At 61.5% G+C, this 55,477-nt stretch carries 55 protein-coding genes and 1 other RNA gene (2 of these 56 running past the window's edge); 23 read left to right on the forward strand and 33 right to left on the reverse strand.

The features are described 5' to 3' along the window. The 4 genes from ACI2KA_RS01150 to ACI2KA_RS01165 form a co-directional block, all read right to left on the reverse strand. Positions 1-466, reverse strand: partial view of an ABC transporter ATP-binding protein gene (locus ACI2KA_RS01150; RefSeq protein WP_404498441.1) — the beginning only. 563 nt of this gene lie to the left of the window's left edge; only the first 466 of its 1,029 coding nucleotides appear in the window; its start codon is at positions 464-466; its stop codon lies off the left edge, out of view. Then, positions 454-2,148: an ABC transporter permease gene (locus ACI2KA_RS01155; RefSeq protein WP_404498443.1), complete on the reverse strand. Its 1,695-nt coding sequence runs from the start codon at positions 2,146-2,148 to the stop codon at positions 454-456. Before ACI2KA_RS01155 ends, ACI2KA_RS01150 begins: the two co-directional genes overlap by 13 nt. A gap of 9 nt (positions 2,149-2,157) precedes the next feature. Further along, complete coding sequence (locus ACI2KA_RS01160) at positions 2,158-3,141, reverse strand: ABC transporter substrate-binding protein (RefSeq protein ID WP_404498445.1); 984 nt, start codon at positions 3,139-3,141, stop codon at positions 2,158-2,160. Positions 3,142-3,459: 318 nt separating this feature from the next. Next, on the reverse strand, positions 3,460-4,704 hold the full coding sequence (locus ACI2KA_RS01165) for a PLP-dependent aminotransferase family protein (RefSeq protein WP_404498447.1): 1,245 nt from the start codon (positions 4,702-4,704) through the stop codon (positions 3,460-3,462). A gap of 252 nt (positions 4,705-4,956) precedes the next feature. Between ACI2KA_RS01165 and ACI2KA_RS01170 the strand changes: the two genes are divergently transcribed. Then, on the forward strand, positions 4,957-5,406 hold the full coding sequence (locus tag ACI2KA_RS01170) for an RbsD/FucU family protein (RefSeq protein WP_404498449.1): 450 nt from the start codon (positions 4,957-4,959) through the stop codon (positions 5,404-5,406). 4 nt (positions 5,407-5,410) lie between these two features. Here the strand turns inward: ACI2KA_RS01170 and ACI2KA_RS01175 are convergent, their stop codons facing one another. From ACI2KA_RS01175 to ACI2KA_RS01190, 4 genes are all read right to left on the reverse strand, one after another. After that, complete coding sequence (locus ACI2KA_RS01175) at positions 5,411-5,545, reverse strand: type II toxin-antitoxin system Phd/YefM family antitoxin (RefSeq protein WP_404498451.1); 135 nt, start codon at positions 5,543-5,545, stop codon at positions 5,411-5,413. Between the two features lie 138 nt (positions 5,546-5,683). Beyond that, positions 5,684-6,703: a ketol-acid reductoisomerase gene (gene ilvC / locus ACI2KA_RS01180; protein WP_269340770.1), complete on the reverse strand. Its 1,020-nt coding sequence runs from the start codon at positions 6,701-6,703 to the stop codon at positions 5,684-5,686. 49 nt (positions 6,704-6,752) lie between these two features. After that, entirely contained in the window at positions 6,753-7,406 is a 654-nt protein-coding gene (locus ACI2KA_RS01185) for a TetR/AcrR family transcriptional regulator (protein WP_404498453.1), read from the reverse strand. Positions 7,407-7,570: 164 nt separating this feature from the next. Continuing rightward, the gene (locus tag ACI2KA_RS01190; RefSeq protein ID WP_404498455.1) at positions 7,571-7,984 is read right to left on the reverse strand and encodes a winged helix-turn-helix transcriptional regulator; all 414 of its coding nucleotides are present in this window, start codon (positions 7,982-7,984) and stop codon (positions 7,571-7,573) included. Positions 7,985-8,093: 109 nt separating this feature from the next. On the opposite strand from ACI2KA_RS01190, the gene ACI2KA_RS01195 reads away from it, so the two are divergent. Beyond that, positions 8,094-8,978, forward strand: a complete 885-nt coding sequence (locus tag ACI2KA_RS01195; protein ID WP_404498919.1) for an SDR family oxidoreductase — start codon at positions 8,094-8,096, stop codon at positions 8,976-8,978. 60 nt (positions 8,979-9,038) lie between these two features. Here the strand turns inward: ACI2KA_RS01195 and ACI2KA_RS01200 are convergent, their stop codons facing one another. After that, the gene (locus ACI2KA_RS01200; protein WP_404498457.1) at positions 9,039-9,977 is read right to left on the reverse strand and encodes an AraC family transcriptional regulator N-terminal domain-containing protein; all 939 of its coding nucleotides are present in this window, start codon (positions 9,975-9,977) and stop codon (positions 9,039-9,041) included. 187 nt (positions 9,978-10,164) lie between these two features. Between ACI2KA_RS01200 and ACI2KA_RS01205 the strand changes: the two genes are divergently transcribed. After that, the gene (locus tag ACI2KA_RS01205; protein WP_404498459.1) at positions 10,165-11,211 is read left to right on the forward strand and encodes an NAD(P)-dependent alcohol dehydrogenase; all 1,047 of its coding nucleotides are present in this window, start codon (positions 10,165-10,167) and stop codon (positions 11,209-11,211) included. Between the two features lie 223 nt (positions 11,212-11,434). On the opposite strand, the gene ACI2KA_RS01210 is transcribed toward ACI2KA_RS01205, so the two are convergent. Both ACI2KA_RS01210 and ACI2KA_RS01215 read right to left on the reverse strand, forming a co-directional pair. Continuing rightward, positions 11,435-12,700 (reverse strand): NAD(P)/FAD-dependent oxidoreductase, encoded by a 1,266-nt coding sequence (locus ACI2KA_RS01210; protein ID WP_404498460.1) that lies wholly within the window; start codon positions 12,698-12,700, stop codon positions 11,435-11,437. Positions 12,701-12,771: 71 nt separating this feature from the next. After that, positions 12,772-13,527: a pyridoxine 5'-phosphate synthase gene (locus ACI2KA_RS01215; protein ID WP_404498462.1), complete on the reverse strand. Its 756-nt coding sequence runs from the start codon at positions 13,525-13,527 to the stop codon at positions 12,772-12,774. 232 nt (positions 13,528-13,759) lie between these two features. On the opposite strand from ACI2KA_RS01215, the gene ACI2KA_RS01220 reads away from it, so the two are divergent. After that, complete coding sequence (locus tag ACI2KA_RS01220) at positions 13,760-14,458, forward strand: MerR family transcriptional regulator (protein ID WP_404498464.1); 699 nt, start codon at positions 13,760-13,762, stop codon at positions 14,456-14,458. Positions 14,459-14,464: 6 nt separating this feature from the next. Here the strand turns inward: ACI2KA_RS01220 and ACI2KA_RS01225 are convergent, their stop codons facing one another. Further along, positions 14,465-15,592, reverse strand: coding sequence for an ATP-dependent RecD-like DNA helicase (locus tag ACI2KA_RS01225; RefSeq protein WP_404498466.1), 1,128 nt, complete (start codon positions 15,590-15,592; stop codon positions 14,465-14,467). Positions 15,593-15,716: 124 nt separating this feature from the next. On the opposite strand from ACI2KA_RS01225, the gene ACI2KA_RS01230 reads away from it, so the two are divergent. Both ACI2KA_RS01230 and ACI2KA_RS01235 read left to right on the forward strand, forming a co-directional pair. Then, positions 15,717-17,003, forward strand: coding sequence for an SDR family oxidoreductase (locus tag ACI2KA_RS01230; RefSeq protein ID WP_404498921.1), 1,287 nt, complete (start codon positions 15,717-15,719; stop codon positions 17,001-17,003). After that, a complete protein-coding gene (locus ACI2KA_RS01235; protein WP_404498468.1) occupies positions 17,003-17,485 on the forward strand; it encodes a DUF2269 family protein in 483 nt (160 codons plus the stop codon). The genes ACI2KA_RS01230 and ACI2KA_RS01235 overlap by 1 nt, the downstream gene beginning before the upstream one ends. A gap of 6 nt (positions 17,486-17,491) precedes the next feature. On the opposite strand, the gene ACI2KA_RS01240 is transcribed toward ACI2KA_RS01235, so the two are convergent. Together ACI2KA_RS01240 and ACI2KA_RS01245 are read right to left on the reverse strand one after the other, a co-directional pair. Further along, on the reverse strand, positions 17,492-17,974 hold the full coding sequence (locus ACI2KA_RS01240) for an SRPBCC family protein (protein ID WP_404498470.1): 483 nt from the start codon (positions 17,972-17,974) through the stop codon (positions 17,492-17,494). After that, positions 17,971-18,330: an ArsR/SmtB family transcription factor gene (locus ACI2KA_RS01245; RefSeq protein WP_404498472.1), complete on the reverse strand. Its 360-nt coding sequence runs from the start codon at positions 18,328-18,330 to the stop codon at positions 17,971-17,973. The genes ACI2KA_RS01240 and ACI2KA_RS01245 overlap by 4 nt, the downstream gene beginning before the upstream one ends. A gap of 132 nt (positions 18,331-18,462) precedes the next feature. Between ACI2KA_RS01245 and ACI2KA_RS01250 the strand changes: the two genes are divergently transcribed. Genes ACI2KA_RS01250 through ACI2KA_RS01260 form a run of 3 tightly spaced genes read left to right on the forward strand, consistent with a single transcriptional unit; the run spans position 18,463 to position 20,166 of the window. After that, complete coding sequence (locus ACI2KA_RS01250) at positions 18,463-18,843, forward strand: hypothetical protein (protein WP_404498474.1); 381 nt, start codon at positions 18,463-18,465, stop codon at positions 18,841-18,843. Continuing rightward, on the forward strand, positions 18,827-19,381 hold the full coding sequence (locus tag ACI2KA_RS01255) for a sigma-70 family RNA polymerase sigma factor (protein WP_404498476.1): 555 nt from the start codon (positions 18,827-18,829) through the stop codon (positions 19,379-19,381). The genes ACI2KA_RS01250 and ACI2KA_RS01255 overlap by 17 nt, the downstream gene beginning before the upstream one ends. After that, complete coding sequence (locus ACI2KA_RS01260) at positions 19,378-20,166, forward strand: anti-sigma factor family protein (protein ID WP_404498478.1); 789 nt, start codon at positions 19,378-19,380, stop codon at positions 20,164-20,166. Before ACI2KA_RS01255 ends, ACI2KA_RS01260 begins: the two co-directional genes overlap by 4 nt. Positions 20,167-20,172: 6 nt before the next feature. Here ACI2KA_RS01260 and ACI2KA_RS01265 read toward each other — a convergent pair whose 3' ends face one another. Then, positions 20,173-20,766, reverse strand: a complete 594-nt coding sequence (locus ACI2KA_RS01265; RefSeq protein ID WP_404498480.1) for a LysE family translocator — start codon at positions 20,764-20,766, stop codon at positions 20,173-20,175. A gap of 162 nt (positions 20,767-20,928) precedes the next feature. On the opposite strand from ACI2KA_RS01265, the gene ACI2KA_RS01270 reads away from it, so the two are divergent. Then, the gene (locus ACI2KA_RS01270; protein WP_404498481.1) at positions 20,929-21,774 is read left to right on the forward strand and encodes an aldo/keto reductase; all 846 of its coding nucleotides are present in this window, start codon (positions 20,929-20,931) and stop codon (positions 21,772-21,774) included. Positions 21,775-21,921: 147 nt separating this feature from the next. Here the strand turns inward: ACI2KA_RS01270 and ACI2KA_RS01275 are convergent, their stop codons facing one another. From ACI2KA_RS01275 to ACI2KA_RS01290, 4 genes are all read right to left on the reverse strand, one after another. Continuing rightward, positions 21,922-22,455: an SRPBCC family protein gene (locus ACI2KA_RS01275; protein WP_404498483.1), complete on the reverse strand. Its 534-nt coding sequence runs from the start codon at positions 22,453-22,455 to the stop codon at positions 21,922-21,924. Next, the gene (locus ACI2KA_RS01280; RefSeq protein WP_404498922.1) at positions 22,448-22,816 is read right to left on the reverse strand and encodes an ArsR/SmtB family transcription factor; all 369 of its coding nucleotides are present in this window, start codon (positions 22,814-22,816) and stop codon (positions 22,448-22,450) included. The genes ACI2KA_RS01275 and ACI2KA_RS01280 overlap by 8 nt, the downstream gene beginning before the upstream one ends. A gap of 131 nt (positions 22,817-22,947) precedes the next feature. After that, the gene (gene ilvN / locus ACI2KA_RS01285; RefSeq protein ID WP_137452997.1) at positions 22,948-23,520 is read right to left on the reverse strand and encodes an acetolactate synthase small subunit; all 573 of its coding nucleotides are present in this window, start codon (positions 23,518-23,520) and stop codon (positions 22,948-22,950) included. 19 nt (positions 23,521-23,539) lie between these two features. Beyond that, a complete protein-coding gene (locus ACI2KA_RS01290) occupies positions 23,540-25,333 on the reverse strand; it encodes an acetolactate synthase 3 large subunit (protein ID WP_404498485.1) in 1,794 nt (597 codons plus the stop codon). Positions 25,334-25,714: 381 nt separating this feature from the next. Here ACI2KA_RS01290 and ACI2KA_RS01295 point away from each other — a divergent pair, with 381 nt between their 5' ends. Continuing rightward, positions 25,715-27,724, forward strand: coding sequence for an ATP-binding protein (locus ACI2KA_RS01295; RefSeq protein ID WP_404498487.1), 2,010 nt, complete (start codon positions 25,715-25,717; stop codon positions 27,722-27,724). A gap of 9 nt (positions 27,725-27,733) precedes the next feature. Here ACI2KA_RS01295 and miaA read toward each other — a convergent pair whose 3' ends face one another. Continuing rightward, positions 27,734-28,630, reverse strand: coding sequence for a tRNA (adenosine(37)-N6)-dimethylallyltransferase MiaA (gene miaA, locus ACI2KA_RS01300; protein WP_404498489.1), 897 nt, complete (start codon positions 28,628-28,630; stop codon positions 27,734-27,736). Here miaA and serB point away from each other — a divergent pair. Together serB and ACI2KA_RS01310 are read left to right on the forward strand one after the other, a co-directional pair. Continuing rightward, on the forward strand, positions 28,629-29,519 hold the full coding sequence (gene serB / locus ACI2KA_RS01305; protein ID WP_404498491.1) for a phosphoserine phosphatase SerB: 891 nt from the start codon (positions 28,629-28,631) through the stop codon (positions 29,517-29,519). The two genes, miaA and serB, sit on opposite strands and share 2 nt — an antisense overlap. Continuing rightward, positions 29,516-30,079: a GNAT family N-acetyltransferase gene (locus ACI2KA_RS01310; protein ID WP_404498493.1), complete on the forward strand. Its 564-nt coding sequence runs from the start codon at positions 29,516-29,518 to the stop codon at positions 30,077-30,079. The genes serB and ACI2KA_RS01310 overlap by 4 nt, the downstream gene beginning before the upstream one ends. Positions 30,080-30,103: 24 nt before the next feature. Here ACI2KA_RS01310 and ACI2KA_RS01315 read toward each other — a convergent pair whose 3' ends face one another. The 7 genes from ACI2KA_RS01315 to ACI2KA_RS01345 form a co-directional block, all read right to left on the reverse strand. After that, positions 30,104-30,853: an SDR family oxidoreductase gene (locus ACI2KA_RS01315; protein ID WP_404498495.1), complete on the reverse strand. Its 750-nt coding sequence runs from the start codon at positions 30,851-30,853 to the stop codon at positions 30,104-30,106. Positions 30,854-30,941: 88 nt separating this feature from the next. After that, the gene (locus ACI2KA_RS01320; protein ID WP_404498497.1) at positions 30,942-32,486 is read right to left on the reverse strand and encodes a Do family serine endopeptidase; all 1,545 of its coding nucleotides are present in this window, start codon (positions 32,484-32,486) and stop codon (positions 30,942-30,944) included. Between the two features lie 193 nt (positions 32,487-32,679). Then, complete coding sequence (gene hflC / locus ACI2KA_RS01325) at positions 32,680-33,603, reverse strand: protease modulator HflC (RefSeq protein ID WP_404498499.1); 924 nt, start codon at positions 33,601-33,603, stop codon at positions 32,680-32,682. A 1-nt stretch (position 33,604) separates the two neighbouring features. Next, on the reverse strand, positions 33,605-34,726 hold the full coding sequence (gene hflK, locus ACI2KA_RS01330; protein ID WP_404498501.1) for an FtsH protease activity modulator HflK: 1,122 nt from the start codon (positions 34,724-34,726) through the stop codon (positions 33,605-33,607). A 143-nt stretch (positions 34,727-34,869) separates the two neighbouring features. Next, positions 34,870-35,397 carry a dihydrofolate reductase gene (locus ACI2KA_RS01335; RefSeq protein WP_404498503.1) on the reverse strand — a complete coding sequence of 176 codons (528 nt, stop codon included), beginning with the start codon at positions 35,395-35,397 and terminating at the stop codon, positions 34,870-34,872. Then, positions 35,394-36,188 (reverse strand): thymidylate synthase, encoded by a 795-nt coding sequence (locus ACI2KA_RS01340; RefSeq protein WP_404498505.1) that lies wholly within the window; start codon positions 36,186-36,188, stop codon positions 35,394-35,396. Before ACI2KA_RS01340 ends, ACI2KA_RS01335 begins: the two co-directional genes overlap by 4 nt. Positions 36,189-36,278: 90 nt before the next feature. After that, positions 36,279-36,587, reverse strand: coding sequence for a DUF2853 family protein (locus tag ACI2KA_RS01345; RefSeq protein WP_404498506.1), 309 nt, complete (start codon positions 36,585-36,587; stop codon positions 36,279-36,281). A gap of 142 nt (positions 36,588-36,729) precedes the next feature. On the opposite strand from ACI2KA_RS01345, the gene ssrA reads away from it, so the two are divergent. From ssrA to ACI2KA_RS01370, 5 genes are all read left to right on the forward strand, one after another. Further along, positions 36,730-37,103, forward strand: a transfer-messenger RNA (tmRNA) gene (gene ssrA, locus ACI2KA_RS01350). 229 nt (positions 37,104-37,332) lie between these two features. Further along, entirely contained in the window at positions 37,333-37,845 is a 513-nt protein-coding gene (locus ACI2KA_RS01355; RefSeq protein ID WP_404498508.1) for an SspB family protein, read from the forward strand. A gap of 39 nt (positions 37,846-37,884) precedes the next feature. After that, on the forward strand, positions 37,885-38,091 hold the full coding sequence (locus tag ACI2KA_RS01360; protein WP_404498510.1) for a DUF4169 family protein: 207 nt from the start codon (positions 37,885-37,887) through the stop codon (positions 38,089-38,091). A gap of 111 nt (positions 38,092-38,202) precedes the next feature. Further along, entirely contained in the window at positions 38,203-38,412 is a 210-nt protein-coding gene (locus tag ACI2KA_RS01365; RefSeq protein WP_404498511.1) for a ribbon-helix-helix domain-containing protein, read from the forward strand. A 235-nt stretch (positions 38,413-38,647) separates the two neighbouring features. Further along, entirely contained in the window at positions 38,648-38,977 is a 330-nt protein-coding gene (locus ACI2KA_RS01370; RefSeq protein ID WP_404498513.1) for a hypothetical protein, read from the forward strand. 246 nt (positions 38,978-39,223) lie between these two features. Here the strand turns inward: ACI2KA_RS01370 and ACI2KA_RS01375 are convergent, their stop codons facing one another. From ACI2KA_RS01375 to ACI2KA_RS01390, 4 genes are all read right to left on the reverse strand, one after another. Next, the gene (locus tag ACI2KA_RS01375; RefSeq protein ID WP_404498515.1) at positions 39,224-42,922 is read right to left on the reverse strand and encodes an AsmA-like C-terminal region-containing protein; all 3,699 of its coding nucleotides are present in this window, start codon (positions 42,920-42,922) and stop codon (positions 39,224-39,226) included. A 91-nt stretch (positions 42,923-43,013) separates the two neighbouring features. Next, positions 43,014-44,426: an FAD-binding oxidoreductase gene (locus ACI2KA_RS01380; RefSeq protein WP_404498517.1), complete on the reverse strand. Its 1,413-nt coding sequence runs from the start codon at positions 44,424-44,426 to the stop codon at positions 43,014-43,016. 134 nt (positions 44,427-44,560) lie between these two features. Continuing rightward, the gene (locus ACI2KA_RS01385) at positions 44,561-47,710 is read right to left on the reverse strand and encodes an efflux RND transporter permease subunit (protein ID WP_404498519.1); all 3,150 of its coding nucleotides are present in this window, start codon (positions 47,708-47,710) and stop codon (positions 44,561-44,563) included. Further along, positions 47,707-48,870 carry an efflux RND transporter periplasmic adaptor subunit gene (locus ACI2KA_RS01390; protein WP_404498521.1) on the reverse strand — a complete coding sequence of 388 codons (1,164 nt, stop codon included), beginning with the start codon at positions 48,868-48,870 and terminating at the stop codon, positions 47,707-47,709. The genes ACI2KA_RS01385 and ACI2KA_RS01390 overlap by 4 nt, the downstream gene beginning before the upstream one ends. Positions 48,871-49,111: 241 nt before the next feature. Here ACI2KA_RS01390 and ACI2KA_RS01395 point away from each other — a divergent pair, with 241 nt between their 5' ends. From ACI2KA_RS01395 to ACI2KA_RS01405, 3 genes are all read left to right on the forward strand, one after another. Next, a complete protein-coding gene (locus ACI2KA_RS01395; RefSeq protein WP_404498523.1) occupies positions 49,112-49,522 on the forward strand; it encodes a carboxymuconolactone decarboxylase family protein in 411 nt (136 codons plus the stop codon). A gap of 101 nt (positions 49,523-49,623) precedes the next feature. Then, on the forward strand, positions 49,624-52,098 hold the full coding sequence (locus ACI2KA_RS01400; protein WP_404498525.1) for an ATP-dependent helicase: 2,475 nt from the start codon (positions 49,624-49,626) through the stop codon (positions 52,096-52,098). A gap of 105 nt (positions 52,099-52,203) precedes the next feature. Next, the gene (locus ACI2KA_RS01405; protein WP_404498527.1) at positions 52,204-53,016 is read left to right on the forward strand and encodes a glycosyltransferase family 25 protein; all 813 of its coding nucleotides are present in this window, start codon (positions 52,204-52,206) and stop codon (positions 53,014-53,016) included. Between the two features lie 9 nt (positions 53,017-53,025). Here the strand turns inward: ACI2KA_RS01405 and ACI2KA_RS01410 are convergent, their stop codons facing one another. After that, positions 53,026-53,166 (reverse strand): hypothetical protein, encoded by a 141-nt coding sequence (locus ACI2KA_RS01410; protein ID WP_404498529.1) that lies wholly within the window; start codon positions 53,164-53,166, stop codon positions 53,026-53,028. 121 nt (positions 53,167-53,287) lie between these two features. Between ACI2KA_RS01410 and ACI2KA_RS01415 the strand changes: the two genes are divergently transcribed. Together ACI2KA_RS01415 and ACI2KA_RS01420 are read left to right on the forward strand one after the other, a co-directional pair. After that, the gene (locus tag ACI2KA_RS01415; RefSeq protein ID WP_404498531.1) at positions 53,288-53,770 is read left to right on the forward strand and encodes a DMT family transporter; all 483 of its coding nucleotides are present in this window, start codon (positions 53,288-53,290) and stop codon (positions 53,768-53,770) included. Further along, complete coding sequence (locus ACI2KA_RS01420) at positions 53,767-54,192, forward strand: DMT family transporter (protein ID WP_404498533.1); 426 nt, start codon at positions 53,767-53,769, stop codon at positions 54,190-54,192. The genes ACI2KA_RS01415 and ACI2KA_RS01420 overlap by 4 nt, the downstream gene beginning before the upstream one ends. Positions 54,193-54,208: 16 nt before the next feature. Here ACI2KA_RS01420 and ACI2KA_RS01425 read toward each other — a convergent pair whose 3' ends face one another. Next, positions 54,209-55,477, reverse strand: the 3' portion of a protein-coding gene (locus tag ACI2KA_RS01425) for a tlde1 domain-containing protein (protein ID WP_404498534.1). The gene runs 18 nt beyond the window's last position; only the last 1,269 of its 1,287 coding nucleotides appear in the window; the start codon falls outside the window, past its right edge — the gene reads right to left on this strand; its stop codon occupies positions 54,209-54,211.

Consider the following 55,477-nt stretch of genomic DNA (forward strand, 5'->3'; position numbering starts at 1 on the left):
TGACGAGGCAGCGGGCAAGCGCCACACGCTGGCGCTGGCCGCCGGACAATTCGGCGGGACGGCGATCGGCAAAGCTCTCCAGGCGGACGGCTGCAAGCGCCTGGCGCACTTTTTCGCGATATTTCTCCCCCGCAACGCCGCGCACCTTCAAGGGATAACCGGCATTGTCGGCCACCGACATATGCGGCCACAGCGCATAGGATTGAAACACCATCGCCATGTTGCGCCGCTCCGGCGGCACCATGCTGCCGGCATCGGCCAGCACTCGCTCGCCGAGCAGGATGGAGCCATCCGTCGGTTGTTCGAAACCAGCGATCATGCGCAGCACCGTCGTCTTGCCGCAGCCGGAAGGACCGAGCAGCGCCAGGAAACCGCCGTCACGCACGGTGAGCGACACGTCGTCCACGGCGGGCTTGGAACCTGCCCCGAAACTTTTCGACAGACGGTTGAGGATCAGTTTCGCCACGGGACGACTCCTTTCGGCAGATAGCGCCCCAGAATTTCGAGCAGCAGCATGAGGATGATCACCATGATGACGACGAGCACCGAAAGTGCCGAGGCAAGATCGAAACTGCCGCTGTCATCGAGGTTGTAGATGAGTACGCCGAGCGTCTGCGTGCCGGCCGACCACAGGAGCGCCGAGACCGTCAGCTCGTTGCAGGCGATGAGGAAAACGAGAATGACCGAAGCACCTGCCGCCGGCCCGACCAGCGGCAGGATGATATCTTTCAGCCGCCGCCAGAAACCGGCGCCGGAGAGCCGCGCCGCCTCCTCCAGCGACGGATCGAATTGCAGGAAGGCGCTGACCATGGGTTTGAGGCTGACGGCGAAGAAGGAGGAGAAATAGGCAAGCAAGATGATCCAGATCGTGCCGTAGAGCGTCACGCCCAGCAGCGGAACGGGGGCCGCAAAGAGCAGCACGAAGGACACGGAAATCACCACGCCCGGCAGCGCATAGGGAATATCCACCAACGCCGAGAGCAGGAACATGAAGCGGCTCTTGCCGCGCACCAGGAAATAGGCCGTCAGCACCGTCACCGCCAGCAGGCAAAGCGAGGTGGCCGTCGCCAGAAACAGCGAATTGCGGAAAGCGGTACGGGTCACGCTCTGCCGGTAAAGCAGTTCCTCATAGGCATGCAGCGTCGCGGTCTTGAGGCTGAGCGGCACGCCATAGGCGGGCGCGAGCGAGCTTGCCACCAGTGCCGCAAGCGGCGCGACCAGCATGAGGAACAACACGAGCCACAGGGCGAGTTCCGCCGGCACCCGCCAGCGCGCCAGCCGGAAGGTCGCCACCTTGCCGGAAAGTCCGATGATGCGATAGTCCCTGCCCTTCATCGCCCGTTCCTGCAGCGCAAGCCCGGCCACCGAAATGATGGCGATCATGGTGGAGAGGACGGCGATATCGCCGAATGTGCTGGTGCCGAAACTGGCAAAACGGCTGTAGATCAGCGTCGGCAGGGTAAAGATCGAGGCCGGGATGCCGAGGATCGCCGGAATGCCGAAATTGCCGACACTGGACACGAAGGAGATCGCCGCCCCGGCAATCAGGCCCGGCGTCGATAGCGGCAGGATGATATCGAACAGCACGCGGCGCGGTGATGCACCGGAAAGCTTGGCGGCCTCGATGCCGTCCTGCGGCAAGGCGAGCAGCCCGGCGCGCAGCGACAGATAGACAAGCGGCGCGTGCTGCACACCGAGCAGAAGCGCGATGCCCGCAATCGAATAAAGCGGCTGCGGCGATCCCATCGCCGGCGCAAGGCCGATGGCTTTCAACAGCGTGCTCGACGGGCCGGTCATGCCGATCCACGACAGCGCCGTCACCTGCGGCGGGATCATCATCGGCAGCATGAACAGGAAGCTCAAAATCGACTTGCCGCGTATGTCGCACAGCGTCAGTGCAAGCGCGAAGGCGCCGCCGATGACAAGCGAGATCAGCATGCCGAAAAACGAGGTGGAGAGCGTGTTCAGCGCCGCATCCCAGAGAGCGGGATCGGCGAGAAGCCGCCAGACATCACCATTCAGTGACGAGACGATGCCGGTATAAGCGAGACGCCCGAGCGGCAGGGCGCTCAGCGCAAAAACAACACTCACCACAAAAGGAAACAGCCAGCGCGGCTGGCTGCTTCCATAAGCCTTGGAACGGGTCATTACCCTATATCAGCCCTTGGAGCCGAAAATATCGGAGAAGGTCTTGAGGTCCTGTTCGGAGTTCTTCAGCGCATCGGCGGCGTTGAGCGGCAGGACCTTGATCTTGTCACGGGCCGGGAAGCCTTCCGGCATGCCGGCATCGGCGCGCACGGGAATGTAACCGAGCTTGACGAAGCCCAGCTGGCCCTTTTCCGACAGCACGTAATCGACGAACTTCCTGGCCGCGTCCTCGTGCTTGGTGCCCTTGATGATCGCAACCGGCTCGGTGACAGCCGAAACGCCCTCTTCCGGGAAGACGAACTCGACCGGCGCGCCCTTGGCCTTTTCGCGGATCGGCATGTAATCGACAACCACACCATAGGCTTTTTCGCCCGATGCGACCGACTTCAGAACCGCGCCATTGCCGCCGCCGGCAATGGCTTCATTGGCCTTCAGCTGCTTGTAATAGTCCCAGCCGAGGTCGTTTGCGGCGGCAAGCGTCTGCGCGTGGATCAGCGCAGCACCCGAGGTCAGCGGGCTCGGCATGGTCACGAGACCCTTGGCTTCGGCCTTGGCCAGATCCTTCCAGCTCGTCGGCTTCATCGCGGCAGCAGTGTTGTACATGATGCCTGTCGTGATGAGCTTGGTGGAGTAATAATAGCCATCCGCGTCATAAAGCGAGGCATCGATATTCTTGGCTTCGGCAGACTTGTGGGCCAGAAGCTGGCCGGCCTGCTTCATGCGCTCCAGCGTTACCGTATCGGCGATCAGAAGCACGTCGGCAACCGGATTGCCGGCATTGATCTCGGCCATCAGCTTGGCCATGATCTTCGGCGTTCCGTCACGTACCCATTCGACCTCGAGACCGGGATTGGCGGCCTTGAAACCATCAACGGTCGCCTGCGCATCCTCGTTCGGCTGGCTGGTGTAAAGCACCAGATCGGCGGCATTGGCGGCGGTGGCGATGAAGCCGAGCGATACGATGGCGGTGAAAGCGGAGAGCAGCGTTTTCATGGGTCCAGTCCCTGTTGTTTGGTGGGACCGCTTAAACATGATTGCATAACATGCATGTGACAGGCAGGATTTTTGGGGTGTGATCTGGATTGAGAGCAACAATGCCTCTCGGCCCTCGCGGTTTACCCCCCTCTGCCCTGCCGGGCATCTCCCCCTCAAGGGGGGAGATCGGCAAGAAGCGCTACCACCGCTTCATTCTCGAGCGTCGAGATGGGCGAGACCTTGCCGCAAATCGATCTCCCCCCTTGAGGGGGAGATGCCCGGCAGGGCAGAGGGGGGTGAGCCGCAACCTCCACCGCTGCCGAGACCACACACACCTCAAATCGCCGGCAGCACCTCGCCCGCTTCCGCCTGCGCCGTCGTAATCAACCGCCCAAGCCGCTTCATGCCTTCCTCGATCATCGCCTCGTTGGCGCAGGAGAAGCTGATGCGCAGCGTGTTCGAGCCGGAGCCATCCGCAAAGAAGGCGCGGCCGGGAACGAAGGCGACCTTTTCGGTGGCGATGGATTTCGCCAGCAACGCGGCGCCATCCATGCCTTCCGGCAGCGTCACCCAGATGAACATGCCGCCTTCAGGCTTCGTCCAGCGCGTGCCCTTCGGCATGTATTTGTCGAGGGCGGAAAGCATCGCATCGCGCCGCGCGCTATAGGCGGCCTTGATCTTGGCCACCTGCTTGTCGAAACCGCGCGAGGCGACCCGTTCGATGGCGATCTGGTTGATGGTCGAGGAATGCAGGTCGGCGGCCTGCTTCATCAGCACCAGCTTGCGGATGACCGGCGCGGAAGCGACGATGTAACCGACACGAAGGCCGGGCGCGAGCGTCTTCGAAAAGCTGCCGCAATAAATGGTGCGGGTGTTCTCGATGCCGCCCGAACGGGCGATGTCGAGCGCCATGATCGGCGGGATAGCCTCGCCATCGTAACGCAGCGACTGGTAAGCGGCATCTTCGATGACGGCGATATCGAGCTCGTCGGCCAGCGCCAGAACCTTCTCGCGGCCGGCCAGATCGACGGTTTCGCCGGTCGGATTGGAGAAATCGGCGGAGAGATAAGCGAACTTCACCGCACCGCCAAGCTTGGCGGCCGTTTCACGGTAAGCGTCGGGCGTGCGGTTGCCGCCGGGATTGAGCTGATCGTAATTCGGCTCATAGGCGTTGAAGGCGGAAAGCGCACCGAGATAGGTCGGCCAGGTGACGAGCGCGGTATCCTTCGGCGACAGGAACAGCTTGCCGAGATAATCGAGACCCTGCTGCGAACCGGAAACGATGAAGACATTGTCGGCGGTGCAGTCAATGCCGATCCCGGCCATTTCGCCTGCCAGCCATTCGCGCAGCGGCTTGTAACCCTCGCTGACGGAATATTGCAGCGCCGCGTTGACCTGCGTGCCCGAAAAAATTTCCGCGTAAGCCTCTTGGAATTCCTCCGCGGGGAAGAGAGCCGGGTCCGGAATGCCACCGGCAAAGGAGATGATATCGGGCTGCTCCAGCAGCTTCAGCAACTCGCGGATCTCAGACGCCTTCATGCGCGAAGAGCGCGTGGCGAAAATTTGTTCCCAATCAAGCATGGGTACGTTTCCTCTTGTGTCGTTTTTATGCGCGCATCTTTACAGAAATGTCGATACGTCAGCAATACTGACTTATCAGTTTTTCGAATTATTTCTGCCTCCCTGCACGCCGCCGCCAAGCCGCGGACAAAGCCAAATACACCCTTGTGCAAAGCTTCACAATCTTCCGTTTGCGATTGACGTAGCGGGCTTTTCCGGCTGCATTGCCGGCACGCGCCGTCACCGGCGCCGCTATCACGGGAGTTTGATGACATGCTGAAAAATATCGACCCGGCGCTGAACGCCGATGTTCTGCACGCGCTGCGCGCCATGGGTCACGGCGATACGCTGGTGATTTCCGACACCAATTTTCCGTCCGACTCGGTTGCCCGCCACACCACGGTCGGCCAGGCCCTTCGCATGGAGAATATTTCCGCCGCCCGCGCCATGCAGGCGATCCTCTCCGTACTGCCGCTCGACACGCCGCTGCAGCCTTCGGTCGGCCGCATGGAGGTGATGGGCGCGCCCGATCAGCTGGAGCCGGTTCAGGCCGAGGTGCAGAGGGAAATTGACGCCGCCGAAGGAAAACCCGCCCCCATGTACGGCATCGAACGCTTCGCCTTCTATGAAAAAGCCAAGCAGGCCTATTGTGTCATCACCACGGGCGAGACGCGTTTTTACGGCTGCTTTCTTTTGACGAAGGGCGTTATCCCGCCGAAGTGAGCGCCTATTCCCCATCGGCGAGCACCACGACCGCCTCCTTGCCCTGCCGCGTGACAAGCAATGGCGCGCGGGTTTCCAGAACCCGGTCGAAATGGGTCGCGAGATTCTGCCGGAACTCGGTAAATCGCACATTCGCCATGAGAACTGCCTTCCCGCAAATATGTACAGATTCATGTGCGTACAAGGAATAGCGAGTGAAGACACATCGGTGCGACCGCCAATGAAAAAGGCCGGAGCTTTCGCCCCGGCCTCCATATCTTCCACCAAGCGATGAAGCTTAGTTGACGGCCTTGTCGACCAGCTTGTTCTTGCCGATCCAGGGCATCATGCCGCGCAGCTTGGCGCCGACTTCTTCGATCTGGTGAGCATCGTTGTTGCGGCGGATGCCCTTGAAGCGGGCAGCGCCGGCCTTCCATTCCTGCATCCACTCGGAGGTGAACTTGCCGGTCTGGATGTCGTGCAGGACGCGCTTCATTTCAGCCTTGGTGTCGGCGGTGATGATGCGCGGACCGGTAACGTATTCGCCCCACTCGGCCGTGTTGGAGATCGAGTAGTTCATGTTGGCGATGCCGCCTTCATAGATCAGGTCGACGATCAGCTTCACTTCGTGCAGGCACTCGAAATAGGCCATTTCCGGGGCGTAACCGGCTTCGACCAGGGTTTCGAAACCGGCGCGGATGAGTTCGACGAGACCGCCGCACAGAACGACCTGTTCGCCGAAGAGGTCGGTTTCGCACTCTTCCTTGAAGTTGGTTTCGATGATGCCCGAACGGCCGCCGCCAACGCCGCAGGCGTAGGAGAGAGCGAGTTCAAGCGCATTGCCCGAAGCGTTCTGGTGAACGGCAACGAGGCAGGGAACGCCGCCGCCCTTCTGATATTCGCCGCGAACCGTGTGGCCGGGGCCTTTCGGTGCGATCATGACGACGTCGAGCGACGCCTTCGGCTCGATGAGACCGAAGTGAACGTTAAGGCCGTGGGCGAAAGCGATCGCTGCGCCATCACGGATGTTGCCGGCGATATCGGCCTTGTAGATGTCGGCCTGGAGTTCGTCCGGCGTCGCCATCATGATGAGGTCGCCCCACTTGGCAGCTTCGGCAACGGTCATGACCTTGAAGCCGTCGGCCTCGGCCTTCTTGACGGTCGGCGAACCGGCCTTCAGGGCGATCGCAACGTTCTTGGCGCCGGAATCCTTGAGGTTCAGCGCATGGGCGCGGCCCTGGGAACCATAGCCGACGATGACGACATTCTTGGACTTGATGAGATTGAGATCGGCATCACGATCATAATAAACGCGCATTTTATGGTCCTTCCCTAATGCTTGTCTCTCAGTTGTCTGAACCGGAGCCTCAGGCGAATTTGCCGCTGAGTTCCGAATGTACCTTTTCCGTCCCGTAGAGCGTCAGAAAGGCGACGACCGCCTTTTTCGCCCGGGCTGAAAAATCCTTGTCCGGCGCTTCGCCCAGCAGCATGCGCACATGCAGATCCGACACGATGAGACCGTAAAAACTGCGATACGCCTCCTCGGCGTCATCGAAGCGCAGGTAGCCGGATCGGCGACCCGCCTCGATCAGTCCGCGCGCCCGCCGGTCGATCTGGCGACGGCCGCGTTCCAAAAGCAGATCGCCGAGCTTCGAACCGTCGCGGCTCGCCTGCCCGATGGCCAGACGGTTGAGCGCCAGCGACACGTCGCCCGCCAGAACGTCCAGCAGGTCATGCGCGAAAACCTCAAGGTGATCGGCAAGCTGTGGCGCAGAGACGCGGTCGCCCGCCTTCTCGAAGGTGCGGACCTTGCTCTGCTGAAAGGTGATCATCGCCGCCAGCAGGCCGTCCCGGTCACCGAACCACTTATAGAGGCTTTCCTTGGAACAGTTGGCGGCGCGCGCCAGCCCGGATGTGGTGAGCGCTTTCTCGCCGCCCTCGACCAAAAGACGCAATGCCTGGTCCAGAACGGCGTTCTGGCGCGGCGAAAATTCCTGCGCTGTGATCGGGTCGGAAGCCAAGTCTTTCCACTCCAGGGGCTCGATTAATGTACCGTACGGTACGGTTCGAGCGCCATTTAAGCGGAGGCGGCTGCGCGGTCAAGCGGATTCTTCGGGGCAGAGAAGAATTGACGCGCTGCGGCATGTCCACGCACCGCAGCATGAAGCGTGGCAGCTATCGGCATTCAGCTCTCGATGTCGAACCGGCTTCTCGCCTCGCGTATCGCGTCCTGATTGTCGAGCGCCCATTGAATGACGACTTTAAGCGGCGCGTAGAGCGATGCGCCAAGCGGCGTGATGCTGTATTCCACGCTCGGTGGCTTCGTCGGAAAGACCTGCCGGTGAATATAACCTTCACGCTGCAAATCGCGCAGCGTCTGGGTCAGCATGCGCTGGGAAATATCGGGCACCATGCGCCGCAATGCGCCGAAACGGTAGGGCTTCGACGCTATCGCCCCCAGCAGCAAAGTGGACCATTTGCCACCGATCTGGCTCATCACATCCCGCACCGGGCAATCGGCAAGGCTGGTGGCGGAAAATACCAGCCCGAAGGCCTCGTCCGGCGTATTTTCGTGCAGTGCGGGCCTGACAGCGGTCATGAACTCGGTTCCCTTTTGGTAACGATCCGCCAAGAACCTGCCTTCTTTACAGCCTTTCGGCAATTCCTATTTTAGTGCTGCTCTCTTTTTGAGACCACCGAAAGGATAAATCATGAGCAGAATTCTGGTGACCGGCGCTGCCGGGCAGCTTGGACAGGCCGTCATCCGCCACCTGCTGGAAACCTACCATGTCCCAGCGGCCAATATCGTTGCCGCCACCCGCGACACGTCCCGGCTCTCGGCACTTGCCGCAAGGGGCGTCGAAACCAGACGGGCGGATTTCGACGACCCCGCATCGCTTGACGCGGCTTTTTCCGGAATCGCGACGTTGCTGGTCATCTCCACCGACGCGATCATGGTCCCCGGCCTTCGCCTCAGACAACATCAAACGGCGGTGGAGGCCGCCGCAAAAGCCGGTATCCGGCATATCGCCTATACGTCGATGCCGAGCCCCGACAAGTCGCTCGTCAGCTTCGCACCCGATCATCTGGGAACGGAAACGGCGATCAGGGCAAGCGGCCTGCCCTACACCATTCTGCGCAATGCCTGGTATTTCGACAACCACCTGCACGGCATGCCGCAAAATCTGAAAAACGGCCAATGGTTTACAGCGCGGCGTAACGGCAGGGTCGCCGATATCTCCCGGGAAGACTGCGCCCATGCCGCCGCCGCCGCATTGCTGAGGCCGGCGGAAAACCGGACCTATACGTTGACCGGAACGGAAACATCGACGGCCGACGATCTGGCTTCTTTGATAAGCGAGGTGACGGGCAAGCCGCTTGCCGTGGTGCAGGTCACGCCGGAGCAGCTCAAGCAGGCCATGACATCAGCGGGATTGCCGGACATCATCGCCGGCATAATCGCCTCCGTCGACGCCAATATCGCCGCCGGAAACTTCGACATCCTGACCCGAGACTTCGAAACGCTGACAGGTGCGACGCCGCAATCCGCAGCGGATTTCTTCAGCGCGCATCAATCCGCACTGCTCGGCTGAAATGTCCGCCCGTTCCACCCCGCGCCGGGACGGAACGGGCTTTAAAACAGTAACCTTTGCTCAAGCCCGGAGGGCCGAAGGTGAAACGGCCTGTTCCGCCGCCATCATCTCACGCGAAGCGTCGATATCGCGGGACGGCGACAGGCCGTAGAAGCGGCTATATTCGCGGCTGAACTGCGACGGGCTCTGGTAACCGACGCGATGGCCGGCCGTGCCCGCATCCAGCCGTTCCGCAAGCATCAGCCGGCGCGCCTCATGCAGCCGCAGCTGCTTCTGATACTGCACCGGCGTCATGGCCGTAATCGTCTTGAAATGGTGATGGAAGGACGACACGCTCATGCCGATATGATCGGCCAGATCCTCGATGCGCAGCTGGCGCGCGAAATTCTCGCGTAGCCAGGCAATGGCGCGGGCAATACGGTTGCCATGGCTGCCGGCCGCGATGATGTTCATGAGCTGCCCGCCGGCCGGTCCCGTCAGGATGCGATAGAGGATTTCCTGCTCGATCAGCGGCGCCATGGCGGCAATGTCGGCTGGACGATCGAGCAAGCGCAGCAGCCGTATGGCGGCATCGAGAAGTTCCGGCGTGGCGGTGTTGACGACGATGCCGCGCTGCGCGTCCGCCGGTTCCGTCGGAGGATCGATCGGCACGCGCCGCATGAGATCGAGCAGCTTTTCGCTGTCGATGGCAAGCGCGATACAGAAATGCGGCACCTCCTTGCTGGCCTCCACCACCCGCCAGGCAACCGGCAGGTCAAGCGAGGTCAGGAGATAGTCGCCGGCGCCATAATTGATGGTATCCGTGCCCAGCTGAACGCTTTTCGACCCCTGAATCACCATTGCCAGACACGGGCGGTAGCTGCCATGGCAAGGCGCGCTGGGCGTCGTGCGCCGGCTGATGCCGAGGGATTCGATCGCTGTCTGCACCTCGCCGTCCTGGGTGGCGTATCGCGCGGCGATGGAGGCGATCTCCTGGTAGACATTGAACGGCAAGGACATGGGGGAATCCCTTGAATGGAGAAAGCGACGCGTCTGGTGCCATTTATCTAGAAAGTCATCCGGCCGGCGCAAAGAGCACGCCGCATATTTTTGCAGGATCGTGCAAGAAGCTCGGAGGATTGCTCTAACGCCCCTTCCAACTTCCATCGCATAGTCCGCCGTCCCCAACTCCCGAAAGGATATTCAGATGGCTATTGCAAGAGGTTACGCTGCGACCGACGCATCGAAGCCGCTTACCCCGTTCACCTTCGAACGCCGCGAGCCGAACGATGACGACGTTGTCATCGATATCAAATATGCCGGCATCTGCCACTCGGACATCCACACCGTCCGCAACGAATGGAAAAACGCCGTCTACCCTATCGTTCCCGGCCATGAGATTGCCGGCGTCGTCAAGGCTGTCGGTTCCAAGGTCACGAAGTTCAAGGTCGGTGACCATGTCGGCGTCGGCTGCTTCGTCGATTCCTGCGTCGGCTGCGCCACCCGCGATCTGGACAACGAACATTATATGCCTGGCCTCGTCCAGACCTATAACGACGTCGATCCGCATACCAAGACTGCCACCCATGGCGGTTATTCCGACTCGATCGTCGTCAAGGAAGGTTATGTCCTGTCGATCCCGGACAACCTGCCGCTCGATGCCTCCGCACCGCTTCTCTGCGCCGGCATCACGCTTTATTCGCCGCTGCGCCGCTGGAACGCCGGCCCCGGCCAGAAGGTCGCCATCGTCGGCATGGGTGGCCTCGGCCATATGGGCGTCAAGCTCGGCGCGGCCATGGGCGCGGATATCACCGTGCTGTCGCAGACGCTGTCGAAAAAGGAAGACGGCCTGAAGCTCGGCGCGAAGGAATATTACGCCACCAGCGACGCCTCGACCTTCGAGACGCTGGCCGGCGCCTTCGACCTGATCATCTGCACGGCCGGCGTCGCAATCGACTGGAACGCCTATCTCGGCCTGCTGAAGCCCAAGGGCAGCATGGTCGTGGTCGGCGCGCCGGAACATGCGATCCCGGTGCACGCCTTCTCGCTCATCATCGGCGCAAAAAGCCTGTCCGGCTCCATGATCGGCTCTATCAAGGAAACCCAGGACATGCTGGATTTCTGCGGCGAGCACAACATCGTCTCGGAGATCGAGACGATCAACATCCAGGACGTCAACGAAGCCTATGAACGCGTGCTGAAAAGCGACGTGCGGTATCGCTTCGTCATCGACATGGCCTCGCTTGACGCGTGAACGTGGGATGGGGACGCACGCGCCCCATCCGCACTTCGTCACCCCGGACTAGATCCGGGGCCAGCGCGATCACGTCCTTGACCGCAAAAGCTCTCTTCGCCGCGCAGACGCGCCTTGGCTGGATGCGGGCTCAGAGCCGGCAGGGCGGCAGAGAGGTGGAGCACTTACCGTAGAGAAAGGGCGGGAAGCCATGCTTCCCGCCCTCTCCTTTGTCCGCAGTCCCTCAGGCCTCGTCCTTCAGCGTCTCTTTCTGGGTAATCAGCCGCGCGCTGTGCTGGCCGCTCAGATAGATCCACAGCCAGCTCCAGGCCACGGCAAGCCGCGAACGCGTCCCGATCAGAAAGTAGATATGGGCAAGCCCCCATATCCACCATGCCAGCACGCCCTTGAGCTTGAACCTGCCGAAATCGATCACCGCCGCGCGTTTGCCGATGGTGGCCAGATTGCCCTGATGGCTGTAGCGGAACGGTGCCGGCGAGGCTTGGCCGGAAAGCCGCGCCCTGATGACCTTCGCCACATGCCCACCCTGCTGTTTCGCAGCCGGCGCGATGCCGGGCACCGGCTTGCCATTCTCCTGGTTGACGGCGGCCGTGTCGCCGATGACGAAGATGTTTTCATCGTCCTCGAGATGAAGATGCGGCCCGACGACGGCGCGCCCGGCCCTGTCGGCGGCGGTATTGAGCCATTTGGCGGCGGGAGAAGCCTGCACACCGGCGGCCCAGACAACCGTGCGGCAGGGATAATGGGTCTCCCCCACCGTCACGCCCGCGTCGCTGCAGGCCGTAACCGGCGTCCCGAGCAGAACCTCGACCCCGAGTTTCTCAAGCGCGTCTTTCGCGTAAGCCGAAAGATCTTCCGTAAAGACCGGCAAGACACGGGGACCTGCTTCGACGAGCAGCACACGGGCTTTGCGGGTATCGACATTGCGGAATTCCGCCGGCAGCGCCTTGTGGGCCAGCTCGGCGATCATGCCCGCCATTTCCACACCCGTCGGACCGGCGCCGATGATGACGAAGGTCAGCTGTGCCTGCCGCTCCTCCTCGCTGGTGGCGAGTTCAGCCCGCTCGAACGCCAGAAGCAGGCGGCGGCGGATGGTCGTAGCATCCTCCAGCGTCTTCAGGCCAGGAGCGGAACGCTCCCATTCGTCATGGCCGAAATAGGCGTGGCGGGCGCCCGTGGCCAGCACCAGCGTATCGAACTGGATCGCCTCACCCGAATTCAGATGCACGGTTCGCGCCGCCCGGTCTATGCCGGTCACTTCCGCCAGCAGGGTCGTCACCTCCTTGCGATCGCGGTAAAGATGGCGGATCGGCCAGGCGATTTCGGATGTCGCCAGCGCCGTGGTCGCAACCTGATACAGCAATGGCTGGAACAGGTGATGGTTGCGGCGGTCGATCAGTGTGATGCGGACAGGGGCCTCCTCCAGCCCGTGTACCAGTTGCAAACCGCCGAAGCCTCCACCCACGACGACAACGTGATGTTCTTGCATATGTCTCTGCCTTCAAAAGCTCGCGCACGGAGCATGCGCAGCCAGAGCATAGGCGAAAAAATTGACTTCGGTTATGAATTAGGCTGACCGCAGGCCTGACAAAAACGCCGGACTGTTTCAGCCATGCCATATTCCAGCGCATCCGCCGTCAGCCCGTGGCCGATCGAGACCTCGGCGAGATTGGGAATACGTTTCATCAGCTTGGGCAGGTTCGCAACGGTCAGGTCATGGCCGGCATTGACCGCAAGCCCGACTGCGGCCGCATGATCCGCCGTCTGCCCGAGCGTTTCTACAAGCACGTCAGCCTTTTGCGGATCGTCAAAACAGCCGCCATAGGGACCGGTATAGAGCTCGATGCGGGCGGCACCCGTTTCCGCAGCAAGTTCCACGGGTTCGCGCTCACCGTCGCCATCGGCAAACAGCGAGACCCGCATGCCGCCGGCCTTCAGGCGCGCCACGACGTCCTTCAGGAAGACCGCATGTTTGCGGAAATCCCAGCCATGGTCGGATGTCGCCTGCGACGGATCGTCCGGCACCAGCGTCACCTGTTCCGGGTGCGTCTTTTCGCAAAGAACAAGAAAATCCTCGGTCGGATATCCTTCGATGTTGAATTCTGCGCCGGGGAAGCGGTCGTCGATCAGGGCGCGCAGAACGGGCAGGTCCGAAAAGCGGATATGGCGCTGGTCGGGTCGCGGGTGTACAGTCAGGCCGCTTGCCCCCGCCGCCAGTGCAATCTGCCCGAAATGGGCGACATCTGGCCATGGAAGATCGCGGCGGTTGCGTAACATGGCAATTGCGTTCAGATTGACGGAAAGTTTTGCGGGCATGAGATCGGCTCCGGTTCGGAATTGACACCCTGTTTCACGCAGGTTGACGCCAATCGCAAGGAGGCCGATAAATTTTTTATTATCGCGGGAACAAAAACACCCGATACACGTTACGGTTCTGATGCAGCATTTGGCATGATGTCTTGATCGAAAATGCGTCCGTCTTGGGGGAACAAGCCGCGGACGCCTTAAAAAGGCAGGCACGCTGCCGGAGAGCGCAAAGGGGGAGACAATGCAGGATGGCCGCATGCCGTTCGAAAGTCACGGCGACGAGGACAAACCCAATCTCAGGATCAGCAGCTTTCTACCCGACATAAGCCTGCCCTCCTCCCTGCCCGCGGAACCGGTCCCTATCGCCGACATGGCCAATATCTTCGGGGTGACCCACCGGACCTTGCATTTTTACGAGGAAAAGGCGCTGCTGACCTCGAGGCGCATCGGCCAGATGCGGGTCTATTCCCACCGCAACGTCCAGCGCATGGCCGTCATCAATGTCTGCCGAGAAGTCGGCATTTCCGTCGCCGCAATCACCGAAATCATGGAAAAGCTGGTGCGTTCCCTGTCCCAGGAGGAAGCGGACGAGATATTCCACGCCGCGCTGCGGCAGCGGAAAAGGGAATTGACGGCCGAGCTTTCCACCCTTCAGCGCCAGGCCCAGCAGATCGAGGAGCTGCTTGTCAGCGATGGCGACGCGGACGGCATGGATGGCGAAGAGCGGGGACCGACGAAGGACATAGCCCTCACCGATACCGAACGGAAATGCCTGGAACTGATGGCCGAGGGCTACGCGCCGGTGCGGCTTGCCCGAGCGCTCGGGCTTACGGGCAGCGATCTCAACGCGCTGGAGGCGAAGATCATCGGCAAGTTCAACGCCAGCAACCGCTTTCAGGCGGTCGCCAAGGCGGTTCTGCTCGGCGTCATCCGCGCCTGACCACGATCAGCGAACGATCGTCAGCGTCTCGGCGGCGCGGGTAATGGCGGTGTAAAGCCACCTTTCGCGCGAATCCCGGAAGGCGTAGCTCTCGTCGAAGAGAACCACATTGTTCCATTGCGAGCCCTGCGCCTTGTGCACGGTCAGCGCATAACCGAAATCGAACTCGTCGTACCGTTTGCGGGTCGACCAGGGAATTTCGGTCTCCACATCCTCGAAGGCCGCCTTCAGCAATTTGATCTTGGCCGCGCCGCGATCCATATCGTCGTCTTCCGGCCGGATCATCAGGTTGATGCCGGGTTTCACCGTCTCGCGCGAGGAACTCATCACCTGCCAGAGCGAACCGTTCAGCAGGCCCTTGGCCGGATCGTTCCGGAGGCAGACGAGCTTGTCGCCGGATTGCGGGTAATCGACCGAAAAACCCTTCAATTCGCGAAGCCGCTGATTGTAACGGCGGCGGGTGCGATTGGTGCCGACCAGCACCTGATCCGCCTCCAGAACCAGCGACTGCGTCACCTCCGACTTGGAAATCACCTGCGCGGAACCATAATCGCCGCGCATGATCTCGCGGCCTTCGCGCACATCCATGGCAAGATGGATGATGGGATTGTCCTTGGCCTGGCGATGGATTTCCGACAGCAGATAATCCGGCTCCTGCTCGGTGAAAAAGCCGCCGCCCGATACCGGCGGCAGCTGCCCCGGATCGCCAAGCACGAGGATGGGCGTGCCGAAGCTCATCAGATCCTTGCCGAGCTGCTCGTCCACCATCGAACATTCATCGATGATGATGAGCGCTGCCTTGGCGAGCGGGCTCTGGCGGTTGATGGAGAACATCGGCGCGATCGAGGTCTTGCCGGTTTCCTCGTCCTCCACCGTTTCTTCGCCACGCGGACGGTAGATCAGCGAATGGATGGTGCGGGCATTGGTCGCGCCACGCGAACGCAGCACCTGCGCCGCCTTGCCGGTGAAGGCCGCAAACAGCACCTCCCCATCGACATTTTCCGCAAAATGTTTGGCAAGCGTCGTCTTGCCCGTTCCGGCATAACCAAACAGCCGGAAAACCGGCGTCCGGCCTTCCTTCAGCCAGCGGGAAACAGCCTTGAGCGCTTCGTCCTGTTGCGGTGAAAATAACATGCGTCCTCATCGCAGGATTCGAGCCTGATGCGCAACAGAAAAAGAACGAAAGATGAATCATCCCGCGAGAATGCGGTAATAAAACACGGCTGGTTTTTAAGCCATGGTCGCTATCATGCCGCGCATGAAGATATTGATTCTCGGCGCGACAGGGTTCATCGGTTCGGAGGTTCTCAGAAGCCTGCACCGGCGCGGTCATGCCGTGACCGGGCTGGCGCGTTCCACAAGCCGCGCCCGGCATAAATGGCCTTTCGCCAACTGGGTCTCGGCCGATCTTTCCCAGATGGCGCGCGGGGAAGACTGGTCATCGCTGGTCACTGGCCATGACGCCATCGTCAATTGCGCCGGCGCACTTCAGGACGGTCTGTCGGACGACCTTGCCGCGACGCAGGAAAAGGCGATGCTGGCGCTCTACGAGGCGGCGACACAGGCGGAGGGCAGGCTGCTGATCCAGATATCGGCCCGCACGGCGGGAGCCGCCGCCGGCCTGCCCTTCCTCGCCACCAAACGCCGTGCCGACACAGCGCTTGCTGCGAGCGGCCTGCCTTACGTCATTCTGCGCCCCGCGCTGGTTGTCGGGCGCAATGCCCATGGCGGCACGGCGCTGGTGCGCGCGCTTGCCGGCTTTCCTTTCGTCCTGCCGCTCGTCAATGGCGCAATGCCTGTCCGAACGGTCGCGGTCGATGATGTGGCGGCAGCCGTCTGCGCGGCCGTCGATGGTGAAATCCCGCCGGGCAGTGATCTCGAACTCGCCGCGGAGGAAACGCTGACATTGCGCGACGTGATCGCCATACACCGGCAATGGCTTGGTCTGCCCGCCGCTCCGGTCGTGAACCTTCCGACAGCCCTTATCCACCCGGTCAGTCTGCTGGCGGATGCCGCAGGCAAACTCGGCTGGCGCTCGCCGCTGCGTTCAACCGCCATGACGGTCATGTCCGAAGGCATCGTCTCGCAGCAAGAGACGCAACCGGGGATGATAGCGCTCAAGACCCTGGAACAGACGCTGGCCGCCCACCCTTGCGGCGTGCAGGACCTGTGGTTTGCCAGATCCTATCTCCTGAAACCGCTGCTCATCCTCTGTCTGTCGTTATTCTGGCTGTTATCCGGCCTCATACCGCTGCTGAACATCAATGGAGCGGCAGCGCATTTCCTGCCGTTCATGCCGCAGACGCCGGCCATCGCCCTCACGCTTGCCACCTGCCTCATCGATATCGCCCTCGGCGTCATCGTCCTGTGGCGGCCGCTGGCCGGAAAGGCGCTCATCGGCATGCTGCTGGTCAGCGCCGCCTATCTGACCGGCGGCAGCCTGCTGGAGCCGGGCCTGTGGCTCGATCCGCTCGGCCCCCTCGTCAAGGTCCTGCCCTCACTCGCCCTGACACTCGTTGCCCTCGCCACGCTGGATGAACGCTGATGACGCTTGAGGAACTGCTGCGGCTCGCCCATGTCATCGGCGCAACGGTGCTGTTCGGCACCGGCGCGGGCATCGCCTTCTTCATGGTCATGGCGCGGCGAACGGCAAACCCGGCTCTGATCGCCCATGTGGCCGGCACGGTCGTCATTGCCGATACGATCTTCACCGCCACCGCCGCGATCATCCAGCCGGTGACCGGCTATTTTCTCGCGCGCACCATCGGCTGGCCCCTGACCGAAGGCTGGATCGCCCTTTCGCTTGGCCTTTACGTCTTCACCGGAATTTTCTGGCTGCCGGTGGTGTGGATCCAGATCCGGCTGCGGGACATTGCCCGCAACTGCGCCGCCACGGGACAAGACCTGCCGGCGCAATGGTTCCGCCTTTACCACATCTGGTTCGCCTGCGGTTTTCCCGCCTTCTTCGCGGTCCTGGGCATCATCTGGCTGATGCTCAACAAGCCGGATATTCCCCTGTTCGGCTGATGCGGCTCAATGCGCCGCCTGCTTCTCGACAAGCTGCGCCAGCTGCTCGGCAACCGTGTTCCAGCCCTCGAAGAACCCCATCTCCGCATGCCTGTCGCGGTCGGCAGGGTTGTTGTGCATGGCATAGGCCACATATTCCATGCCTTCGGGATGATCGCGAAACGTCATCACGGCGGTGAGGAACGGCTGGGCGGAGGGCCGGAAACCCGCGGTCAGCGCATCGGTGAAGATGAGACGCTCCTCATGATCCACCGCCAGGAAGCAGCCGCTGACATGATGGCCGAACTCCCTGCCGTCTTCGCTGTAGCGCGTCTCGAAGGCGCCGCCGGGATAAAGCTCCATTTTTTCCACCCGGCATTGGCCGGGATGCGGCACCCACCATTGTTCCAGGCTGGTCTTGTCCGTCCAGGCATTCCAGACGAGCCGGCGCGGCGCCCTTATGATGCGTGAAATCTTCAGGTCGAGATCGGGATTGAAAGTCTCGGTCATTGCTCATTCTCCCCTTTGCCGGACATCCTGTCCTGTTGCGCCATGACGAATTGTTCGAGCCGGTCGGTGCGGCCCTCCCAGATGGCGCGCTGTTGCGAAAGCCAGCCATCGAGCATGGAAAACCGCTGTTTTTCCAGCGAGCAGAACCGCACCCGCCCCTGCTTGCGCGTCACGATCAACCCCGCGTCCTCCAACTGGCGGATATGTTTCATGAAGGATGGCAGGGCCATGTCGAAAGGTTCGGCCAGCGTTCCGATGCTCGCCTCCCCGCCACCCAGCCGCAGGATCACCGCCCTGCGGGTCGGATCGGCGAGAGACTGAAAGATATCGTCGAGCGCGTCTGAATAGTTTTCCATAAGGCTAACTATCACGACTAAACACTTAGCTCAATGGATAAGTTTAAAAATATCCCGAAACGGGAATAAACCGGCGGGCACCGGTGTCTCTTGATGTGCTGGCGGCTTGAGCCCGCCCGAACCAAGGAGGATATGTCCATGAAGATCCGCTTTATCGTTCCCGCCCTCGTTCTGGCCTTTGCCGGAACGGCCTATGCCGCCCCTGCGGTCGAAACGGTCAAGACCGCCAAGGGCAATATGCTGGCAGGCGAAAAAGGCATGACGCTCTACACTTTCAAGAACGACAAGAAGGGCGTATCCAATTGTTATGACAAATGCGCCACGAACTGGCCGCCGTTTCTTGCGGCCGCCGGCGACAAGGCGGAAGGCGCCTATTCCCTCGTGACACGCAAGGATGGCAAGATGCAGTGGGCAAAGGACGGCATGCCGCTTTATTACTGGATCAAGGATGCCAAGAAGGGCGACGCCACCGGCGATGGCATGAACGGTGTGTGGGATGCCGCAAAACCCTGACGGCATGACTGGAACGCGGGGGAGCTACTCCCCCGCAGCCGGCAGCTTCGAGGCGGAGATGCTGGCCCTGATACCCATGCTGCGCCGTTATTCCCGCAGCCTTTCCCGCTCCGACGCCGATGGCGAGGACCTCCTGCAGGACTGTGTGGAAAAGGCCCTTGCCAATAAAAGGCAATGGCGCGGAACAGGTTTGAAATCATGGGCTTACACGATAATGACGAATCTTTATCGCAACCGCTACCGCGCCGAGAAACGTCATCCGTCCGAGAGTCTTGAGGGCCATGAAACCATCGCTGTCGCCGACACGCTTTCCGATACGCTGGAGAACGACCGGCTGCATGGCGCGCTTGCCCTTCTTCCACCGGACATGCGGGCGGTGCTGATGCTGGTGACGGTGGAAGGCTACAGCTATCAGGAGGCGGCAGAGACATTGGCGATCCCGCTCGGCACCGTCATGTCCAGACTGTCCCGCGCCCGCGAAACCCTTCGCCAGCAGCTGGCGGCGGATAATATCATTCCCCTGCGGAGACCACGATGACACGGCTGGAGGCCATAACCGAAGACGATCTGCACGCCTATGTCGACGGGCTTCTTTCCGACGAGGATTGCGCCGCCGTCGAGGCCTGGCTGGCGGAAAGACCCGAAGAACGCGCCCGCGTGCAGGACTGGAAACAACAGGCGGACATTCTTCGCAATGCCTTCGCCTCCTATGCCGCCGCCCATCCGCATGACGCCTCGATGCTCGGCCCGCAAAAGCCGGACCGCGCATGGCGGATAAAACCGGTTCTCCTGCAGACGGCGGCGGCGCTTATGATCTTCGTGGCGGGTGCCGCAACCGGCAGGCTTTTGCCATCGTCTTTTTCCACCCCCCAGGATGTGACCCTTGCATCCATGACGACGGATATTCCGGCACAGGCGAAATCCGCCTATCTCATCTATGCGAGCGAGGTCCGCCATCCCGTCGAGGTCGGCGCCGGAGAGCAGCAGCATCTCGCGACATGGCTCGGCAAGCGGCTGGGTTACCCCTTCGCCATCCCCGATCTTTCCAAGATCGGCTATGACCTCGTCGGCGGACGCCTCATCCCCGTCAGCGGCAAGCCGGGCGCGATGCTGATGTATCAGGACAAGACCGGCCGCCGGGTGACGGTTCTGATCGGCCATAACGAGGAAAACCGTACCACCAGCTTCCGCATGGCGAGCGCCGACGGTATCGAGACCTTCTACTGGATCGACAACGAACTGGGTTATGCCGTTTCCGCCGAACTGACGCGCGACGAGGTGCAGGCGATCGCCGAGGAATGTTACCGGCAGTTCCCGACCTGAAGACTGTTATTTCAGCATCGGCCAGAGGCTGACGACAAGAAGAACGGCCATGGTGATGTTGAACCATTTGAGCCGGACCGGCACGGACAGCCAGTCGCGCAGCGCAGAGCCGAAACCGGCCCAAGTGGAAACGCTGGGAAGGTTGACGGCTGCGAAGGCCACACCGACGACCAGAACAGTGACGAAATACTGCGCTTCGTTGGTATAGGTCGCCATCGCCGTCACCGCCATCACCCAGGCCTTGGGGTTGACCCACTGAAACGCGGCAGCGGCAAGGAAGCTCATCGGCTGCGTTGCGGCCGTACCTTCGTTCAGGCTGCGGGAAGTGCCGATCTCCCAAGCGATCCAGACGAGATAAAGCCCGCCCGCAAATTTCAGCCCGGTATAGAGCAGCGGCACCGAATGCAGCAGCGCCCCGAGACCGAAGCCGACCCCGATCAACAGCGACAGAAACCCAGCCCCGATACCCAGCATATGCGGAATAGTGCGGCGGAACCCGAAATTCACGCCGGAGGCAAAAAGCATCATATTGTTCGGGCCGGGCGTGATGGAGGTGGTGAAGGCAAACAGCACCAGGGCAACGAAAGTTTCAACGGTCATGGTCTCTCCTGTGACCGCGACCCTAGCCACGCAACAACCATCAGACCACCCCGGCGGGCAGATGGACGGGGTCAATTTTTTTGATGGATCGATCCGCGCCATGCCGGGTTTGAGAAGTCGAAGCAAAAGACTATTCTCACTCGACAACGCTGGAGCGAAACGATGTATGACGACATTCCTTCCGTTAGCTTTCCGTCCGGAAAAGAGGTTCCAGCCCTTGGCCTCGGCACCTGGAACATGGGGGAGACGAGATCATCCGCGCCGCAGGAGGTCGAAAGCATCCGCAAGGCGATCGATCTCGGCATGCGGCTGATCGACACGGCGGAAATGTATGCCGATGGCCGCTCGGAAGAGGTCGTCGGCGCGGCCATAGCCGGCCGCCGCGACGAGGTGTTTCTGGTCAGCAAAGTCTATCCGTGGAATGCCGGCGCCCGAGGCACGGCGGAGGCCTGCGAGCGCAGCCTTGCACGGCTCGGCACCGACCACATCGATCTCTATCTGCTGCACTGGCGCGGCGAGCATCCGCTCGAAGAAACCGTGGCGGCTTTCGAAAGGCTGAAGAGCGACGGCAAGATCGGCGACTGGGGCGTCTCCAATTTCGATACCGACGACATGGAGGAGCTTTTCGCCGTACCCGATGGCAAAAACTGCGCCGCCAATCAGGTGCTTTATAATCTCTCCCGGCGCGGACCGGAATTCTCGCTGCTGCCCTGGTGCCAGGAGCGCGGCGTGCCGCTGATGGCCTATTCCCCCATCGAGCAGGGCCGCATCCTGAAAAACCACGAACTCATCCGCATCGCCAAGGCCTATCAGGCGACGCCGGCGCAGCTGGCGCTGGCCTTTCTGCTGGAAAGAGACGGCGTCATCGCCATACCGAAATCCGCCAGCACCGCCCGAGTGGAAGAAAACCGCGGCGCGACCGATCTTGAGATAACCGAGGAAGACTGGGCCACCCTCGATGCCGCCTTCCCGCCACCGACCCGCAAGACGTCATTGGAAATGCTCTGACGGGACATGGAGTTAAGAGGCATTCCGGAATCAGGCGCTGAAGCGGTTGAATCGGAACATGAGAAGCGGGACGACACCGCCGCGCCACCGGAACAGCCAGTAACGGCGCGGCAAGCCGCGCCGTCAATCCCGATGGCCGAGCGTATTTTATGAGGGTATGCGCTGCTCATACTCTTTCCGCAGCAACAGCCAGGCATCCCAGAAAGGTCCCGGTTCCCTCTCCAGAAGACGGGCAGCAAGAATATCGAGATGCGCGTGCCAGCCGGAGCTGACATCGAGCCTGGTCTTCCTGTCAACCAGCCGCTGGTGAACCAGCGTCAGAAGCACGTCCTTGCCCAGAGCCTGAAGCTCGATCGAGACCTCCCCGCCATCGCCCCAGCTGAAGACAAGGCAATGCGGCGGAACGACGGCAATGATGCGGGACGCCATCTTTTCCTCCTCGGAAAAGCCCTCCGGCCGGTGACCGGGCGGATTTGAAAGCTCGTCATTGCGCCAGACGAGTTCGAACGGCGCATCCGGTGCCAACCGCATTTCACCCGATGCCAGCCAGCGGCGGCGAAGATCGCTTTGTGTCAGATAGGCCCAAACCCGCTCGATCGGCCCGGGCAAAAGCCGTTCGATCTTCAGGGTCGAGGGCTCGGCGAGACGACCATAGGCGTCAGGCATTGTCATATCAGCCATTGTCATTTCCTCCATCTGCAGGGTTTTTCCCCTGCTCCTCCTCCCGGAGCATCTGCTCGAGAATATCGAGACGGCTGTTCCAGAACTGCCGATAGAAGCCCAGCCATTCATGCGCCTGCGCCAGCGGTTCCGGCGCCAGCCGGCAGACATGGGTGCGCCCCCTCACCTCGCGGTGGATCAGCCCGGCATTTTCCAGCGCCTTGATGTGCTTGGAAGCCGCAGCCAGCGATATGTCGAACGGTTCGGCCAACTGGCTTATCGTTCGTTCGCCAAGGGAAAGGTCACGCAGCATCGTCCGCCGCGTCGCGTCGCCAAGAGCATGAAAGACAGTGTCGAGCTGTGGAACAGATAATTCAACCATATTGTTGAATATAACGCGCCGATCCAGAAAGTCAACCATATGGTTGAATATTGAATGGCGGAAATGACGCCCATAAAAAACCCGCGGCGAACCGCGGGCTTATAGTCCAGCACCTGCGCCGAACAGGGAGATTACATCCCCTGCGAACCGCGGTTCATCGCAGCAATGCCCGTGCGGCAGATCTCGATCAGGCCGAGCGGCTTGATGATGGCCACGAACTGGTCGATCTTGGATGACTTGCCGGTGATTTCGAAGATGAAATGCTCCACCGTCGCATCCACCACCTTGGCCTGAAACGCATCGGCAAGACGCAGGGTCTCGGCGCGGTCCTCGCCGGAACCCGCAACCTTGATGAGCGCCACTTCGCGCTCGATCGGCCGTTCCTGCCCGAGTTCGCGGGCACGAACAGTGAGATCGAGAACCCGGTGCACCGGCACGATGCGCTCCAGCTGCGCCTTGATCTGCTCCAGCACGATCGGCGTGCCGCGCGTGACGATGGTGATGCGCGACAGATGCGCCTCGTGTTCCGTTTCCGAAACCGTCAGGCTTTCGATGTTGTAGCCACGGCCGGAAAACAGGCCGATGACCCGGGCGAGAACGCCCGGCTCGTTGCTGACGAGAACCGACAGCGTGTGATTTTCGACGGCAGCCGTTTCCTTCTGGATGAAATAGGCGGAGCCGGTGGGTTGTAGGTGTGCGTTCATGTCCTTTTCCTCTCCCGGCTCAGACTAGCTGACGGCCCTTGGCGTCAATGGCGTTGGCAACCGCTTCATCCGTCGCCTCGTCCGGCAACAGCATCTCGTTATGGGCTTTACCAGACGGGATCATCGGGAAGCAATTGGCGAGATTGGCGACGCGGCAATCGAAGATGACCGGCCTCTTGACCGCGATCATCTCCGCAATCTTGTCGTCCAGTTCCTTGGGATCGTCGCAATACATGCCGACCGCGCCATAGGCTTCCGCCAGCTTGACGAAGTCGGGCATGGCTTCGGTATAGGAGTTGGACAGGCGGTTGCCGTGCAGCAGCTGCTGCCATTGGCGCACCATGCCCATATACTGGTTGTTGAGGATGAAGATCTTCACCGGCAGGCCGTACTGGATGGCGCAGGACATTTCCTGGATGCACATCTGGATCGAGGCGTCACCGGCAATGTCGATGACCAGTGCGTCCGGATGCGCAACCTGAACGCCGATGGCCGCCGGCAGGCCGTAGCCCATGGTGCCGAGGCCGCCCGAGGTCATCCAGTGGTTCGGCTCCTCGAAACCGAAGAACTGCGCCGCCCACATCTGGTGCTGGCCAACTTCGGTGGTGATGTAGGTGTCGCGGCCCTTCGATGCCTCATAGAGCCGCTGCAGCGCATATTGCGGCATGATGACATCGTTGGAATTCTTGTAGGCGAAGGAATTGCGGGCGCGCCAGCGCTCGATCTGCGCCCACCAGTCGGCGGTCTGCGCCTTTTCCGGCTTCTTCGGCAAAGCGCGCCACAGGCGAACCATGTCTTCCAGAACATGGCCGACATCGCCGATAACGGGCACGTCGACGCGAACCGTCTTGTTGATCGAGGACGGGTCGATGTCGATGTGGATCTTCTTGGAATTCGGCGAGAACGCATTGATGCGCCCGGTAATTCGGTCGTCGAAACGCGCGCCGACGCAGACGAGAACATCGCAATCATGCATCGTCATATTGGCTTCGTAGGAACCGTGCATGCCCAGCATGCCGAGCCAGTTCTTGCCGGATGCCGGATAGGCGCCGAGACCCATCAGGGTCGAGGTGATCGGGAAGCCGGTCAGCTCGACCAGCTCGCGCAGCAGGCGGGTGGCTTCCGGGCCGGAATTGATGACGCCGCCGCCGGTGTAGAAAACCGGTTTCTTCGCCTTCGACATCAGTTCGATGGCCGCATGGATGGCGTTGAGGTCACCCTGAACCTTCGGCTTGTAGCTCTTCTGCTGAACCGAGGCGGAAGGCGGCGTATAGGTGCCGGTGGCAAACTGGATATCCTTCGGAATATCAACGACGACAGGACCGGGACGGCCTGTCTGCGCAATACGGAAGGCCTCGTGGATGATGCCCGCCAGCTCGTTGACATCCTTCACCAGCCAGTTGTGCTTGGTGCAGGGGCGCGTGATGCCGACCGTATCGCATTCCTGGAACGCGTCGGAACCGATCAGCGTGGTGGGAACCTGGCCGGACAGGCAGACGAGCGGAATGGAATCCATCAGCGCATCCTGCAGCGGGGTGACCGCATTGGTCGCACCAGGACCGGAGGTGACAAGCATGACGCCGACCTTGCCAGTGGAGCGGGCATAACCTTCGGCCGCATGGCCGGCGCCCTGCTCGTGGCGCACGAGGATGTGCTGGATGTCTTCCTGCTGGAAAATCTCGTCATAGATCGGAAGTACGGCACCGCCCGGATAACCGAAGATATGCTCGACGCCGTTGTCCTTCAGCGCCTTGAGAACGATCTCCGCACCTGTCATGCGATTGCTGTTTTCCGTATTGTCCTTATCCGTCATTGCCTGTTTCCATCCCGCTTTGGCTTTGGATATCGAGGAGCCCGAGGGCCTGTTTGAAGACATAAAAAAAGGCCCCTTAAGGAGCCTCGTTCAGCGCATGGGTGCTTTCGCCGGATGGTTACACCATCCTGCCCATGCGCCGTCCCACCACGATAAGTACGTTAAGATTTTTCATGGGCCGGAGTGTTAGCCAGAAAAGCGCCTGCCGTCAACGCATATTGCGGAAAAAATCGGCGGCCGCTTTTTTTATTGCCCGAAAGACGCCGGCAACGAAATTTTCGAACAGAATCGATACACAGGTTGTTAAATATAATCTTTTATTATCGAGGACGCAGATATTGCCCGAACCACCGCGCCCAACCGCATGTCCCGGGATAAGATGTGAATAATAACGCGTTTCATAAGGCGTCGCGCATGGACGAAAACGAACGGCGATCCGGCGAGCAACCGGCAAACCGCCTGCTTGGCCGCGTCATCGCCTGCGACGGCGCCCATGCCACCATCGCCGCCGAAACGGAGCCCGGCTCCACCGATGTCGCGCAACTCTGGTCCGTCGGCCGCCTTATCTCCATCGAAATGGGCACGAGCCGCGTCGCGGCGCTGGTGCATGCCATGCGCACGGCCGAAGGCCATTGGGCGCCGGACAGGCCGAACAGGCTGCTGATCGACGTGGAGCTGATGGGCGAGGTCTATCGCACCGAGGACGGCAGCGAGCGCTTTTCCACCGGCATTTCCCGCTACCCCTATCTTGGCGCTGTGGCGCACCGCATCCGCACCAGCGATCTTTCAAAGATCTACGACAGCGGCAAGCGCGACAGCTGCGTCATCGGCAAGCTGACACAGGACGACACGATCGGCGCGGCCATCAACATTCAGCAGATGCTTTCCAAACATTTCGCCGTGGTCGGCTCCACCGGCGTGGGCAAGACCACCGCGGTTTCCCTGCTTTTGCACAAGGCGATCGAAACGGACCCGAAACTGCGCGTCCTCATTCTCGATCCGCACAACGAATTCGCCGCCGCTTTTCCCGATCATTCGGTCGTTATCGATACCGATACGCTCGACCTTCCTTTCTGGTTGATGCGCCTTGAGGAATTTGCGGAAGTCGTCTTCCGTGGCCGCAAGCCCGTGCCGGAAGAAATGGATTTCCTGCGCGATCTCATCCCGGATGCGAAAAAGGCGTTTCGCGGCACCGAGGGCTCCGCGGTTCGCCGCACCTCCGACAAAAGCGCGATCACGCCGGATACGCCGGTACCCTATCGCATGGCCGATCTCCTCGCCCTCATCGACGAGCGCATCGGCCGGCTGGAGGGGCGCGGCGAAAAGCCGGCTCTGCGCTCCCTGAAGGGCCGCATCCTCTCGGCCATCAACGATCCGCGCTACAATTTCATGTTCTCCAGCAATACGATCAGCGACACCATTCTGGAAACCGTCGCGCATATTTTCCGTATTCCCGGGGAAGGCAAACCGATTTCGGTGTTCCAGCTCTCGGGCATCCCTTCCGAAGTGGTGAATTCGGTGGTCTCCGTTCTGTGCCGCATGTCCTTCGAACTGGCGGTGCTGGCGCGCGGTTCGCTGCATATGCTGGTGGTTTGCGAGGAAGCGCACCGTTACGTTCCGGCCGACCCCGAACGCGGCTTTTTCCCCACCCGGCAATCCATCGCCCAGATCGCCAAGGAAGGCCGCAAATACGGCATTTCGCTCGGCGTCATCAGCCAGCGCCCCAGTGAGCTGGACCAGACCATCCTGTCGCAATGCTCGACCGTTTTCGCCATGCGGCTCTCGAACGAGATCGACCAGAGAATCATCCTGTCGGCCGTGCCGAACGCCTCCGCCTCTTCCACCAGCTTTCTCTCCTCCATCGGCAATGGCGAAGCCATCGCCTTTGGCGAGGCGGTCGGCGTGCCGATGCGGATGCGCTTCGACCGCGTGGCGGCCGCCAAGCTGCCGAAAGCGAGCGGCTCCGTCAGTCACGCACCGCATGAAACGCCCGACACGGTCGATCTGAATGCCATCGTTACCCGCATGCGCGCCGCAAGCAGGCCGGTCATCACCGGCTTCCAGCAAAGTGTGGAAGCGGCCCTGTCCGATCTGCCGGAACCGACACCGCCGCCCCGGGAGACCGACGATATCGATCGCTGGAAGCGAGAATTGGGGACGGCCGCAACGGAAGGATACGAACCCTACCGGCCGGACATGCTGCCGGGACGCACACCACCAGCCCTGCCCAATCCGCCAGCACCGGACACCACCACGGGGGCCGTCAACGAATTGCGCAGGGCCGGTTTCCAGATGCAGGCGCAGAATGGCCCACCTCCGGCCGATCCACGCCCTTCACTGCGTGAAAGCCTGCTGAAAAAGCCGCTCGGCAGTCTCTACCGCAAGGACTGAGGACAACCCTCACGGCTGGATGCGTGTCCAGTCGTCTCCCATCTGGTTGCGGAACCATGTCATCTGCCGTTTGGCATATTGCCGGGTTGCGGCGGCCGACCGGTCGATCACCTCCGCCTTGCCGATGTGGCCGGACAGCAGGTCGGCAATCTGGGCGACACCGATCGCCTTCATCGCCGTTGCGTCGGGCGCAAGCCTGAGCGCCAGAAGCGCCTTCACCTCCTCCACCGCGCCGCTCTCCATCATCGTTTCGAAACGCCGGTTGATGCGCTCATGTAGCACCGGTCTTTCCGGCAGGACGACAAATTTTTGTGCCCTGTCCGGATCCACGATCACCGGGCCGCTGGACCGCTGGAAGTCCCGGATCGATTTTCCCGTCGCCGCAAGCACCTCAAGCGCCCGGACGACACGCTGGCCGTCTCCCGGCTGGAGCATTTCGGCCATGGCCGGATCGCGCCGGGACAATTCGGCGTGAAGCGCAGCCGCCCCCTGCGTGATCAGGCGGGCGCGAAATCCCTCGCGGATGTCATCGGGAATGGCGGGCATGTCGGAGAGGCCGCCCGTCAGCGCCTTGAAATAAAGCCCCGTGCCGCCGACGATGACGGGCAAACGCCCCTGCCCGCGCAAATCCGCAAGCAGGGCGGAAATCTCCCGCAACCATTCGCCGGTTGAGTAGAGGCTGCTCGCCGGCACATGGCCGTAGAGAAGGTGCGGCACGCCCGCCATTTCCTCCTCCGAAGGCCGGGCGGTCAGCACCCGCAGCGTGTCGTAAACCTGCATGCTGTCGGCATTGATGACGACGCCGTTCCGCTCCCGTGCCAGGCGAAGCGCAAGCGCGGACTTGCCGCTTGCCGTCGGGCCGGTTATCAGGATCGCATCAAAATTCTCATCAAGGTTTTTCATCATGGCTCTCGTTGCCACGCTTATCGCCAATCCGTCAAATCCTGTTCTGACACCGGCCCTCGGAGAAGCGGCCGCAAAGGCCGTCAACGCATCGGGTCTTTATTGGCTGGCCGATGGCATCGCCTGCGATATCGCCCTGCCTTCGGGCGCTGCGGCCGAACAGGCGCGCAGCGCGATTGCAGCCACGCTTGCCGGCAAACCCATCGATATCGTCATCCAGGAGCAGGACAAGCGCCGCAAGAAGCTGCTGATTGCCGATATGGATTCGACCATGATCGGTCAGGAATGCATCGATGAGCTGGCCGCCGAAGTCGGCCTGAAGGACAAGGTATCCGCCATCACCGCCCGGGCCATGAATGGCGAGATCGCCTTCGAACCGGCATTGCGTGAACGCGTGGCGCTGCTGAAGGGACTGCCGGTCTCTGTCATCGACGATGTCATCGAAAAGCGCATTACCCTCACACCGGGTGGCAAGGAGCTGATCGCCACCATGAAGGCGAAAGGTTATTACACCGCGCTCGTCTCCGGCGGTTTCACCGTCTTCACCGGCCGCGTCGCGGCCATGCTGGGTTTTGACGAGAACCGCGCCAATCTGCTCGGCGAAGCCAATGGCGAGCTTGACGGCACCGTTGCCGAACCCATCCTCGGCAAACAGGCCAAGGTGGATGCGCTGAACGATATCGCCGCAAGGCTCGGCATCTCACCGGAAGAGGCAATGGCGGTCGGCGATGGCGCCAACGATCTCGGCATGCTGCATCGGGCCGGCGCGGGCGTCGCCCTGCACGCAAAGCCCGCCGTGGCGGCCGAGGCGCAGATGCGCATCGACCATGGCGACCTGACCGCGCTTCTTTATATTCAGGGTTACCGCAACGCGGATTTTGTCACTCCATGATCATCCGCGAAACACCCCGACTCATTCTGCGCGAGTGGAAGGAGAGCGACCGCGACCTGTTCCGCGAAATCAACGCCGACGAAAAGGTCATGGAGTTTTTCCCCTTCCGCCGCAGCCATGCCGAAGCGGATGCGGTTCTTGAAACCATCAACGGCATGATCCGTGGCAGCGGTTATGGCTTTTACGCCATGGAGCTGCGCGAGACCGGCGAGGCCATGGGTTTCTGCGGCATATCGCCCGTCATGAACCTCGACCCGCCCTTCCCGCTCGGCACCATGGAGATCGGTTGGCGGCTCGCCACCCGTTACTGGGGGCATGGCTATGTGACGGAAGCCGCTCAATCGCTGCTCGTCATGGCCTTCGATGAGAAGGAAACGCCGGAAATCGTCTCTTTCGCCGTCCATAACAACCAACGTTCGACAGCGGTCATGGAGCGCATCGGCCTGAAGCGCGACCCCTCGCGCGATTTCGACCATCCGCGCGTACCGGAAGAAACGCATCCCCATCTGCGACCGCACGTCACCTATGCGCTGACGCTGGAGGAATGGCGGACGCGGTAACGCCCAGCCCGCCAGTTCCCCAACTCACTTCACCGCCGCATTGCCGCCATCGGCAAACAGCGCCGAACCGGCCACGAAGCTCGCCATCGGGCTGGCGAGGAAAAGCGCTGCCTGCGCGATTTCTTCCGGCTCGGCGATGCGCTTCATCGCATGCAGGCCGGCGGCCCATTCCTTCTGGGCCGCGTCTCCGGCAGCAGGCGTATCGACCCCGCCGGGCAGCAGCGCATTGGCGCGAATGCCGCTGACGGCATGATCGGCGGTTATGCCTTTCACGAGCCCCATCAACGCCGCCTTCGCAGTTCCATAAGCCGCCATGCCGGGTATGCCAACGCTGGTGCCGACGAAACTTGAGATGAAGACGATGGCCCCGCCACCCCGCATCAACATCGGCGGGATCTGGTAACGCGCCCCCAGAAAGGCGGAGGTGAGGTTGACGTTAAGCACATGGTCCCATTCCTCGGGCGAAATCTCCGCCAGCGGTTTCATGACCCCGACCGCCCCGGCATTATTCACGGCGATATCGAGACCGCCGAAAACACTCTCGGCCGCATCCGTCAATCGGGAATGGGTTTCGGCAACACCGGCATCGCCCGCCACCGTGTGGACGCGGCCGCCGGCCTGGCGAATGTCAGCGGCAACCTCTTCCAGCGCCGCCTCGCCGCGCGCATTGATAACGACAGCTGCTCCTTCGGCGGCGAACAGCTTTGCCGTCGCCCGGCCGATGCCGGATGACGCGCCAGTGATGATGGCAACCTTGTTTTGAAGCAATTTCATATCCTTGGACTCCTTTGATGGAGACCAAAGATTAATAAGCGGCCGGGATCACAACCACCCGATTCCTGCCGGACCGGCGGAAAGCGGCTTACTCCAGCGGCAGCGCCACCACACGCAGATTGCCCTGGGCATCGGCAACCATCATATGCGCATTCTTGCGTCCCTCGGATTTCAGGCCGTTGACCCGCACCAGAACGTCGCCGGGAACCTCCATGAAGTCCTGACCGACCTCGACGATGATATCACCGGCCTTCATGCCCTTCTGTTCGGCCGGCGAACCCGGATCGACACTTGCGACCAGCACGCCTTCGACGCTTTCGGCTATGCCCTTTTCGGTGCGCAGCTCGTTGCTGAGCACGACCAGATTCATGCCGAGAACGCTCTGCGGCGCCTCGCGCACTTCCGGCGTCTGGTCCTGCGCCTGATCGTCGGCGCCGCCATCGTCTTCCGGCGCAACCATGCCGCCATCGCCATCCTCGGCCTGCGGGTCTTCGGTCGCGGCTTTTTCGTCGGTGGTATCCTGCAGCTGGCCAAGCTTGACCTTGACGGTCTCTTCCTTGCCGTCACGCAGGATCACAACATCGACTTCCTTGCCGACCGGGCTTTCCGCCACGATCCGCAGGAGGTCACGCATTTCATGAATATCCTTGCCGTCGAATTTCAGCACGACGTCGCCGGCCTGGATCGGGCCGTTTTCCACCGGCCCGCCCTTGGCCACGCCGGAAATCAGCGCACCCTTGGCGCTGTCCATGCCGAGGCTCGCAGCCACGTCGTCGGTGACGGGCTGGACGCGAACGCCGAGCCAGCCGCGGCGGGTCTCGCCGAATTCGATCAGCTGCTGCACGATATTCTGGGCAAGCTCCGTCGGCACGGCAAAACCGATGCCGATCGAACCACCGCTCGGCGAAATGATCGCCGTATTGATGCCGATCACTTCGCCTTTCATGTTGAAGAGCGGGCCACCGGAATTGCCCTTGTTGATCGCCGCATCCGTCTGGATGAAGTTGTCATAGGGGCCGGCATTGATATTGCGGCCGCGCGCGGAAATGACGCCGACGGTCAGCGATCCGCCGAGCCCGAAGGGATTGCCGATGGCCATCACCCAGTCGCCGATGCGCATGCTGCGCGAATCGCCGAACTTGACCGCCTTCAGCGGTGCTTTCGGCTCCACCTTCAAGACGGAAAGGTCGGTCTTGGTATCGGTGCCGACCAGCGTCGCCTTGAGCTTCGAGCCATTCGGGAAAATCACCTCGATCGCGTCCGCACCCTCGATGACGTGGTTGTTGGTCACGACATAACCGGCCGGATCGATCACGAAACCGGACCCCAGCGAATTGACCTTTTCGCCGCCTTCCGGCTTCTGGCTGTCGAAATAATCCTTGAAGAATTCCTGGAAAGGCGAGCCTTCCGGCAGTTTCGGCGGAACGGGTCCCTTGCCCTCGGTCTTGACGTTCTGCGACGTCGAAATATTCACCACCGCATCGAGAAGCGGCTCGGCAAGATCGGCCACCGATTCCGGCCCATGGCTCTGCGCTCTCGCTGCAACCGGTGCCGACAGGCTACCCGCCACAAGCGCGATGCCCGCGACTGCGGCAATGCTGCTGCGAAAAGGCGAAAGAAGGGTCACGGCCATAAGCGTCCTCGCGTTTCAAATCGTCATGCCCTGCTTATATCGTCAAAGCATAAGGCGGAATGATGAAGTGTAAAAATACCTTTTCGTGAACAGGCGGGGGACGCCTTGCCCGTAACCACAGCATTGGCACGAAAACGCAGTAAAAAGAAAGGGCCGGTGAAAACCGGCCCCTCCAAAATCATTTGATCCGCTATCAGTTCGCCGGCGCTGGCGCAGGCGCGGCCGGAGCGGCGGGCGCCGTGCCGTCGATATTGTTGAAATAACGGAAGAAGGTCGAATCCGGAGACAGGACCAGCGTCGTGCCGTTGCCGTTCAGCGAGTTGGCATAAGCGGACATCGAACGATAGAACTCGAAGAAGTTCGGATCGCGCTGGAAAGCCTCGCCGAACACCTTGTTGCGCTCGGCATCGCCTTCACCGCGCAACACTTCGGACTGGCGGCGGGCGTCGGACTCCAGCTCGACGACCTGACGGTCGGCGATAGCGCGGCGGCGCTGCGCCTCTTCGTTACCGCGGGCGCGGATCAGTTCGGCCTCGGCCAGACGTTCCGACTTCATGCGTTCGAAGGTCTGCTGCGAGACTTCCTGCGTCAGGTCGGTACGGCGGATGCGGACATCCACGATGCTGATACCGAGCGATTCCGCATCGGGACGCAGATCGTCGCGCACTTCCTGCATCATCGATGCACGTGCGTCGGAAAGCGCCGATTCGAAGCCGCGCAGACCGTAGACCCGGCGCAGCGAGGCGTCGAGACGGGTACGCAGGCGCGATTCCGCCGACATCTGGTCGCCCGAGACCGTCTGCCGGAAGCGGCGTGCATCCGTGATGCGATAGACCACGAAGGCGTCGACCTCGTAGAACTTGCCGCCGGACACCTGAACACGAATGTTGTCGTGATCGAAGCGCAGCGCCCGGTTCTCGATATATTGTACCCGGTCGGCGTCCATGAAGGCGAAGGGCAGCTTGAAATAAAGGCCCGGCGCCGTTTTCACATCCTGGATCTGACCGAAGCGGACGACGATGGCCTGCTGGCGCTCGTTGACGACGAAGATCGACGAATAGCCGAAGAAAAGCAGGACGGCGAGACCGACGAGAACGGCCGTAAGACGGTTGCTCATATCAGTTGCCTCCCTGCTGTGCTGCGCCCGGATTGTTGCGCATGATCTCGTTCAGCGGCAGATAAGGCACCACGCCCTGTTTCTCGTCGATGATGATCTTGTTGGACCCCTTCAGGACCTGCTCCATCGTTTCCAGGAACATGCGCTGACGGGTGACATCCGGCGCCGTGCGATACTGGTCGTAGATGGAGACGAAGCGCTGCGCCTCACCCTGTGCCTCGTTGACGACGCGCGACTTGTAGGCGTTCGCCTCTTCGAGGATCTGCGCGGCCTGACCGCGGGCGGCACCGAGCTTCTGGTTGGCGTATTGGTTGGCTTCCTGAACGAAGCGGTCTTCGTCCTGTTCGGCGCGCTGCACTTCGTCGAAGGCGTCGGCCACTTCACGCGGCGGTGCTGCGTCTTCGATGGCCACGGCATTGATGGAGATACCGGCGCCATAGCCATCCATGGTGGACTGGATGATGCTGCGCACATCCGCCGCGATCGCCTGACGGTTATCGCGGAAAATATCCTGTGCGGGACGACGGCCGACCACTTCGCGCATGGCGCTTTCGGAAACCTGCTGCAGGGTTTCCGCCGGGCTGTCGACGTTGAAGAGATAGGATTTCGGATCGGAGACCGTATAAAGCACCGAGAACTGCACGTTGACGATGTTCTGGTCGCCCGTCAGCATCACGCCGCTCGACGAGGACGACGAGGCGCGCGAGCCGATATTCTGCTGCTGCTCGGTAACCTTGACGATTTCCACCGTTTCGATCGGCCACAGATGGAAATGCAGGCCCGGCATCGAGATTTCGTCCTTGGGACGGCCGAAACGCAGCTCCACGCCGCGCTCGTCCGGCTGGACGGTATAGATGGACTGGATGCCGAGGAAAACGAGGACGACGAGCACGAGGACCGCGACCACTCCGCCGTTGAAGCCGCCCGGCAGGACATTCTTGAAACGGTCCTGGCTGCGCCGGATGATCTCCTCGAGATCGGGCGGGCCGCCATTGCCGCCACCGCCACCGCCGCGAGGCCGGTTAGGCCCCTGCCCCCATGGGCCGCCACCGCCGCCCTGGTTGTTTCCTCCACCGCCGCCGCCCCAAGGGCCGCCGCCGCCATTCTGATTGCTCCAGGGCATCAATACCTCTTTATAAAAGCCTCTCCCGGTTCCGTTCGAAAGCGATTGCTCGCGTGCGGCGGGAATATCGACCCGTTATAGGAAGGAGAAGCGTCCGTTTCAACGCAGAGGTGGTAACTAAATACCCAATCTGGGTAAATAGTTCACTTTGCCGCGGCTCTTCGCACATAAGTGGTAAACAGAACCGGATAATTGTCCTTTTCCCCTGCGGGCGCGGCCTTTTCTTCGGTTTTCTCAAAAACGGCGGGATCGATTTCCGGGAAAAAAGTGTCGCCGTCGAGTTTTACCGCCACATGGGTGACGGAAAGTTGATCGGCAAAGGGCATGGCCTGGCGGTAAATCTCGCCGCCGCCGGCGACAAAAACCTCGTCCACGCCCAGCTCCGCCGCTTTCGTTTTTGCGAGCCTGAACGCATCATCGAGCGACGAAACGACGTCCACGCCGTCAGGCCGATAATCCGCATTGCGGCTGACGATGATATGCGGCCGGCCCGGCAGGGGACGCTCGCCGACGGACAGGAACGTCTTGCGGCCCATGATGAGCGGCTTGCCCATCGTCATCGCCTTGAACCGCTTGAGGTCGGTGGAAAGCTTCCAGGGCATGTCGAGGTCTCGGCCGATGACGCCGTTTTGCGAAACCGCAACGATGAGGGTGACACGCGGCCCGCTCATACCGCGATCGGCGCCTTGATGCTTGAATCGGCCTCGTAGTTCTCAAGCGCAAAGTCTTCGAACTTAAAGGCGAAAAGGTCCTTCACATCCGGGTTGAGGCGCATCGTCGGCAGGGCCTTCGGCGTGCGGGTCATCTGCAGCCGCGCCTGTTCGAAATGGTTGGCATAGATATGCGCGTCACCCAGCGTATGAACGAAATCGCCCGGTTTCAGGCCCACGACCTGCGCCACCATCAGCGTCAGCAGCGCATAGGAGGCGATGTTGAAAGGCACGCCGAGGAATATGTCGGCCGAGCGCTGGTAGAGCTGACAGGACAACTTGCCGTCCGAAACATAGAACTGGAACAGGCAATGGCAGGGCGGCAGCGCCATCTCGTCCACCAGCGCCGGGTTCCAGGCCGAAACGATGTGCCGGCGAGAGTTCGGGTTGGTTTTGAGAGCCTCGATCAGAAGCGCGATCTGGTCGATATGGCGGCCGTCCGGCGCCGGCCAGGAACGCCACTGCGCGCCATAGACCGGACCGAGATCGCCATTTTCGTCTGCCCATTCGTCCCAGATGGAAACGCCATTGTCCTTGAGATAGGCAATGTTGGTATCGCCCTTCAGGAACCACAGCAGCTCATGGATGATGGAGCGCAGATGCAGCTTCTTGGTGGTGAGAACCGGAAAACCTTCGGAAAGGTCAAAACGCATCTGGTAACCGAAGACCGAGCGTGTGCCGGTGCCGGTGCGGTCCCCGCGGTCGGAGCCGGTATCCATGACATGCCGGAGAAGATCGAGATATTGTTTCATGCGTTCTGCCGCCGATTCCCTGTAGTACAGGGAATATAATAGCACGGGGCGGCAGAACCAATCACCTAATGCGGGCTTATCCCCGCTAAATCACAGCGACTGGAGCTTGCCCAGTTCCTTGGCCACCAGATAGTAGAAGGTCACGCGCGACTTGGAACGGTCCCCTGCCATGGCTTTTGCAACGGTGGCGACCGCCGCGTCGGCGCTGTCATCGGTCACGCCAAGCTTCTTGCCGCACCAGCTCGTCTTCACCCGCGCAAGCTCTTCCGGATCGGAAGCGGACACCAGCGAGGAATCTCGGTTGCGCAAGGCGATGCCGAGATGTTTGACGATCTTGCCGACAACGGCTTCGTCGGCTGCTGCGTCGTATTTCTTCACATCTGCGAGATAGTCAGTCATGTCCACTCCTTCGTGTGTCCCCGGCCCGGTGTTGCATCTGGTGACCGGTTGCATGGAGAATGTGACAGCAATCTCTCGTCGTCAAGAATAGTCTAAAGTGCGGGCCGCCATCACGAAACCTTTTCATGGAATTGTCATGGCCCCCCTTTTCTCCGCCGGGCGAAACGCCTATATGAGCCTTGCCGGGGCAACCCGGCTATGGCGATAAACGGTCGGTGTAATAAACCTATTGGACCCGGGGGCGGTACCCGGCGCCTCCACCAAAAACCGGCGGCCTTCTGTGGAAGAAGGCCGGCTTTTGATGGGGGCGAAATAGGATCGACAAGGGCGTAAAGATCGAACTTTTGCTCGGCATGATACCGCCGTTATCGGGTCACAAGTGTAGTTGCAAACGACAACAACGCTAAGGAATATGCTCTCGCTGCCTAATGGCGGTGCGGGAATTCCGCTCTAAAGCCCTCACGGTTAGCCCCGTGAGGCGGGGTTCGGAGGTACCTGGCAACAGAAACCTCCACCTTCTCCATTTTGCCTGAATTGGTTATATGATAGCTGACTTGCGGACGGCATCGGCTTTTCCGTTGCTGCCGTTCGGGACATTGCGTATACTTGGGCAACGCGCAGCCGCTTGGATCGAGTTCAATATCCGGTTAAGGATTGTGCGAAGATTCAGACTGTTACAGCGTCCTTGGCGCGCAAGGCGCGCAGCGCATTAAAAGACGTACGAATAAGGGAAAGACAGGACCGCATGGGGCAGGATCATATCCGTTACGACATTCTCGCACAGGATGCCCTTCGCGGCGTTATTCGCAAGGTTTTGGGTGAAGTGGCCGCCACCGGCCGCCTGCCCGGCGACCACCATTTCTTCATTACCTTCCTGACCGGCGCGCCGGGCGTGCGGATTTCCCAGCATCTCAAGGCGAAATATGCCGAGCAGATGACCATCGTCATCCAGCATCAGTTCTGGGATCTGAAAGTCACGGAAACCGGCTTCGAAATCGGACTTTCCTTCTCCGATACGCCGGAAAAGCTGGTGATCCCGTATAATGCCATTCGCGGCTTCTACGATCCTTCCGTCAATTTCGAGCTCGAGTTCGATGTGCCGCTGGCGGAGGAAGAGGAAATGGAAGACGCCGAAATCACCGCCTATCCCGTTTCCCCGGAAGCAAAGCCTGCTTCCGCTTCCGAAACGCCGAAATCCGGCGAGGAAAAGAAGGAAGGCTCCGTCGTTTCGCTGGATGCATTCCGCAAGAAACAATAACGGCCTTCCGCGCGCGAAACCTCAAGGAGACATATCCGCATGGCCGCCGATATCGTCAATCTGCGTCAGTTTCGAAAGCAGAAAGCCCGTGGCGAAAAAGAAAGACAGGCGGAACAGAACCGCCTGACTTTCGGCCGCACCAAGGCGGAAAAAAATCTTACCGCGGCCCTCAACGAAAAAGCCGACAAGGCGCTGGATCAAGGCCGGCTCGAAAAAGGCGATGACAGATCCGGCGGGGACTGCTGACCCGGCCCGCCGGGAGACATGCCCGACACAATCGGAAAAGAATCGCAAAACGGGAGCGTGCCGGCGAGACATGAGCGAGATTTCCAAGCGGACCCGCCGGAGACCGACCTGATGATCCGCAAGCATTCCGCGACGTTGCACGGTCATCGCACCAGCATTTCGCTTGAGGACGCCTTCTGGGACGAGCTGAAAATCATCGCTGAAAGGCGCAAGATCAGTTTCGCTGCCCTGCTGGCCGAGATAGACGACAACCGTCCCGCCGACAGCAATCTTTCCTCATCCCTGCGGGTCTATGTGCTGAACTGGCTCAAGAACCGGTGACCTTCCGCACACAACCGCCGTTCGAGCCGCTCCGGCCGCAGCCAGTACAGGTTCGCAAGCGGATCTTGGCCTGCTGCCACTACGAAAAATTTCGCTGAAAACTCGTAACGCCGTGAAAGTATTCATTAAACATTAGCAGCCTAATCTGCGCTGCAAGGCATCCCCGTATTGCGTAGCCTTGCTTCCAAATTCTGTTTCAGCCCTTTCCATTTCACACCTACGCCACGAGGCGACCATGGTTTCTGCCGTATCGGGAGCGAACGCTGCCGTTTCCGTCCTCTCTTCCGCATCCGCATCATCCTCAAACATTTCCGAACTGAAAGCGCAGATTGCCGAAAAACAGTCGGAACTTGCCCAAACCACCGAAGCGAAGGCACAGGAAGAGCTGAAGAGCGCCATCGCGTCTCTGAAAGCCGAACTCGAAGCCCTTGAAAACAGCACCGAAAAATCGGCTTCCTCAGGCGGAAGCGCGGAAAAATCGAGCCTGTCAGGGGAAAGCGCCCGGATCGGCAGCAAAAATTTCGACGCCGACACACCCTTTGGCGAGCGCGAAACCTGGGTTTGACAATCGGCCGGGGCGTTCCGTCAAGACGCTCGATCGGCAGGCGTCCGAATGGCGTAAAAATGCGCGCCGGCGAACGCCGCCGGCCTCTCGCCATATCCGGCGTCATCCGCACGTCTGACCTCCATATCCATTGATTTCAACGGATTGTAGACCCTCGGCCCGGGCTTCCGGATGAAGTCATCCGCGTAAAAGGTCCCGTGCCTGGCACAAGCCGTGAATGGATATTGGTTTCGTGGCGCAGAGAACTCAAGGCGCGGCGGGTGGGCCTTCCGGCGTCAGTTGCCGTATCGCGTTTTCCGTCGGCGGCACCATCAGGGCCGGCGCGGATTGCCGCTCCGGCGCCGGTTGTTGCTGCTGTTGCTGCAGACGCTCCTGCTGTTCCTTTTCCTGGCGCAGACGCTCCTCGGCCGCCGCCTTCTGCCGCGCCTCCTCCTCGGCCTTCGCTCTCGCTTCCGCCTCTATCCGCTCTTTTTCAGCCTGCCGTTCGGCCACCTGGAAACGATAGAGCGCCACTTCACGGCGCAGGCGCTGCTTTTCAAGAACGCTGGCCTGCATCGCCTCCACCCGTCGGCGTTCCTTTTCGAAGGCCCTGAGCGAGAGGTAATTGCTGAGCGCCGAAACGTCGGTCGTCAAAGCCGGTGCGGCAAGCGGGCCGCTATAGTTCAAGCGCACCGACGGCTCGGCTCCGGCGACTGTTTCGGTGCCGGGATTGAACAGAAGGTCAAGATCGCCATTGACGGTCGATGCGGCGAGATCGACGCTCGCATCACCGGCAAGCGTCACCGGATCGATCCCGGCGCGCAAATTCTTGAAATGCAGGGCGCCACCATTCAGCGAGAACGGCAGGGCCACGTCACCGAGCCCTATTTCACCCTGCCACAGGCTTTGATCGACAAGCGGTCTCACCTTCGGCGCATCGATCGGCTGCTCAAGGCTGTCCGCCCCCTGCAGGATCGGCGGCAACGCGCCGGGATTAAGCCCCCGGAGCACAAGCCCGCCCGCGCGGATTTCACCCGAACCACCCGCCGATTTCAGGATTTCACCGACGCTTTTCCCCGTCGATTCGGCCGTCATGTCGATAGCGATGCGCGCGGTTGCGACCGGGCCGCTGGCATTCGCCCACAGCACCGGTTCCGGATTGGCATCGGTCACCGCGATCTTGGTGCGGAAAATTCCCGCCCCCTCGCCCGTGGACATGGCGAGCCGGCCGGTCAGCTTGCCGCCCATGAAGCTGCCCGTGACATCGTCCAAAGCAAGATTGCCCGAATCATGCGTGACCTTGGCCGCCAGACCCGTGACGGTGCCGAAAGGCCCCGCTTCGAAATTTTCCGCCTTCAGCGACAGCGATGCCTTGAGCTGCGGAAAAGCCGCCATGGCCAGCGGTTTGGCGTTGAGCGCGCCGGTTTCCGGGTCGATCACCGGGCCGTAGATCGCATCACCCAGCCAGGCAAGATCGGCGGTCCTGACCGAAAGATCACCGCTGACCGGATGGGGCGCGGCCCGCTGGACGACGAGATTGCCCGAGAAAGGATTGCCTCCCGCCTGCCCGCCAACAGAGGAAAAAGCGATCTTCTGCGCATCGATCGCCACTTTCGCATTGGCCTTCACGGCCATGCCGCCGCCAAGTTGCGGCAGTCCCACCGCGTTCATGATGAGATATGGCTCGATATCGGCACTTTCGAGCGCCACGTCTGCGCTGCCTTCGCCAAAGTTGGCGGATGCAACGGCAAAGGAACCGTTCAGCGAAAAATGCGTGCGCTCCGTCGAAAAGCGGATATCGGTCTTGGCGGGCGAGCCGAGCGTGCCGTTGAGCTTGATGGAAAGAAGCCCTTCGCCATCCGCATCGAAGGGCAGAGGATCAAGCCCCGCCTGTCCGAACAGGATCGCCGTCGACTGGTTTTTGAGAACGGCTTCCAGCGACATCGCGGTGTCATCGGTGATCGACAGGAAATCCGGCATCTTGGCGACGGCCGAAAGCCGGCTACCATTGACGGTGCCGGAAACGGCGACATTGGCGCCGCCGTTTTCGCTGTTGACAGAGACGTCCACGGCAAGATCGGAATTGGCATACCAGGGCGCGCTCGCCGCCAGACGGCTGAGGAACGGGTGGTCGGGCAATTTCTGCTGCAGCATGGTGAAGAACGGTTGCATATCCGTCGCATGCAGGTTCACCGTGCCCTTGCCGGCATATTTGAGCAGCGAGCCCTGCAACTCACCCCTTGCCCGCACCTCCGCGCCGGCAATATCGCCGGCCGTCATGTTTTCCAGCGTCAGGACACCACCCGCCATGCTGAAGGCGGTCTCGACATGATTGGCGGTCACGCCGGCCATGTTGAAACGGTCGGCCTTGAACTTGGCGTTGATGCGATGATCGAGAACCGAGCTTCCCACCTGGTCGCCAAGCGCCAGGCTGCCGAGCGCCCTCAGGGCGTCGAGATCGATTTCATTGCCGGCAAGATCGATGGAAAGATTGGAGGTCTTGCCGTCGGAGCGCCGTTCCAGCTCGCCCTTCAGCGACGCGTCGCCTATGGCGAGCTCGAGATTGTTGAAACGCTGGTTGAGCGTCGTCAGCGAGACGTCGGCGGAAAAGCCGGCGGCATTGAGCTGCCGGATCGCGGGATCGACGGAGCCGGAAAGCCAGTTCGCCAGTCCCGAAGGCTGGTTGGAGGCGACGAGCAGATTGCCGTTGAAGGCGGGGCCGCCGAGCAGCGTCAGCGATCCCTTGGCTTCCAGCTGCGTCCTGCCGGGCAGCGTCGCCACCGCATTCACCACCTGCCAGCCGCTGCCGTCCGGGCGCACATCCAGCCTGATGTCGCGGATGGTCGTGTCGTCGGAAACCAGCGCCGGAAGGCTGATGCTTGCCTTGCCCGGCACCGGCGGCACCGGAATGCGGGCCACCATGGCCGCGAAGGCCTCGATGCGCTGGCGAACGGATGTCGTGGGCTGGCGCGATGTCTTGCCCGTCTGCACGACGGGCGGCGCGAAACGGGCGACATCGATCTGCTGGCCATCCGCCGTCAGCAGGAATTCCGGCTTGGCGCCGGTATCCAAAGTCGCCTCGCCGGTCACGACATAGGGATTTTCACTGCCGCCGAGTTCCATGCGGTAGCTCGGTATGCGCACGCTTTCATTGGTCAGTTCGAAGCTGCCCCGGGTGCGCGGCGAGGAAAATAGCGATTGTCCCGCCTGTTTCTGTTTTTCGTCCTCGCGGAAGATGAACGAGAACGAGCCGCTATAGGCCGGCTTTCCCGCCGTCGCGGCGATTGCACCGTCCAGATCCACCTCGACCGGATGTTCGTCCGGCACGAGCCGCACCCTGAGGCCCATGCGGCCGGCGGCATAGTCGGGCTCGCTGCTGGAAAGCGAAAAGGAACCCGGATGCCCGTCGACGGCGGCACGCCCTTCCGCCTTCCACGGTCCGGCCAGCGAATTGGCGGACATATCGGCATTAAGACCGGTCACCACACGGTTGCGGCCGGATTGCTCATCGATGAATTCGATCTGCCCGCCTTCGATCTGCACGCTTTCCAGCACCACGGTGCGGGCGGGAATTTCCGCCCGGCTGCCGCGCATCCAGTCCAGCGTGCCGTCCTTCAAAAGCCTGATCTTGGCCTTGGGTTCCTCGATGCGCATGTCGAAAATGCGCGCCTCGCCGGAAAGGAACGGCGCAAGCTCGGCATCCATGGAAAAACGCGCCACCTGGATGAGGGGGGATCCATCGGCATCCGTTCCGGCGCGCACATCATGCAGGGTTACCGAAGGAAAAGGCAGGATGCGCGCCTCGACCCGGCCATGCACCACCACCTTCTTGCCGAGAATGCGGCTGGCCTGATCCTCGAAATCGCGGCGGAAATCCGTCCAGTCGACAAAATAGGGAATGAGCAGCGCCGAAAACAGCACCAAGGCCAGCAGTCCGCCCAGAAAAACCAGAATACGTCCGAGCACTGACCTGCATCTCCCTTCGCGAACGCTGCAAACCTATTCTTTTCTGCCTTAACGGCAAGCAGCCTTTTGTACCAATCAAATATGAGAATGATCAGACAAGACGGAACAACTTGCCCGGATTGAAGATGTTATCCGGATCGAGCGACGTTTTGATGGCGCGCATGAGATCCAGCGCATTTCCCGCCTCTTCGGCCAGGAAACTCATCTTGCCCTGGCCGATGCCGTGTTCGCCGGTACAGGTGCCGTCCATGGCGATGGCGCGGCGGTTGAGGCGGGCGACGAAGGCTTCGGTTTTCGCGACGCTTTCGGCATCCTTGCCGTCGAACAGGATGAGGACGTGGAAATTCCCGTCGCCCGCATGGCCGACGATCGGCGCCAGAAAGCCGTTTTCCTCGATATCCCGCTGCGTTTCCACCACGCAATCCGCAAGACGCGAAATCGGCACGCAGACATCGGTGGAAAGCCCGTCGAGATGCGGCGCAAGGGCGCGCGAGGCCCAATAGGCATCGTGCCGCGCCTTCCAGAGCTTGTTGCGTTCGGCCGCGTCGCTGGTCCAGCGGAAATCGACGCCGCCGCATTCGGCCGCGATTTCGGCAAATTGCTGCGATTGCAGCGCCGCCGTCTCCTCCGTGCCGTGGAACTCCACGAACAGCGTTGGCTTTTCCGCGTAATTCAGACCGGAATAGGCGTTGCAGGCCCGCACCTGCACGTCGTCCAGCAATTCGATGCGCGCGACCGGCACGCCCATCTGGATGGTCATGATGACGGCGTCACAGGCCGCCTTGATGCTGTCGAAGGTGCAGATCCCGCCGGCGATCTTTTCCGGTATCCCCTGAAGGCGCAGCGTTACGGAGGTGATGACGCCGAGCGTTCCCTCGGCCCCCACGAAAAGCCGTGTCAGATCGTAACCTGCCGAAGACTTGCGGGCGCGCCGCGCGGTGCGAATTTCCTCGCCATTGGCAACCACGGCGGTGACGGCCAGGACATTGTCCTTCATCGTGCCGTAGCGCACCGCATTGGTGCCGGAAGCCCGTGTGGAAGCCATGCCGCCGATCGAGGCATTGGCGCCCGGATCGATCGGAAAGAACAGGCCGGTATCGCGCAGATAGACATTGAGGTCCTCGCGCGTCACGCCCGGCTCCACCGTCACGTCCAGATCTTCGGCATTCACCTCAATGATGCGATTCATCCGGCTGAAATCGATGCAGATTCCGCCATTCGGCGCGTTCACCTGCCCTTCCAGCGAAGAGCCGGTTCCAAAGGGAATGACCGGCACCTTATAGTGTGCGCAGACCTTCACCACGGCCTTCACATCGTCCGCGCTCTCGACAAAAACGACGCCATCGGGCGCCTGCAAGGTCAGATAGGTGGTGGTGTGGCCGTGCTGCTCGCGAAACGCCTGCCCGGTCTGGAGCCTGTCGCCAAGCTGCTGCTTCAACACCGCGAGCGCAGATGCGATACCCTCTTCGTTCCGTTCACCAGCCACCACGTCTTTCAGCGCCATCGTCCGTCTCCACCGCAACATCTGCCCGTAACGGATTCGATCCGTTACGAAATTCCATCAGGTGGTATGGGATAAGGTTAACGCTTTGTCCAGCATCGCAATTGCGCCGAACCGCAATTGGCGGCAACCGTTTTCTATTCCGCCGCCAGCAGCGGCTTGTCCTCTTCCAGCGCCTTGCGGCGGGCGGCTAGTTCCAGCTCGCGGTGGAGGCGGATTTCCTCATCCGCCTGCGGCTTGGCGAAACGGGCGATCAGCAGGTAAGAGACCGGCGTGATGTAAAGCGTCACCAGCGTCGCAAAACCGAGACCGCCGACGATGACCCATCCGAGCGCGATGCGGGCCTCCGCGCCGGCGCCCTGCGCCAGCACCAGCGGCACGCCGCCCAAAATGGTGGCGATCATCGTCATCATGACAGGGCGCAGGCGGATGCTGGTGGCCTTTTCGATGGCCTCGCGCACGCTGGCGCCCTGGTCGCGCAGATGGTTGGCGAATTCCACGATGAGAATACCGTTCTTGGCCATGACGCCGACCAGCAGCACAAGCCCGATCTGGCTATAGACGTTGAGGCTCGAGCCCGTGACCAGCAGTGCGATGACAGCGCAGGCCAGGCCGAGCGGCACCGTCGTCATGATGATGACCGAACTCAGCACGCTTTCGAACTGCGCGGCAAGCACGAGGAAGATGATGGCGATGGCGAAACCGAAGGTCAGCAGCATGCCGCTTGAATTTTCCTCGAGCGTCGCCGCCTCGCCGAGCGGCAGCAGGCGCGCACCGGCGGGCATGATGGATTGCGACAGCTCATTCACCTTTTGCAGCGCCTCGCCCAGCGAAACGCCGTCCTTGAGGTTGGCGGTGAAGCCGACGGAGGGAAGCTGCTGCTCGCGGTTCAACTGCGGCGCAACCGCATTTTCCTTGAGCGAGGCGATGACAGACATCGGCACGATCTTGCCGTCACCCGTTTTCAGGAAGACGTTTTCGAGATCGGTGGGGTCGTTGATCGGCCGGGTGGAGGACAGGAGCCGGACCGGGATCGCATCGCCATCCACGAAGACGTCCACGATTGAACGGCCTTCCAGCAGCGACTGCATGGCGCGCGACAGGCCGGTAATGTCAATGCCGAGATCGGAAGCACGCTCGCGGTCGATGGAGACGGAGATTTGCGCCTGGTTGGGCTCGTTGTCGAAACGCGGCGTGTCGAACAGGCCGCTTTCTTCCATGGACAGCAGCAATTTCTGCGTCGCCGCCGTCAGCGCCGGATAATTGCTGCCCACCATCGCCATTTGCAGGCCGTTGCCGGCGCCGCGAATTCTGAGGCTGTTCGGCTGCATCGCATTGCCGCGCAGCGCCGGGACCTTATTGGCGGCGGCGGTGACATCGGCAGCGATCTGGTTCTGCGTCCGCTCGCGATCGGCCCAGGGGGCGAGCGTCAGCACCATGAAGCCGGTATTGGACGACCCGTTCATGCCGGTGATGGAGTAGATATTGCGGATTTCGCCACTGTCGCGCAGCGGCTGCAGGTTTTCCTCGATCCGCTGCAGCTGGTCGCGGGTATATTCGAGGCTGACGCCCTGCGGCGCGGTGACCCGCATCATGATCGAGGCGCGGTCTTCGCGCGGCGTCAGCTCGTTCTGGATCATGCCGAAAGCGATCCAGGACAGGCCGGAAAAGATCAGCGCCACGACAATGACGATCAGCGGATTGTTGAGACAGGCGGCAAGCGTCGACTTGTAGGTCGCGGCAAAGACATTGCCGAACCAGGCGAGCGGCCCCGTCGGCTCCTTCAGCCCCTCCTTCAGCATGCGCGAAGCGAGCATCGGGCAGAGCGTCAGCGCCGTGACCGAAGAAAGGCCGACGGCGAAGGCCAGCACGAAACCGAATTCGCGGAACAGGCCGCCAAGCTGGCCCGGCAGGAAGGAAAGCGGAATGAAGACGGCGGCGAGCGTGGCCGTCGTTGCAATGACGGCGAAGAAGACCTCCTGCGTACCGAGAACGGCAGCGGCGCGCGGTCCCATGCCTTCGGCGCGGCGGCGCACGATATTTTCCAGCACCACGATGGCGTCATCGACAACCAGACCCGTCGCCAGAACAATGGCGAGCAATGTCAGGATATTGATCGAAAAGCCGACCATATAGATCGCCACAATGGTGCCGATCAGCGCCACCGGCATGGTGATTGCCGGAATGAGGGTCGCGCGCCAGTCGCGCAGGAACAGGTAAAGCACCACAACGACGATGATCGCCGACAGACCGAGCGCCAGCTCGACCTCGTGCAGCGCGCCCTCGATGAAGACGGCGTCATCGCTGGTGACGACGATGCGCGTACCCTCGGGCAGATTGGCCGACATGGCCTCGACGGCGGCTTTCACGCCGGTTGAAATATTGAGCGTATTGGACTGCGCCTGGCGGATGACGCCGAGACCGACGCCCTGCACGCCGTTGGAGCGCAGCGAGGTGGATTCATCATCCGCACCCAGCATGACGGTCGCCACATCGCGAAGGCGGATATTGTTCTTGATGAGAAGATTGGAGAAATCCTCGGGCTTCGTGAGGCTTGCGGTGGCGCGCACGACGATATCCTGCGTCGTGCTTTTCAGCGACCCGGCCGGCACGTCGAGGGCAGCGCTCGCCAGCGCGTTCGAAACATCGGTCACGGTCAAACCGCGGCTCGCCAAGGCCGCCTGATTGAGATCGACCCGGAAAACCTTTTCCTGATCGCCGTAAAGCTCCACATCCGCCACGCCGTCGACGGCGGCCAGGCGGTCGATGATTTCGTCATCCACCAGCTTGGTCAGGTCTTGCATGCTGAGCGTGGTCGAGGTGACGGCAAGGCGCATGATCGGCTGGCTGTCGGAATCCGCCTTGATGATCTGCGGTTCGTCGGCATCGTCCGGCAGCTGGTTGGTGACGCGGCCGATGGCGTCGCGCACGTCGTTGGCGGCAACGGCCAGATCGACATTGTCGCCGAATTCCAGCGTCACGCGGCTGGTGCCGAATTGCGAGTTGGACGAGATGGACTTGACGCCGCTGACACGCGCCACCGCGCCTTCGATGGTCTGCGTCACCTCCTGGTCGATGGTCTCGGGCGCCGCCCCCTCATAGGTGGTCCTGACGCTGATCATCGGCCGGTCGACATCCGGCAGTTCGCGCACTTCAACGCCGACCAGCGCGGCAAGGCCGGCAACGACCAGCAGCGTGTTGAGGACCGCCGCCAGAATTGGCCGGCGCACGAACAGGGCGGTAAAGGCGAGCTTGGAATCCTGACCGGAGGGCGGCTGCGTCGTCATTGGCTGGCAACCTCCTCGGGTTTCGGCTGGCTGCCGACGCGGACCGCGCCGCCTTCGCGAACGCGCTGCAGGCCCTCGATCACCACAGGCTCACCCTCGGAAAGCTCGGCCTTGACGAGAACGGCATCGGGATTACGCTGCACGATCTGCACCCGCACCTTGTGCGACTTGTTGTCGGCGACACGCCAGACATAGGAGCCTTCCGCATCCCACTGCACGGCCAGCGGATCGACCGAGGCATAGGTCTCGCCGGCAAAACGCATGGTGACGCCGAAGGACATGCCGGCCCTCAGCTCATCCTTCTCATTGCCGAACTTCGCCCGGATGCGGATCGTGCGGCTTGCCTCGTCGACGCGGTTGTCGACGGCCTCGACCTCACCCTTGAAGGTCTCCCCCGGCCGTGAAATCGACGTCGCCTCCACCGCCATGCCGACCTTTATTGCCGTTGCGAACCGCTCCGGCGCCCAGAAATTGACGAGAATTTCGGAGCGGTCGTCGATGCTGACGATGGTCGACTGCGTGGTGACGTTGTCGCCGATATTGGCGGCGACGATACCGGCCACACCTTCGATGGGTGCGACGATATCGCGGCGCTTGAGATTGAGTTCCGCGGTGCTCAGCGCAAGCTTGGCGGCTTCCTCGGCGATCTGCGCATCCAGCACATCGAGGCGGGAAACGGATTTCAGGTTCTTGTAGGAACTGGATTTTTCGACGGCGCTGCGCAGCGCCACCTGCGCCTTGTCACGCTCGATCACCTGCTCCTCGTCATCGAGCCGCGCCAGCACCTGTCCCTTGACGACGCGGGCGCCGGATGAGGTGCGGATTTCCGAAAGCGTACCGGTTGCCTGCGGCATGACGACGACCGACTGGATCGCCTCGCCATTGCCGATGGCGTTCAGCCGGTCATTGACCGTGCCTTTTTTGACCGGCGCCGTCACCACCAGGGTGGCGTTGTTATTGCGCCGCGCGCCGCCGGCATTCTCGCCCGATGACGCACCCGCCGCGCTGCCGGCGGCGGCGACTTCGATCGCGCCGGCCGGCGTTTTGCCAAGTCCCATGCTGGCGAGCAGATTGCGGGCATCGGGCGAATAAAAGCCCCAGAGACAGAGCCCGGCTCCCACCACCGCAACACTGACACCCACCTGTTTCCAGACCCGCATGTATTTCTCCGGTTGATCCGCGCAGCACGATACGTTCCCGAAAACGGCACGTTCCGGGACAGGTGCAGTATTCCCGCTTGGCGGGGGCAAGGCAACGCACAAATCCGTTCCTTACGTAATTGTAATTTGGGTGCAATTGCTGTCCCGCGCAGCCAGAAGGCCATCGGAGCGCGCATTCCTGTCGCAAATATCCGCCATTGCGCTAATCTGCCGCCATGAGGGCCGATAACCGGAGGAAACCATGAGCGCCGTAACGAAAACCGAGAACCCCGAAGCCAACCCGCGCGTCAAGGCGGTGTTCGATGATATCCGCACCACCCGCAAATCCGATTTCGTCAACAATATGTGGCTCTATCTCGCCTTCGACCCCGATCTTCTGGAAAAGACCTGGGCAGAGGTCAAGACGGTGATGGCCACGCCCTCGGCGCTCGATCCCCTTGTGAAGGAAATGCTCTATATCGCCGTTTCCGTCACCAATGGCTGCTCCTATTGCGCCCATTCCCACACGGCCGCCGCCAAAGCCAAGGGCATGACGCGAGAACAGCATGCCGATCTGATGCGGGTGATCGCGCTTGCCGCCAAGACCAACCAGCTTGCGGTGGCGCTGCAATTGCCGGTGGACGCGGCTTTCGACGCCGACAGGCAGGCATGAAGCGAAAAAATGCCTTGGAATGGGCGTTTTGACGGTTGATACCGGAATAAAAGCAGAACACGGTTCTGGCCTTTATATCCCGAATCACTACATTGGGCCGCATGAGCAACAGTTTTGACGATATGCCGTTCTTCGATGAAGAACCCGTGACGCCGCGCAGGGCGACGAACAATGCCGGTGCGGAGAGCGGCGGCGGGCTTGGCATTGCCGCCCGCGCCATGGCGGCGCGCGACCAGACGCGTGCAGCGCCCGACTATCTTTCCGGCCTCAACCCGGAACAGCGCGATGCCGTGGAAACTCTGGACGGACCCGTGCTGGTGCTCGCCGGCGCCGGCACCGGCAAGACCCGCGTTCTGACGACCCGTATCGCCCATATTCTAGCGACCGGCCGCGCCTATCCGAGCCAGATCCTTGCCGTGACCTTCACCAACAAGGCGGCGCGCGAGATGAAGGAACGTATCGGCGTTCTGGTCGGCGGCGCTGTCGAGGGCATGCCCTGGCTCGGCACCTTCCACTCCATCGGCGTCAAGCTGCTGCGCCGCCATGCCGAACTCGTCGGCCTCAAATCGGACTTCACCATTCTCGATACCGACGACGTGGTGCGGCTGATCAAGCAGCTCATCCAGGCTGAAGGTCTGGACGACAAGCGCTGGCCGGCCAAGCAGTTCGCCGGCATGATCGACGGCTGGAAGAACAAGGGCCTGACGCCGCCGGATATTCCGGAGGGCGACAGCCGCGCCTTCGCCAATGGCAAGGGCCGCGAGCTTTACACCGCCTATCAGAACCGGCTGAAAACGCTGAATGCCTGCGACTTCGGCGATCTACTGATGCACCCGATCAGCATTTTCCGCCGCCACACCGATATTCTGAAGGAGTATCACCAGAAGTTCCGTTACATTCTGGTGGACGAATATCAGGACACCAACACGGCGCAATATATGTGGCTGAGGCTTCTCGCACAGCGCGCCAAGGGCGAGCCGCAGAACGTCTGTTGCGTGGGTGACGACGACCAGTCGATCTATGGCTGGCGTGGCGCAGAAGTGGACAATATCCTGCGCTTCGACAAGGATTTCCCCGGCGCCAAGGTCATCAAGCTCGAACGCAATTACCGCTCCACCGAACATATTCTCGGCGCGGCCGGTCATCTGATCGCCCATAATGAGGGCCGTCTCGGCAAGACGCTGTTTACCGAGCGCAGCAGCCCGGACGATGAAAAGGTCGTGGTGCATGCGGCCTGGGATTCCGAGGAGGAAGCCCGCGCGGTCGGCGAGGAGATCGAACAGCTTCAGCGCAAGAGCCACAAGCTGAACGACATGGCCATTCTCGTCCGCGCCTCCTTCCAGATGCGCGAATTCGAAGACCGTTTCGTCACGCTCGGCCTCAATTACCGCGTCATCGGCGGCCCGCGCTTTTACGAGCGCCTCGAAATCCGCGACGCCATGGCCTATTTCCGCCTCGTCTGCCAGCCGGCCGACGATCTCGCCTTCGAGCGGATCGTCAATACGCCGAAGCGCGGCCTTGGCGATACGACGATCCGTAACCTGCACGACTATGCCCGCGCCCGCGACATTCCGATGCTGGCGGCAGCCGCCGACATCATCGAGACCGACGAACTGAAACCGAAGGCGCGCAAGGCGCTGTTCGATGTGGTGCAGGATTTCCGCCGCTGGCAGGGCCTCTTAGAAAACACCGAACACACCACGCTTGCCGAGCAGATCCTCGACGAAAGCGGCTATACCGCCATGTGGCAGGCCGACAAGACGGCCGAAGCGCCCGGGCGGCTGGAGAACCTCAAGGAACTCATCCGCTCGATGGAAGCCTTCGAGAGCATGCGCGGCTTCCTCGAGCATGTCGCCCTCGTCATGGATGCCGAGCAGAACGAAAATCTCGATGCCGTTTCCATCATGACGCTGCATTCCGCCAAGGGTCTGGAATTCGACACCGTCTTCCTGCCCGGCTGGGAAGAAGGCCTTTTCCCGCACCAGCGGGCGCTGGACGAGGGCGGGCGCTCCGGCCTGGAGGAAGAACGCCGTCTCGCTTATGTCGGCATCACCCGCGCCAAGAAGCTCTGCCATATCTGGTTCGTGTCGAACCGGCGCATTCACGGGCTGTGGCAATCCACCCTGCCCTCCCGTTTCCTCGACGAATTGCCGCCCGCCCATGTGGATGTGGCGGCATCCGACAGCAGTTACGGCGGTTATGGCGGACGCGGCGGCTATGGCCAGTCGCGTTTCGACAAGGCCGATCCCTTCACCAACAACTACTCCACCCCCGGCTGGAAGCGCGCGCAGCAGAACCGCAGCGACGCCACCCGCGACAATTGGGGCACCCGCTCCGGCCATGCGGTCGAACGCATCGGTTACGGTGAAAGCGGCCCGCGCACCCGCACCATCGACGGCGAGCTGGTGGCGAAATCCGTCGCCGATACGCCGTCGAAATTTTTTGTCGGCGACCGGGTCTTTCACCTCAAATTCGGCAACGGCAATATTTCCGCCATCGAAGGCAACAAGCTGACCATCGATTTCGACCGCGCCGGACAGAAACGGGTGCTGGACGGATTTGTGGAAAAGGTTTGATCCGAGCGCTCAAGACAGGCTCATGACAGCTTTTTCCATAGCCCGCGTCATGCCGTTGCAATAAAGAAATTGCTATACGACAGCGAAACCCGGGCGAGGACCGCTTTGCATATTTTACCGAAAAGCCGGCGCAAGCTTGCCGTTTTCCTGATCAACATGGACAGCGCCACCAAACGCCTTGAGGACATGACGACCCGGCTCGACGCCATGGGGCTGAAGGCGGAGCGGGTGGCCGGTGTCAATGGCAGGGAGCTGACGTATCCGATCCCGGAATTCAGCGAGATTTCCTACATGCTCATGCACGGCCGCCGCACCTCGCCGCCGGAAATCGGCTGTTATCTCAGCCATGTCGCCTGCGCCAACAGGTTCATGGACAGCGATGCCGATATCGCCCTTATCCTCGAAGATGACGTCGTCTTCGACCATGATTTTCTCGATGCGCTCGACGAGGCGGCGCTGAACGGCGATGACTGGGATCTGCTGCGGCTGACCACGGTCAGCAATGGCCGGAAGTTTCCGTTTCGCCCGCTGGCCGGCGGCCGCTCGCTCGCCATTGCACTCACCCGCGAAAAGGGATCCGGAGCCTATCTCGTCAATCGCCGCGCCGGACGGTGGATCGCGAAACTCGTTCCCATGCGGCTCGCCTACGACATCGCTTTCGACCTGGAATATCTCGCCGGCCTGAAGGGCGCCTTCATCTACCCGCTCTGCGCGACACAGGATGCGGACGGTGAAAGCCAGATTCAGAACAATCTGCGCATCTACCGCCTGCCGCGCTGGCGCTATTTCACGGTTCTGCCCTATCGCGCCTATCTGGAAACCAGCCGTTTTCTCCTGCGCAGCCTCCGCTTTTTGATGGCGAAGGCGAAGGTGGCGATGGAGGGCGGCAAGCCCAAGGCTGTTACCGCCGACGGTTGAGCATCCGGCTCACACCTCTCCTGGCGTGAAGCCGACGAGATAAACGGCCGCGATCACGGCTGCGAGAATGAAAATCGAAATGACAAAAATCGTCATCCGGTTCAATGGTTTGCGGGTCGTTTTCTTCATGGTGGAATAATGCGCGGACACACTGCTTGTTCCGCAGCGCACAGGATAATGTGACCCAGGACAGCGAATCGTCGCAATTCCATTCCGCTTCAGCCACAGATCGGTTAAAGCTCCAGTTCTTCTTCAGCTTTCCTGGCCCGCCATGACAGACACGACGCATCACCGCCTCAACCCGCTGCATCTTGCCGCCGCCTTCGCCAGCGGCTGTCTCCTGACGCTGATGGTGCATTTCAACGGCCAGCTCGCCCATTATGGCAGCGCGCTGTTTTCCTCGTGGACGGCGCACGGCACCGGCACGGTGGCGGCGCTGATCTATCTTGCCATCATGCGCCCGAAAAAAGACCCTGCGGCACCGGCAAAACCGAGGGCGCCGCTCTGGGCCTATTGCGGCGGGGTCGTCGGCGCAGCCATCGTCATCCTCACCTCCACCGCCGTCAATTCGCCGCTGGCGCTGTCCGGCACCATTGCGCTGGGTCTTGGCGGACAGGTGATATTCAGCCTGCTGGCCGATCTTTTCGGCCTCTTCGGCCTCCCCAAGAGAAAGCCGGACCTGCGGGACATGGCCGCCGTGGCGCTCATTCTCTGCGGCAGCGCGCTTATCATTCTTGTCGGGAGAACGGCATGATCATCTGGATCGCCATGGCCTTTACCGGCGGCGCCTTCGTGGCGTTGAGCCGGCAGATCAACGGCCGCCTCAGCCTGTCGAACTCACCGCTGATCGCCTCCTTCTGGAACCATATTGTCGGTTTTGGCGTGCTGACGATCATCGGCCTCATCATCGGCGGCCTCATTCCGCCAGGCGCTGCCGATGCGCCTTGGCTCGCGTTTATCGGCGGGCCGATCGGCGTCGTCTTCATCGCGTCGGGAAGCTGGCTCATCCCGCGCATCGGCGCGGTCAACACGGCCCTTCTGGTCATCAGCGGCCAGATGGTGTCAGGCGTCGTACTCGATCTTTTCAGCGATCACCCGCCGAAAATCTGGGCAAGCGCGCTCGGCATTCTTCTTATCCTCGCCGGCATGGTGCTGACACAACGACGCACCCGCTGACGAAATTCGCTAAGGCTCAGGAATCGCTGTCGCGCGAGAACATGCTGAACAGCGTCTTGCCGCCGCTTTTGCCGCCGCTGCTGGCGAGTGTGGGACGGTTGCCGTTAAGCTTGGGCACCACCACCATGCGCTTGACTTCGCCGCGCTTGAAGGCCGCGAGGAAGCGCGAATAATCCCGGAACACCACGCAGCCATTCGATTCGCCGCGTTTCGCCAGCATGTAGGTATGGGCGAGCAGGCCGTCGCGGCCATGCGGGTTGACGCCGTTTTCCGGTGTCAGGCGAATGGCCTCGACGCCGTGGAAACGGGCCTCACGCATCGTCAGCTTATAGCTGGAAGGCGGCGTCGAACCGCGCATCTTCACATGAACGAAATCCGGGTTGTCGCGCATCTTGCCGATGCCGGAATGCGCTTCCAGCTTCTCGCCATTCGGCATGTGCACCACGCCGGAGGAAATATCGTAGATCGCCGTGCCGTTGCCGCGATCCGGCCACGGAACCGCATCCATCTTGCTCGGCTCACGCATCGGATTGTCCGGCTTCGCGAAAGCGAGCATGGCGCCGGCACTCTGCTTCGGCGCCGGCGGAGCCCGCAGCGGAACCGGCGCATCGAAAGCAGGGGCGGAAGCGACAGCCGGGACACGGTCCTCCGCCCGGGAGGGGACGGCCGGACGCGGCGACGGCTCCACGGTCTCAGCCGCAGCCACCTCGGGACGGAAGCTCGGCAGCGGCACATCGTCGGGCAGCAGGCTGTTGGCCTCCTCCTCGATCTGCGGCCGCGCCAGCGCCACTTCAAATGCCGGATGTTGCGAGGCGGGGCTCTGATAGGCGACCTCGGAGGCGCGCCCGAGCGCCGAATCGACGATAGCCGAAGGCCGCAGCGCAGCGAGTTCCCTGACCGTCGCCTGACCCTTGGCATTGGCGGCCGCGCCAACACGCTCACTGAATTCCTTCGCACCGATCGCGGGCATGATCCCGGCCAGTCGCTCGGTCTTCTGCGGCCCTTGGCCGTGGTCGCCCAGACGGGAGAACTTGCGGATGTGAATATCGCGCGTCGCCGTGTGCACAATCGCGGTTCCGGCGGAATCGAAGCGCGTCACCAGCGTCTTTTCAAACTGTCCGATGCCATGCGACGCAGCCGCCATGCCGTGCAGCGAGGCAAATGCGGTGAATGCGAAAAGGCCGGCAAACGCGCCGCCGCCAAGCAGCGCGGAGATTCGGCCAAGCGAAAAGGATGTGTCTCTCTTGACGGAGGACGGACCGGCAAGACCGGCGCCATTATAGGC

Source organism: Agrobacterium sp. NPDC089420 (assembly GCF_044900305.1).
Lineage (GTDB): Bacteria > Pseudomonadota > Alphaproteobacteria > Rhizobiales > Rhizobiaceae > Agrobacterium.

Bases quoted from the DNA above. Each gene is read 5' to 3' on its own strand.
- ACI2KA_RS01155 (WP_404498443.1), bottom strand. From the start codon at position 2,148: ATGACCCGTTCCAAGGCTTATGGAAGCAGCCAGCCGCGCTGGCTGTTT.
- ACI2KA_RS01160 (WP_404498445.1), bottom strand. From the start codon at position 3,141: ATGAAAACGCTGCTCTCCGCTTTCACCGCCATCGTATCGCTCGGCTTC.
- ACI2KA_RS01165 (WP_404498447.1), bottom strand. From the start codon at position 4,704: ATGCTTGATTGGGAACAAATTTTCGCCACGCGCTCTTCGCGCATGAAG.
- ACI2KA_RS01170 (WP_404498449.1), top strand. From the start codon at position 4,957: ATGCTGAAAAATATCGACCCGGCGCTGAACGCCGATGTTCTGCACGCG.
- ACI2KA_RS01175 (WP_404498451.1), bottom strand. From the start codon at position 5,545: ATGGCGAATGTGCGATTTACCGAGTTCCGGCAGAATCTCGCGACCCAT.
- ilvC (WP_269340770.1), bottom strand. From the start codon at position 6,703: ATGCGCGTTTATTATGATCGTGATGCCGATCTCAATCTCATCAAGTCC.
- ACI2KA_RS01190 (WP_404498455.1), bottom strand. From the start codon at position 7,984: ATGACCGCTGTCAGGCCCGCACTGCACGAAAATACGCCGGACGAGGCC.
- ACI2KA_RS01200 (WP_404498457.1), bottom strand. From the start codon at position 9,977: ATGTCCTTGCCGTTCAATGTCTACCAGGAGATCGCCTCCATCGCCGCG.
- ACI2KA_RS01205 (WP_404498459.1), top strand. From the start codon at position 10,165: ATGGCTATTGCAAGAGGTTACGCTGCGACCGACGCATCGAAGCCGCTT.
- ACI2KA_RS01210 (WP_404498460.1), bottom strand. From the start codon at position 12,700: ATGCAAGAACATCACGTTGTCGTCGTGGGTGGAGGCTTCGGCGGTTTG.
- ACI2KA_RS01215 (WP_404498462.1), bottom strand. From the start codon at position 13,527: ATGCCCGCAAAACTTTCCGTCAATCTGAACGCAATTGCCATGTTACGC.
- ACI2KA_RS01220 (WP_404498464.1), top strand. From the start codon at position 13,760: ATGCAGGATGGCCGCATGCCGTTCGAAAGTCACGGCGACGAGGACAAA.
- ACI2KA_RS01225 (WP_404498466.1), bottom strand. From the start codon at position 15,592: ATGTTATTTTCACCGCAACAGGACGAAGCGCTCAAGGCTGTTTCCCGC.
- ACI2KA_RS01230 (WP_404498921.1), top strand. From the start codon at position 15,717: ATGAAGATATTGATTCTCGGCGCGACAGGGTTCATCGGTTCGGAGGTT.
- ACI2KA_RS01235 (WP_404498468.1), top strand. From the start codon at position 17,003: ATGACGCTTGAGGAACTGCTGCGGCTCGCCCATGTCATCGGCGCAACG.
- ACI2KA_RS01240 (WP_404498470.1), bottom strand. From the start codon at position 17,974: ATGACCGAGACTTTCAATCCCGATCTCGACCTGAAGATTTCACGCATC.
- ACI2KA_RS01245 (WP_404498472.1), bottom strand. From the start codon at position 18,330: ATGGAAAACTATTCAGACGCGCTCGACGATATCTTTCAGTCTCTCGCC.
- ACI2KA_RS01250 (WP_404498474.1), top strand. From the start codon at position 18,463: ATGTCCATGAAGATCCGCTTTATCGTTCCCGCCCTCGTTCTGGCCTTT.
- ACI2KA_RS01255 (WP_404498476.1), top strand. From the start codon at position 18,827: ATGCCGCAAAACCCTGACGGCATGACTGGAACGCGGGGGAGCTACTCC.
- ACI2KA_RS01260 (WP_404498478.1), top strand. From the start codon at position 19,378: ATGACACGGCTGGAGGCCATAACCGAAGACGATCTGCACGCCTATGTC.
- ACI2KA_RS01265 (WP_404498480.1), bottom strand. From the start codon at position 20,766: ATGACCGTTGAAACTTTCGTTGCCCTGGTGCTGTTTGCCTTCACCACC.
- ACI2KA_RS01270 (WP_404498481.1), top strand. From the start codon at position 20,929: ATGTATGACGACATTCCTTCCGTTAGCTTTCCGTCCGGAAAAGAGGTT.
- ACI2KA_RS01275 (WP_404498483.1), bottom strand. From the start codon at position 22,455: ATGGCTGATATGACAATGCCTGACGCCTATGGTCGTCTCGCCGAGCCC.
- ACI2KA_RS01280 (WP_404498922.1), bottom strand. From the start codon at position 22,816: ATGGTTGAATTATCTGTTCCACAGCTCGACACTGTCTTTCATGCTCTT.
- ilvN (WP_137452997.1), bottom strand. From the start codon at position 23,520: ATGAACGCACACCTACAACCCACCGGCTCCGCCTATTTCATCCAGAAG.
- ACI2KA_RS01290 (WP_404498485.1), bottom strand. From the start codon at position 25,333: ATGACGGATAAGGACAATACGGAAAACAGCAATCGCATGACAGGTGCG.
- serB (WP_404498491.1), top strand. From the start codon at position 28,629: ATGGCTCTCGTTGCCACGCTTATCGCCAATCCGTCAAATCCTGTTCTG.
- miaA (WP_404498489.1), bottom strand. From the start codon at position 28,630: ATGATGAAAAACCTTGATGAGAATTTTGATGCGATCCTGATAACCGGC.
- ACI2KA_RS01310 (WP_404498493.1), top strand. From the start codon at position 29,516: ATGATCATCCGCGAAACACCCCGACTCATTCTGCGCGAGTGGAAGGAG.
- ACI2KA_RS01315 (WP_404498495.1), bottom strand. From the start codon at position 30,853: ATGAAATTGCTTCAAAACAAGGTTGCCATCATCACTGGCGCGTCATCC.
- ACI2KA_RS01320 (WP_404498497.1), bottom strand. From the start codon at position 32,486: ATGGCCGTGACCCTTCTTTCGCCTTTTCGCAGCAGCATTGCCGCAGTC.
- hflC (WP_404498499.1), bottom strand. From the start codon at position 33,603: ATGAGCAACCGTCTTACGGCCGTTCTCGTCGGTCTCGCCGTCCTGCTT.
- hflK (WP_404498501.1), bottom strand. From the start codon at position 34,726: ATGCCCTGGAGCAATCAGAATGGCGGCGGCGGCCCTTGGGGCGGCGGC.
- ACI2KA_RS01335 (WP_404498503.1), bottom strand. From the start codon at position 35,397: ATGAGCGGGCCGCGTGTCACCCTCATCGTTGCGGTTTCGCAAAACGGC.
- ACI2KA_RS01340 (WP_404498505.1), bottom strand. From the start codon at position 36,188: ATGAAACAATATCTCGATCTTCTCCGGCATGTCATGGATACCGGCTCC.
- ACI2KA_RS01345 (WP_404498506.1), bottom strand. From the start codon at position 36,587: ATGACTGACTATCTCGCAGATGTGAAGAAATACGACGCAGCAGCCGAC.
- ACI2KA_RS01355 (WP_404498508.1), top strand. From the start codon at position 37,333: ATGGGGCAGGATCATATCCGTTACGACATTCTCGCACAGGATGCCCTT.
- ACI2KA_RS01360 (WP_404498510.1), top strand. From the start codon at position 37,885: ATGGCCGCCGATATCGTCAATCTGCGTCAGTTTCGAAAGCAGAAAGCC.
- ACI2KA_RS01365 (WP_404498511.1), top strand. From the start codon at position 38,203: ATGATCCGCAAGCATTCCGCGACGTTGCACGGTCATCGCACCAGCATT.
- ACI2KA_RS01370 (WP_404498513.1), top strand. From the start codon at position 38,648: ATGGTTTCTGCCGTATCGGGAGCGAACGCTGCCGTTTCCGTCCTCTCT.
- ACI2KA_RS01380 (WP_404498517.1), bottom strand. From the start codon at position 44,426: ATGGCGCTGAAAGACGTGGTGGCTGGTGAACGGAACGAAGAGGGTATC.
- ACI2KA_RS01385 (WP_404498519.1), bottom strand. From the start codon at position 47,710: ATGACGACGCAGCCGCCCTCCGGTCAGGATTCCAAGCTCGCCTTTACC.
- ACI2KA_RS01390 (WP_404498521.1), bottom strand. From the start codon at position 48,870: ATGCGGGTCTGGAAACAGGTGGGTGTCAGTGTTGCGGTGGTGGGAGCC.
- ACI2KA_RS01395 (WP_404498523.1), top strand. From the start codon at position 49,112: ATGAGCGCCGTAACGAAAACCGAGAACCCCGAAGCCAACCCGCGCGTC.
- ACI2KA_RS01400 (WP_404498525.1), top strand. From the start codon at position 49,624: ATGAGCAACAGTTTTGACGATATGCCGTTCTTCGATGAAGAACCCGTG.
- ACI2KA_RS01415 (WP_404498531.1), top strand. From the start codon at position 53,288: ATGACAGACACGACGCATCACCGCCTCAACCCGCTGCATCTTGCCGCC.
- ACI2KA_RS01420 (WP_404498533.1), top strand. From the start codon at position 53,767: ATGATCATCTGGATCGCCATGGCCTTTACCGGCGGCGCCTTCGTGGCG.